43 protein-coding genes are annotated in these 43,709 nt (G+C 69.7%); 17 read left to right on the top strand and 26 right to left on the bottom strand.

Annotated features, from left to right (window positions below):
- The coding region (locus J7I97_RS01545) for a VCBS repeat-containing protein (RefSeq protein ID WP_214930500.1) at positions 1 to 308 on the top strand (308 nt) is incomplete at its 5' end.
- A 475-nt stretch (positions 309 to 783) separates the two neighbouring features.
- Here the strand turns inward: J7I97_RS01545 and J7I97_RS01540 are convergent.
- Together J7I97_RS01540 and J7I97_RS01535 are read right to left on the bottom strand one after the other, a co-directional pair.
- Complete coding sequence (locus tag J7I97_RS01540; RefSeq protein ID WP_214930499.1) at positions 784 to 981, bottom strand: hypothetical protein; 198 nt, start codon at positions 979 to 981, stop codon at positions 784 to 786.
- 11 nt (positions 982 to 992) lie between these two features.
- Entirely contained in the window at positions 993 to 1,844 is an 852-nt protein-coding gene (locus tag J7I97_RS01535; protein WP_214930498.1) for a helix-turn-helix transcriptional regulator, read from the bottom strand.
- A gap of 359 nt (positions 1,845 to 2,203) precedes the next feature.
- Between J7I97_RS01535 and J7I97_RS01530 the strand changes: the two genes are divergently transcribed.
- Positions 2,204 to 2,605 (top strand): ATP-binding protein, encoded by a 402-nt coding sequence (locus J7I97_RS01530; RefSeq protein WP_308369364.1) that lies wholly within the window; start codon positions 2,204 to 2,206, stop codon positions 2,603 to 2,605.
- Positions 2,606 to 2,707: 102 nt separating this feature from the next.
- Here the strand turns inward: J7I97_RS01530 and J7I97_RS01525 are convergent, their stop codons facing one another.
- Together J7I97_RS01525 and J7I97_RS01520 are read right to left on the bottom strand one after the other, a co-directional pair.
- Complete coding sequence (locus J7I97_RS01525) at positions 2,708 to 2,917, bottom strand: hypothetical protein (protein WP_214930496.1); 210 nt, start codon at positions 2,915 to 2,917, stop codon at positions 2,708 to 2,710.
- On the bottom strand, positions 2,869 to 3,369 hold the full coding sequence (locus J7I97_RS01520; RefSeq protein ID WP_214930495.1) for a hypothetical protein: 501 nt from the start codon (positions 3,367 to 3,369) through the stop codon (positions 2,869 to 2,871). The genes J7I97_RS01525 and J7I97_RS01520 overlap by 49 nt, the downstream gene beginning before the upstream one ends.
- On the opposite strand from J7I97_RS01520, the gene J7I97_RS01515 reads away from it, so the two are divergent.
- Positions 3,368 to 3,817 carry an alpha/beta fold hydrolase gene (locus tag J7I97_RS01515; RefSeq protein WP_214930494.1) on the top strand — a complete coding sequence of 150 codons (450 nt, stop codon included), beginning with the start codon at positions 3,368 to 3,370 and terminating at the stop codon, positions 3,815 to 3,817. The two genes, J7I97_RS01520 and J7I97_RS01515, sit on opposite strands and share 2 nt — an antisense overlap.
- A gap of 6 nt (positions 3,818 to 3,823) precedes the next feature.
- Here the strand turns inward: J7I97_RS01515 and J7I97_RS01510 are convergent, their stop codons facing one another.
- From J7I97_RS01510 to J7I97_RS01500, 3 genes are all read right to left on the bottom strand, one after another.
- On the bottom strand, positions 3,824 to 4,408 hold the full coding sequence (locus tag J7I97_RS01510; protein WP_251051632.1) for a Uma2 family endonuclease: 585 nt from the start codon (positions 4,406 to 4,408) through the stop codon (positions 3,824 to 3,826).
- 261 nt (positions 4,409 to 4,669) lie between these two features.
- A complete protein-coding gene (locus J7I97_RS01505; protein ID WP_214930492.1) occupies positions 4,670 to 5,050 on the bottom strand; it encodes a hypothetical protein in 381 nt (126 codons plus the stop codon).
- A 499-nt stretch (positions 5,051 to 5,549) separates the two neighbouring features.
- Positions 5,550 to 6,128: a TetR/AcrR family transcriptional regulator gene (locus tag J7I97_RS01500; protein ID WP_214930491.1), complete on the bottom strand. Its 579-nt coding sequence runs from the start codon at positions 6,126 to 6,128 to the stop codon at positions 5,550 to 5,552.
- Positions 6,129 to 6,238: 110 nt separating this feature from the next.
- Here J7I97_RS01500 and J7I97_RS01495 point away from each other — a divergent pair, with 110 nt between their 5' ends.
- The 3 genes from J7I97_RS01495 (at position 6,239) to J7I97_RS01485 (ending at position 9,496) form a co-directional block, all read left to right on the top strand.
- Positions 6,239 to 7,858 carry an MDR family MFS transporter gene (locus J7I97_RS01495; RefSeq protein WP_251058379.1) on the top strand — a complete coding sequence of 540 codons (1,620 nt, stop codon included), beginning with the start codon at positions 6,239 to 6,241 and terminating at the stop codon, positions 7,856 to 7,858.
- Between the two features lie 261 nt (positions 7,859 to 8,119).
- Positions 8,120 to 9,016, top strand: a complete 897-nt coding sequence (locus J7I97_RS01490) for a polysaccharide deacetylase family protein (RefSeq protein WP_214930490.1) — start codon at positions 8,120 to 8,122, stop codon at positions 9,014 to 9,016.
- A gap of 156 nt (positions 9,017 to 9,172) precedes the next feature.
- A complete protein-coding gene (locus J7I97_RS01485) occupies positions 9,173 to 9,496 on the top strand; it encodes a nuclear transport factor 2 family protein (RefSeq protein ID WP_214930489.1) in 324 nt (107 codons plus the stop codon).
- A 26-nt stretch (positions 9,497 to 9,522) separates the two neighbouring features.
- On the opposite strand, the gene J7I97_RS01480 is transcribed toward J7I97_RS01485, so the two are convergent.
- Complete coding sequence (locus J7I97_RS01480; RefSeq protein WP_308369294.1) at positions 9,523 to 10,659, bottom strand: serine hydrolase domain-containing protein; 1,137 nt, start codon at positions 10,657 to 10,659, stop codon at positions 9,523 to 9,525.
- A 195-nt stretch (positions 10,660 to 10,854) separates the two neighbouring features.
- Here J7I97_RS01480 and J7I97_RS01475 point away from each other — a divergent pair, with 195 nt between their 5' ends.
- Positions 10,855 to 11,478 carry a hypothetical protein gene (locus J7I97_RS01475; RefSeq protein ID WP_214930487.1) on the top strand — a complete coding sequence of 208 codons (624 nt, stop codon included), beginning with the start codon at positions 10,855 to 10,857 and terminating at the stop codon, positions 11,476 to 11,478.
- 176 nt (positions 11,479 to 11,654) lie between these two features.
- Here J7I97_RS01475 and J7I97_RS01470 read toward each other — a convergent pair whose 3' ends face one another.
- The 3 genes from J7I97_RS01470 to J7I97_RS01460 all read right to left on the bottom strand — a co-directional run bounded on the left by J7I97_RS01470 (position 11,655) and on the right by J7I97_RS01460 (position 14,346).
- Entirely contained in the window at positions 11,655 to 12,938 is a 1,284-nt protein-coding gene (locus tag J7I97_RS01470; RefSeq protein ID WP_214930486.1) for an extracellular solute-binding protein, read from the bottom strand.
- Between the two features lie 326 nt (positions 12,939 to 13,264).
- Complete coding sequence (locus J7I97_RS01465) at positions 13,265 to 13,882, bottom strand: SMI1/KNR4 family protein (protein WP_214930485.1); 618 nt, start codon at positions 13,880 to 13,882, stop codon at positions 13,265 to 13,267.
- Positions 13,883 to 13,941: 59 nt separating this feature from the next.
- A complete protein-coding gene (locus tag J7I97_RS01460; RefSeq protein ID WP_214930484.1) occupies positions 13,942 to 14,346 on the bottom strand; it encodes a DUF192 domain-containing protein in 405 nt (134 codons plus the stop codon).
- Positions 14,347 to 14,475: 129 nt separating this feature from the next.
- Between J7I97_RS01460 and J7I97_RS01455 the strand changes: the two genes are divergently transcribed.
- Positions 14,476 to 15,399 carry an A24 family peptidase gene (locus J7I97_RS01455; protein WP_214930483.1) on the top strand — a complete coding sequence of 308 codons (924 nt, stop codon included), beginning with the start codon at positions 14,476 to 14,478 and terminating at the stop codon, positions 15,397 to 15,399.
- A 131-nt stretch (positions 15,400 to 15,530) separates the two neighbouring features.
- On the opposite strand, the gene mgrA is transcribed toward J7I97_RS01455, so the two are convergent.
- Positions 15,531 to 16,571, bottom strand: coding sequence for an L-glyceraldehyde 3-phosphate reductase (gene mgrA, locus J7I97_RS01450; RefSeq protein ID WP_308364006.1), 1,041 nt, complete (start codon positions 16,569 to 16,571; stop codon positions 15,531 to 15,533).
- Positions 16,572 to 16,698: 127 nt separating this feature from the next.
- Between mgrA and J7I97_RS01445 the strand changes: the two genes are divergently transcribed.
- From J7I97_RS01445 to J7I97_RS01430, 4 genes are all read left to right on the top strand, one after another.
- Positions 16,699 to 17,460, top strand: a complete 762-nt coding sequence (locus J7I97_RS01445) for an isoprenyl transferase (RefSeq protein ID WP_214930481.1) — start codon at positions 16,699 to 16,701, stop codon at positions 17,458 to 17,460.
- A 353-nt stretch (positions 17,461 to 17,813) separates the two neighbouring features.
- Positions 17,814 to 19,130 carry a PhoH family protein gene (locus J7I97_RS01440; RefSeq protein WP_214930480.1) on the top strand — a complete coding sequence of 439 codons (1,317 nt, stop codon included), beginning with the start codon at positions 17,814 to 17,816 and terminating at the stop codon, positions 19,128 to 19,130.
- Between the two features lie 413 nt (positions 19,131 to 19,543).
- On the top strand, positions 19,544 to 20,251 hold the full coding sequence (locus J7I97_RS01435; protein WP_308364003.1) for a transglycosylase SLT domain-containing protein: 708 nt from the start codon (positions 19,544 to 19,546) through the stop codon (positions 20,249 to 20,251).
- Between the two features lie 133 nt (positions 20,252 to 20,384).
- Positions 20,385 to 21,749 (top strand): AI-2E family transporter, encoded by a 1,365-nt coding sequence (locus J7I97_RS01430; RefSeq protein ID WP_214930479.1) that lies wholly within the window; start codon positions 20,385 to 20,387, stop codon positions 21,747 to 21,749.
- Between the two features lie 2 nt (positions 21,750 to 21,751).
- On the opposite strand, the gene J7I97_RS01425 is transcribed toward J7I97_RS01430, so the two are convergent.
- The 3 genes from J7I97_RS01425 to J7I97_RS01415 form a co-directional block, all read right to left on the bottom strand.
- On the bottom strand, positions 21,752 to 22,387 hold the full coding sequence (locus J7I97_RS01425; protein ID WP_214930478.1) for a Uma2 family endonuclease: 636 nt from the start codon (positions 22,385 to 22,387) through the stop codon (positions 21,752 to 21,754).
- Positions 22,388 to 22,527: 140 nt separating this feature from the next.
- Positions 22,528 to 23,064 carry an alkyl hydroperoxide reductase gene (locus J7I97_RS01420; protein ID WP_053786237.1) on the bottom strand — a complete coding sequence of 179 codons (537 nt, stop codon included), beginning with the start codon at positions 23,062 to 23,064 and terminating at the stop codon, positions 22,528 to 22,530.
- Positions 23,065 to 23,067: 3 nt separating this feature from the next.
- Entirely contained in the window at positions 23,068 to 23,622 is a 555-nt protein-coding gene (locus tag J7I97_RS01415) for a peroxiredoxin (protein ID WP_214930477.1), read from the bottom strand.
- Positions 23,623 to 23,757: 135 nt separating this feature from the next.
- On the opposite strand from J7I97_RS01415, the gene J7I97_RS01410 reads away from it, so the two are divergent.
- Positions 23,758 to 24,705, top strand: a complete 948-nt coding sequence (locus J7I97_RS01410) for a hydrogen peroxide-inducible genes activator (protein WP_214930476.1) — start codon at positions 23,758 to 23,760, stop codon at positions 24,703 to 24,705.
- Between the two features lie 116 nt (positions 24,706 to 24,821).
- Here the strand turns inward: J7I97_RS01410 and J7I97_RS01405 are convergent, their stop codons facing one another.
- From J7I97_RS01405 to J7I97_RS01385, 5 genes are all read right to left on the bottom strand, one after another.
- Entirely contained in the window at positions 24,822 to 27,176 is a 2,355-nt protein-coding gene (locus J7I97_RS01405) for an ABC transporter permease (RefSeq protein WP_214930475.1), read from the bottom strand.
- The gene (locus J7I97_RS01400; protein ID WP_214930474.1) at positions 27,173 to 27,859 is read right to left on the bottom strand and encodes an ABC transporter ATP-binding protein; all 687 of its coding nucleotides are present in this window, start codon (positions 27,857 to 27,859) and stop codon (positions 27,173 to 27,175) included. Before J7I97_RS01400 ends, J7I97_RS01405 begins: the two co-directional genes overlap by 4 nt.
- Positions 27,856 to 28,380, bottom strand: a complete 525-nt coding sequence (locus J7I97_RS01395; RefSeq protein ID WP_214930473.1) for a PadR family transcriptional regulator — start codon at positions 28,378 to 28,380, stop codon at positions 27,856 to 27,858. Before J7I97_RS01395 ends, J7I97_RS01400 begins: the two co-directional genes overlap by 4 nt.
- Positions 28,381 to 28,624: 244 nt before the next feature.
- A complete protein-coding gene (locus J7I97_RS01390; RefSeq protein WP_214930472.1) occupies positions 28,625 to 28,873 on the bottom strand; it encodes a hypothetical protein in 249 nt (82 codons plus the stop codon).
- Positions 28,870 to 29,784, bottom strand: coding sequence for an SPFH domain-containing protein (locus tag J7I97_RS01385; protein ID WP_214930471.1), 915 nt, complete (start codon positions 29,782 to 29,784; stop codon positions 28,870 to 28,872). The genes J7I97_RS01390 and J7I97_RS01385 overlap by 4 nt, the downstream gene beginning before the upstream one ends.
- A 233-nt stretch (positions 29,785 to 30,017) precedes the next feature.
- Here J7I97_RS01385 and J7I97_RS01380 point away from each other — a divergent pair, with 233 nt between their 5' ends.
- On the top strand, positions 30,018 to 32,288 hold the full coding sequence (locus J7I97_RS01380; protein WP_214930470.1) for a transglycosylase domain-containing protein: 2,271 nt from the start codon (positions 30,018 to 30,020) through the stop codon (positions 32,286 to 32,288).
- 86 nt (positions 32,289 to 32,374) lie between these two features.
- On the opposite strand, the gene J7I97_RS01375 is transcribed toward J7I97_RS01380, so the two are convergent.
- The 4 genes from J7I97_RS01375 to J7I97_RS01360 form a co-directional block, all read right to left on the bottom strand.
- Positions 32,375 to 33,838, bottom strand: coding sequence for a catalase (locus J7I97_RS01375; protein WP_214930469.1), 1,464 nt, complete (start codon positions 33,836 to 33,838; stop codon positions 32,375 to 32,377).
- 49 nt (positions 33,839 to 33,887) lie between these two features.
- Complete coding sequence (locus tag J7I97_RS01370; protein ID WP_214930468.1) at positions 33,888 to 36,140, bottom strand: ATP-binding SpoIIE family protein phosphatase; 2,253 nt, start codon at positions 36,138 to 36,140, stop codon at positions 33,888 to 33,890.
- A gap of 265 nt (positions 36,141 to 36,405) precedes the next feature.
- Positions 36,406 to 37,185, bottom strand: coding sequence for a DUF402 domain-containing protein (locus tag J7I97_RS01365; protein WP_214930467.1), 780 nt, complete (start codon positions 37,183 to 37,185; stop codon positions 36,406 to 36,408).
- A gap of 103 nt (positions 37,186 to 37,288) precedes the next feature.
- On the bottom strand, positions 37,289 to 38,704 hold the full coding sequence (locus J7I97_RS01360; RefSeq protein WP_214930466.1) for an aspartate ammonia-lyase: 1,416 nt from the start codon (positions 38,702 to 38,704) through the stop codon (positions 37,289 to 37,291).
- A 107-nt stretch (positions 38,705 to 38,811) separates the two neighbouring features.
- Between J7I97_RS01360 and J7I97_RS01355 the strand changes: the two genes are divergently transcribed.
- A complete protein-coding gene (locus tag J7I97_RS01355; protein WP_214930465.1) occupies positions 38,812 to 40,341 on the top strand; it encodes a ricin-type beta-trefoil lectin domain protein in 1,530 nt (509 codons plus the stop codon).
- A gap of 72 nt (positions 40,342 to 40,413) precedes the next feature.
- Here the strand turns inward: J7I97_RS01355 and J7I97_RS01350 are convergent, their stop codons facing one another.
- Both J7I97_RS01350 and J7I97_RS39435 read right to left on the bottom strand, forming a co-directional pair.
- On the bottom strand, positions 40,414 to 41,181 hold the full coding sequence (locus J7I97_RS01350) for a glycerophosphodiester phosphodiesterase family protein (protein WP_214930464.1): 768 nt from the start codon (positions 41,179 to 41,181) through the stop codon (positions 40,414 to 40,416).
- A 136-nt stretch (positions 41,182 to 41,317) separates the two neighbouring features.
- The gene (locus J7I97_RS39435; protein WP_285441120.1) at positions 41,318 to 41,440 is read right to left on the bottom strand and encodes a hypothetical protein; all 123 of its coding nucleotides are present in this window, start codon (positions 41,438 to 41,440) and stop codon (positions 41,318 to 41,320) included.
- Between J7I97_RS39435 and J7I97_RS01345 the strand changes: the two genes are divergently transcribed.
- Together J7I97_RS01345 and J7I97_RS01340 are read left to right on the top strand one after the other, a co-directional pair.
- Positions 41,433 to 43,001, top strand: coding sequence for a recombinase family protein (locus J7I97_RS01345; protein WP_214930463.1), 1,569 nt, complete (start codon positions 41,433 to 41,435; stop codon positions 42,999 to 43,001). The two genes, J7I97_RS39435 and J7I97_RS01345, sit on opposite strands and share 8 nt — an antisense overlap.
- Positions 43,002 to 43,201: 200 nt before the next feature.
- The gene (locus J7I97_RS01340) at positions 43,202 to 43,663 is read left to right on the top strand and encodes a hypothetical protein (protein ID WP_214930462.1); all 462 of its coding nucleotides are present in this window, start codon (positions 43,202 to 43,204) and stop codon (positions 43,661 to 43,663) included.
- Positions 43,664 to 43,709: the final 46 nt, after the last annotated feature.

Below are 43,709 nucleotides of genomic sequence, written 5' to 3'. Positions count from 1 at the left end.
CCCTCACCGGGGGCTGGGACTTCACCCAGACCATCGCCGGCGACTTCAACGGAGACCGGCAGGCCGACATCATGGCCCGCGACGGCAACGGCACCCTCAAGCTGTGGATCCACAACTCCGGCGGCACCTTCAACGGCGCGGTCGACGTGACCAGCGGATGGAATTTCACCCAGACCACCACGGGTGACTTCACCAAGGACGGCCGCGCCGACCTCATCGCCCGCGACACCGCCGGAACCCTCAAGATGTGGCCCGGCAACGCCAACGGCACCTTCGGCGCCGCCCAGACCCTCACCGCCGGCTGGTGATGGCCGGCCCGCGGACGGTCTTGTTCTTGAGGGCATCGACCTGGATGCAAAGCCGGTGGGCCGGAGCCAGAGGGAGGGGATCCGCCGCGGCAGGCAAGGCCGCACGCGGACTGCTCCCGCTGGCTCTCCTGACCGGGCTGATACCCGCGGCACCTGCCGTCGCCCTCGATCCGGTACCTCCGCCGGCTGCCGCAGCGCGTCTGTGCTGTGGGTGAGGTATTGCGCCTCTTGGCCGGCGATGGCGATGTAGCTGTTCCCGTCCCCGTCCACCCCGATCCGGCAGCGGGAGTGTCCTTCGCCGCAGTACGGCTCTTCTCAGGCGATGTCGGCCATCAGTGTCCCTTCGGAATTCGCGAGCCAGGTGGTGAATGAAGTTCCCTGATGGGGCGGGCGCCAGGCCGAGCCGCTCCATCCAGTCCAAACGGTGCGGATCCTGGGCACCTGTGAGCTGGGCGGCAATGCCGGTCGCGTGGCCCTAGTCGGCCAGGAGGTGGTCGGCCTTGCCGGCCTTGATGTCCCGGATCAGCTGCCGTAGGGCTTCGCCGGTGTCGGTGAGGTATTGCGCCTCTTGGCCGGCGATGGCGATGTAGCTGTTGCCGTCCCCGTCCACCCCTAGCCGGTAGCAGGAGTTTCCTTCGCCGCAGAACGGCTCTTCCCAGATCACGGTCGGCATAGCGTCCCCTCTCACAGCTGGCTTGCGATGGTTCGGATGAAGTCCCGGGAGGCCGCTGGGGGCAGCGCTAGTTTCTCCATCAGGTCGAAGTGGGCTCGGTACTTGGCGAGTTGCGTCTCGGCGTGGATGAAGTCGGGGCCGTGCGAATTGTCGACCTGTACGGTGTCGAGCTGTGCTGTCGGACCTTCCGCGTAGAGCACGGTCTGGCCCGCGCCCGGGAAGCCTCCCGCATCGAACGGAATGACGAGCACAGTCACATTGTCCTGCTCGGACCGGTTCAGCAAGTGGTCCAGCTGTGCGCGCAGCACGGTACGGCCGCCGAACTGCATGCGCAGAGCAGCTTCGTGCACGATGGCGACGAACTCGTGGGCGTTCTCCCCATCCAGGACTTGTTGGCGCTCGACGCGCAGCGCCAGCCGCAGCGCGACCTCGTGTTCCGGCAAGGCTGGGATGACCATCCGGAACACGGCGAGTGCATGGTCCGAGGTCTGGAGGAGCCCGGGCATGTGAACGGAGTAGGCAGCGCGCATGCGGATGCTGCGATCCTCCAGCTCCGCGATGTCCAGGAAGCTTTGGGGTAGTTGACCTCGGTAGCGATCCCACCACCGTCGCCCGGCGGGCTGGGCCATCTCTGTCAGTCCGGAGATGTACAGCTCGTCGGTCACCTCGCAGTTGCAGGCCAGCGTGCGCAGTCGCTCGATCGAGATGGCGCGTGCCCCTGACTCCATGGCGGAGATGGCGCCCCGGTCCACACCCAGCAGCCCGGCTGCGTACTCGGCGGAGACCCCAGCTGCCGTACGCATCCTGCGCAGCTCGTACCCCAACCTCTTCTGGCGTTCTGTGGTGGCTGTCCTCGCGGTCATGGCGTGAAGTCTTGCGCGTCCAGAGCCCCTCTGGCCATGAGCGGCTGACTTTTCCCGCTGGGCGGGCCAAATTTGTCCGACATGACGCTACATTGGGTAACGCACCGCTCACGCAACGGGAGTTGAAGTGCATCCCTGGGCCATGCCTACGGCCCGGGGGCAAGCCACACCCCGCCCCGCGTCAGCCACGCGCCGAACTCACCGCAGTCGCACGTCATCCGCGTAACGATAGGGAGTCCGCGATGTTCAGCCCCTTCATTCCGCCCGCCCCCGGAAGCTTTGCCGTCTGTCCCACGGCCCCACCCGTGTCTGACGAGGGGGCGCCCCCCTCACCTGACGCGCTGACGTGCAGTCTCACCGTGCCCGGGGAGGCCTACAGCGCCCAGATCGCCCGGAGCACCGTGCGGGCCGTCCTGCACGCCCACCGGCTCGACCCGCTCGCGTCGGCCGCCGTGCAGGTGACCGGTGAACTGGTCGCTGCCTCCCGGCGATTGGACCCGGGGCGGAGTTTGTACCTCTCCGTCCGCTATCGAGACGACTCGCTCCGGCTGACCGTCTATGACGGCCACACCCCCCACACACAGCCCCGATTGGCCGCCCACTGTGAGGCCCGGCGGCGGGCGGCGCTGCGGCTCATGGCGGCGGTGGTGCGGGAGTGTGGCGGGGCGTGGGGTTTCGGGGAGTCCCGCGAGCCGGGCGGCGGGACCCGCACCTGGGCGACGCTTCCCCGGTCGGGTGCCCTCCGCTACCTCTCCGCGTGAGCGCGGCCCTCACCGTGTGGTCCCCCTCCGGTCCAGGATGAGTGCGGTTGGTGCTCGTCATCTTGGACATGTCAGCCTGCCTTCCGGGCGGTGTGGGTGTCGTCAGCTTCTGGGCGCCCCCAGTTCGATGAGGGCCTGGGTGACCAGTTCGGCCTTGTGGGTGGTGCCGCGGAGGTTGGGGTGGATGACGGTGCAGGCCTCGCCGTTGGAGGGGATCGAGCGGCACAGGTCGGACGGCGGGTCGCTCTGGGTCCCGCTGCCGGTCAGGCTGTCCTTATTCCGTAGATCCAGCGCTCCCCGCCGTTCGCGCATACCCCGTGGCCGGTGCTGGAGCTGTACGTGTCGACGTAGACGGCGCCGGCCTTACGGGCTTGGTCGCTCAGGGCGGTGTTCAGCCGCCGCTCCAGGGTGTCGAGCCAGGGCATGTCGCCCTTGGTGACGGTGCCGAGCTGGTGCCATGTGCCCCAGGAGCAGCCGGTGTTGTCGTCGACGACGGCCGGGTAGCCGACGACGGCCACCTTGGCGCGCGGTGCGCGGGTTCTGATGGCGTTGAGGGTGGCGGTGAAGTCGGCCTCCAGGGAGGCGAATCCCCGGTCGAGGGCGGGGGCGCCGCGGGCGCGGGTGTAGTACGTCGAGCAGGGGCTGCCGAGGCCGAAGGCGGCGATGCCTTGCTCGACGCAGTTCGTGACGATTACGGGACAGCCCTTTGCCGCCCGCCGCCCCGAACTGTTCCGTACTCTCACCGCCCACGAGCCGCCGCTCATGGGCATCGTGGCCGACAACCCCGAGCTCCAGCCGCTGATGCAGGCCACGCAGCGCAATATCGATGCCGTTCTCGTGGCCCTGCGCGCGGGCCAGGACCGGGCCGGAGCCGAACGGTTCGTCGAAGACGTTGCGTTCGGGCCGGGAGTGTGGGCGCAGCTGCCCGAGCCGGTCCGTGAGACGTTCGTCGCCAACGCCCCCACATTCGCGGACGAACAGGCCGACCCGGACTGGGGGACGGTCGATCTCACCCGGCTCTCCCGCTACACGGGCCCCACGCTGCTGACCAGGGGCACCGAGAGTCCGCCGTGGTTTCCCGTGATCATCGACAAACTCGCGGGTGCGCTGCGGCAGGCGGAGCTGCGGACCCTGGAGGGTGCCGGGCACGTCCCTCACCTCACCCACCCGGACCATTACGTCGATAACCTCATGGAGTTCATCGGCGGCTGAGGCCGGTCAGAATGCGGCGGTGTCGATCTTGCAGTCGAACGGCGCGGGGACGGCCAGGGGCGCCCCGAATGACACGGTCTTACGGGCCCGGTACCCGTGCGACGACGGGTCCGCGAAACAGGTGATCTCCCGGCCCTCCATGTCCACGACGAGGTAAACGGGGACTGTCCGCCCGTAGACATCGAGCTTCTCATCCCAGTCCGCGTCCCTTGTGGAGACCGAGGTGAATTCCGCTACCAGCGACAGGGCCTCCCCGTCCGCGTGCCTGCCGTCGGCGTCGAAGGCGGATTCGTCGGCGACGTAAAGATCGGGCCCGTAGGCGCGCTCCACCGCAGGGAAGCGGAAGAGGAAGGGTGAGGTCTCGACGATGTGGCCGGCCGGGGCGTGATCCTCCAGTTGTCGGCGCAGGGATCGCATGGGCCGCAGGAAACGAAGCTTCGACCACGGTGACACGACGATCTTCCCCCGGATGAGCTCGGCCTTGAAGCCGGCTGGTGTGTCCAATTCCTCGACCGTGCGCAGCAGGTCATCGAAGCCCTGAGCCCCCGCTTCCGCGCCTATGGGTTCAGTGGGCGCAGGCTTCTCGGTCATGGTGGTCACCGTGGTCCTCCGGGCGGCTGCGGTGTGTTCACTACTGCCTCACTTCAGGCTAGCGCCGAGGTCGTGCTTCCGCCGTCACGCTAAGGGGATGGCAGCCACACGGATCGCCGAAAGCGGCTCCCCCACCCAAACGGGTGTACGTCCGCCGAGCCTGAGAGGGGATGCTGAACGGTAAATCGAGCCTCAGCTGGGCAGGCGGCAGCATCCGTTCTGCGGAGCGGAACGGATGTCGGCTCAGGGCGGCGGGCGGGGTCAGGCTGTGGGGGCGAGGGTGACCTGGTGGCCGAGGGCTTGGAGCTGGCGGACGAGGTCGCGGGTCTTGCGGGCGGGGTTGAGGTGGCGTTGGTGCCAGTCGGAGCCAAGGTCCTGGTAGCGGGCGTCGGGGTCGTTGATCAGGTGCCAGGCGATGACGAGGATCGAGCGGGCGACGGCGACGATGGCTTTGGCGTGGCCTCGGCGTTTGCCGATGCGCCGGTAGCGGGCGCCGAGGAAGGTGTCGGTGCGGGCGGCGGCGTTGGCGGCTTCGCCGAGGGCGCCCTTGAGCCAGGGATTCCCCTGGCGGTGTTCAGCCGCCGCTCCAGGGTGTCGAGCCAGGGCATGTCGCCCTTGGTGACGGTGCCGAGCTGGTGCCATGTGCCCCAGGAGCAGCCGGTGTTGTCGTCGACGACGGCCCGGTAGCCGACGACGGCCACCTTGGCGCGCGGTGCGCGGGTTCTGATGGCGTTGAGGGTGGCGGTGAAGTCGGCCTCCAGGGAGGCGAATCCCCGGTCGAGGGCGGGGGCGCCGCGGGCGCGGGTGTAGTACGTCGAGCAGGGGCTGCCGAGGCCGAAGGCGGCGATGCCTTGCTCGACGCAGTTCGTGACGATGTCGGTGAAGCCGATGGAATTGCCGCCGATGCCGATGGTGACGAGGTCGGTGGTGGCGGAAACGGCCTGTATCTGGGGCGGCCTTGGGGCCCAGCGCGCCACGGGCTGCGCTGCGCGCGCGACGGGCCACGCGTCACGGGTCGCACGCCACGGGCCGCGCTGCGCGCGTCACGGGCCACGGCGCGCTGCGCGGGCCGCGCGCCGGCGGTGGGGGCCGTGGCCCAGGAGGGGGGTGGCGTGGCTCGCCGGGTGGGTTCGGGGTGGGGCTACTGCTGGTGCGCCCGGGTGATGAGGTCCGTCGCGACTTCGAGGGCTGCCTTGCGGGTTTCCTCCGGGTCGCCCTCCACGTGCTGGAGGAAGACCATCCCCGCGTGCAGGGTGAACAGCGCGCTGGCGCACCGGACCTGGTCCGTCAGCGGGGCGTCCTCCCTGCGCAGCAGGTCGACCAGGGTGAACAGGCGCCGCTTCACCGTCTCGCCGATGGTCAGCTCCCGCATGGTCGCCTGGTTCTCCTGCATGAAGCGGAACAGCGGCGCGCCCGCCGCGATCGCCTCGCTGTAGCGGCGCAGTACCTCCCGCTTCATCTCCAGCGTGCGCGGCTGCCCCTGCGCCCACTCGATCAGCTCGTCGATCGGCCGCGTCAGGTCGTCGAAGAGGCTGATGATGATGTCTTCCTTGGTCTTGAAGTGGTAGTACAGCGCCGCCTTCGTAACCTCCAGTCGCTCCGCGATCTCGCGCAGCGACGTCTTCTCGTACCCCTGCTCGGCGAAGAGCTCGAGTGCGACGTCCTGGATCCGCTGGCGCGTGTTCCCCCTGCGCGGCTGCGGACTGCTACTGCTGGACATGGCACTCTCCCCTTAACTTACTTGACGACCGGCTAGTGACGGGTCTACTTTCCCCAGTGTAGTGAACTAGCCGGGCGGCAAGTAAGCCTCGGGTGCCAGGGGGAGTGGACATGGTTGAGAAAACGAACACGGCGGAGACCTCGGAGGGGGTGAAGCCGCGCAGCGTGCGCGTCGTACTCACGGCGCTCCTGATCGCGATGTTGCTGGCAATGCTGGACAACATGATCATCGGCACCGCCATGCCCACGATCGTCGGCGAACTCGGCGGTCTGGAGCACCTGTCGTGGGTGGTCACCGCCTACACCCTCGCCACTGCCGCCTCCACCCCCATCTGGGGCAAGGTCGGCGACATGTACGGGCGGAAGGGCTCCTTCCTTACCTCGATCGTGATCTTCCTGATCGGCTCCGCGCTCAGCGGCATGGCCCAGGACATGGGCCAGCTGATCGGCTTCCGCGCGATCCAGGGCCTCGGCGCCGGCGGTCTGATGGTCGGCGTCATGGCGATCATCGGCGACCTGATCCCGCCCCGCGAGCGCGGCAAGTACCAGGGCCTGATCGCCGGCGTGATGGCCCTCGCCATGATCGGCGGCCCGCTGGTCGGCGGCACCATCACCGACCACATGGGCTGGCGCTGGTCCTTCTACATCAACCTGCCGCTCGGCGCCGTGGCGCTGGCCATGATCACCGCTGTCCTCCAGCTCCCCAAGAAGAAGTCCGTGGGGAAGATCGACTACCTGGGCGCGGCGCTCCTGACCATCGCCATCACGTCCACCGTGCTCGTCACGACCTGGGGCGGCACCGAGTACGCGTGGGCGTCTGCCGAGATCGCCGGTCTGATCATCCTGGGCATCGTGTCGCTCGTCGCGTTCCTCTACGTCGAGACCAAGGCCGCCGAGCCCGTCATGCCGCTGCACATCTTCCGCAGCCGCAACTTCACGCTGATGTGCGCGATCGGCTTCCTCGTCGGCTTCGCGATGTTCGGCGGCGTGCTCTACCTGCCGCTGTTCCAGCAGGCCGTGCAGGGCGCCTCCGCCACCAACTCGGGCCTGCTGCTCCTGCCCATGCTGCTCTCGATGATGGTCGTCTCGATGGTCGCCGGCCGCATCACCACCAGCAGCGGCAAGTACAAGATCTTCCCGATCATCGGCGGCGCCCTCATGGTCGTCGGGATGTTCCTGCTCTCGCAGATGGACACCGACACGAGCCGCCTGGTCTCCGGCCTGTACATGGCCGTGCTCGGCGCCGGGCTCGGCTTCCTGATGCAGATCACCATGCTGGTCGCGCAGAACAGCGTGGACATGAAGGACATGGGCGTCGCGTCCTCCTCGGCCACCCTCTTCCGTACGCTCGGCGGCTCCTTCGGTGTGGCCCTGATGGGCTCCCTGTTCACCACCCAGGTCACGAACACCATGTCCGACCGTCTCGGCCCGAAGGCCGCCGCCGCCGCGAGTTCGGCCCAGCTGGACGCGGCGAGCCTGGCGAAGCTGCCGGAGACGGTGCGCGACGCCTACCAGCACGCGGTGGCCTCCGGTACGCACTCGGCCTTCCTGCTGGGCGCGGTCATCGCCGTACTGGGCTTCGTGGCCGCCTGGTTCGTCAAGGAGGTACCGCTGAAGGGCGGCGCTCCCGCCTCCGACGGTGACGGTGGTGGTGCCGCTGGTGGCGACGGCGACGGTGGCGCGGACGCGGACGCGAAGGTGGCGCCGGCTCCGCAGTCTCTCGCGCACTGATCGACGTACAAGCAGTAGGAAGAAAGCAGTAGGAAGAAAGCAGTAGGAAGAAAGCAGTAAGAGGAAAGCAGTAAGAGGAAAGCAGTAAGAGGAAAGCAGTAAGAAAGCGGCCCGGCTGCCGGTGGATGGACGGATCCACCCGGGAGCCGGGCCTTCTGCGTACACGGGCGGAATCGCCGGGAACCCCCTCCGTGTCGGCCGACGTCCTGACCCACAGAGCGGTCGCAACGGCGCATGGGGAGGGGACGGTTCATGCTGTTCATGGCACGCACACGCAGGCAGGGCACACGGGCCCGGATAGCCATCGCGGCAGCGGCCGCAGCCGTGGCGGCGACAGTGGGGGGAGTGGCGTTCCTCGTCGCGCCGGACCACCACACCCCGCACGAGAACGCCTTGCGGCAGACGGACATACCGGCGGGCGAGAACGGCAAGAACGGCAAGGGCGGTACGGACGCCCCCGCGAGCGGCGGGCCCCGCGTCCCCGAGGGCATCGCCCACGCGTCGGAGAGCGGCGGGAACGCCGTCAACATCACCATCGACGACGGCCCCGACCCCCGCTGGACCCCGCAAGTCCTCGACGTCCTGAAGAGGCACGACGTGAAGGCCACCTTCTGTATGGTCGGCCCGCAGGCCAAGGCCCACCCCGACCTGGTCAGGAAGGTCGTCGCGGACGGCCACCGGCTCTGCGACCACACCATGGACCACGACACCACCATGGACAAGAAGCCCGTCGGGTACCAGGAGAAGCAGATCCTGGACGCGAAGAAGCTGATCGAAGAGGCCGCGGGCGGCGGCGCGAAGGTCGAGTACTACCGGGCTCCCGGCGGGGCGTTCACCCCCGACAGCCGGCGGATCGCCGCCGCGAACGGCATGCGCCCCCTGGGCTGGAATGTCGACACCAAGGACTTCCACAAGCCCGGCGTGGCCGCCATCGTCAACGCGGTGAAGCGCGAGATCGGCAACGGCCCGACGGTCCTCTTCCACGACGGCGGCGGCAACCGCACGCAGACCGTCGAGGCCCTCGACCAGGTGCTGTCCTGGCTCAAGGAGCAGGGCCGCCCGACCGGTTTCCCGGTCCGGACGGCTCCCGACGCCTCCGAGACCCCGGCCGCCCCCTCCAACCCGTCGAATCCGACGAATCCGACGAACCCCTCCTGACACGCCGTCCGGCTGCGAACGGGTGAGGGTGGCCGTCCCGGAGCCACCCACGGTGTTTCCTGGTCGCGCGCACACCTTCCCGTACGCAGCCCCGTACGCACTCCCGTACGGGACTCCGTGCGCAGTCCCGTACCCCCGACCCAGGAGGACCGCCCCGTGCTCGCTCCCGAAAAGCTGACCGTCCCCGCCGTGAGGGCCTTCGTCGTCGCCGTCAACGCGGGTGACCGGGACGCCTTCAGCGCACTCCTCACCCCGAACGCGACCATGTCCGACGACGGCTCGGACCGCGACCTCGGCCAGTGGGCCGACAAGGAGATCTTCTCCTCCGGCGGACACATGGACGTCCAGACCGAGTCCGACGGCGGCCACGCCCTGGTCGTCGACTACCGGAACGAGACGTGGGGCGAGATGCGCACCGCCTGGCGGTTCGACGTCACCGCCGACGGGCGCATCAGCCGCTTCGAGACCGGCCAGGCCTGAGCCGCCCCGGCCGGCCGCACAAGCCGCTACAGCGCCCGCGCCACCTTCAGTACCGCCGCCGTCAGGCGCGCGTTCTCCGCCGCCGTGCCGCCCGGGAAGGCGAAACGGCGGCGCGTGTATGCGTACGCGATCCCCGTCACCGGGTCGGCGAAGGCCTGCCCGCCCGACGCGCCGCTGTGCCCGAAGGCCTCCGGGCCCACCGCCGGCTGCTGCTCGAAGCCCAGCCCGAAGTGGTCCGCCTCCTGCGTGACCCGGTCCGGGCCCGGCGTGTGCAGCCGTGCGAACTCGGCCGCCGTCTCCGGCTTCAGCAGCGGAGCCCGGCCGTCCAGCTCGCTGATCGCCGCCGCGTACATTCCCGCGACGCCGCGCGCCGTACCGATGCCGCCGGCCGAAGCCGGGCCCTGGGAGCGCACCTTCGGGTGGTTGGCGTACGCGACCAGGTCCATCGGCGGCTCCCGGTGCGCGTTGAAGGCGACGGGCAGCAGCTCCGACAGCGCCGGTCCGTCCGCCGCCGCCTGCGCCGACAACTGCTCCGGCGTCGGCCGCATCTCCAGCACCGGCTTCCAGCGGTCCGCTGCCCCGGCCGGCAGCCCCATGTACAGGTCCAGCCCGTACGGCGCGCGGATGCGCTCCTCGTAGACCTCCTGGAGGGACTTGCCCGTCGCCCGCCGCACGACCTCGCCGGTCAGCGCGCCGATCACGAACGCGTGGTAGCCGTAGGCCTTTCCGGGCTCCCAGAACGGCTTCTGCCCCGCGAGGCGCGCCGCGATCAGGGAGTCGTCCGCGATCTCCTCGTACGAGAATCCCTCGTCCACATTGATCAGCCCGGACCGGTGCGAAACCAGCTCGCGGACGGTCAGCAGCTCCTTGCCGTCACCCGTGAACTCCGGCCAGTACGCCGACACCGGACGGTCCAGCTCCAGTACGCCGTCCTGCACGAGCAGTGCCAGCACCAGGTGGGCCGCGCCCTTGGTGATGGAGAAGACCCCGGTCAGGGTGTCAGCGGCGGTGTCCCCGCCGGCCAGGTCGACCACACGCCGGCCGTGGTGATGCACCACCAGCTGGGCCTCGGGCGAGTGCGGTTCGGCCGCGGCGAAAGCCGCGAACTCCTCCCGCACCGACTCCCAGCCCGCCGCCACCGTGCCGTTCACACTCACACTCACGCTCACACCCGCACTCGCACTCATGGGATCCCCCGTAGATCGTTTCTGACGTTCTCGCTCGGCCAACGGGCGGTCATCTGCTGATATTCCTGGCGTGCGGGACTATGTCAATTCCGATGCCGGCAGCCGCTTTCCTACGGGTGAACGCGCGCCCGGCGTCGTTCCGGCCGGCCGGAAGGCTCGGTTGGACCGGGCATGAAGCGCACCCGCATCGCCGCTCTCGTCCTCGTCACCGCCGCGGCGGCTCTCGCCCCCCTCCTCGGCCAGGGGGCCACCGCCGCCGAGGGGACCTACCTCCAGGACCCGGGCGGCGGCGAGAAGAACATGAAGTCGATGTGGACCAAGGACGAGATGCACAAGGTGGAAGGGCAGTTCCGCCTTTACCCCGGGGTCCAGTACAAGACGGTGACCCGCCCCGGCCCCTCCGGCGCCCCGGACTACGAGCGGCAGGTCCCCGACCCCAAGTCCCTGGCGTGGCAGCCGTCGTTTGAGTTCGCGTGGGCGGTGTCGGACTCGACGGTCGTGAAGAAGGCGGTGACGACCAAGGAGGGCAAGCACCCGATCGTCGTGCACGCCATCCTGCGCGCCCCCGACCGGACCAAGGCCGCCGAAGTGCGGCGCGAGCTCGACGGGCGTCCTGCCACCGGGCGGGAACGGGTCCCGGGCGGGAAGCGGATCGCGTGTGACACCGGCGAATACACGGTGGAGTGGTCGGTCACCCGTTCCGGGTACGGAACGCTGACGGGCACCCTGCGCTGGGACTCCAGCTGCGAGCAGTACCGGACCGCGTTCTCGTCCGGCAACGGGGAGCAGCCGTAGGGCGCCAGGGCTGAGGCGGGTGGTGGCCGGCCGCCCCGCGCACCTTGTGGGTGCTCGACGGGCGGCTGGGCCGCGGCCTTGGATCAAGAGCCGTAGCAGCCATGATGCCGCAAGGGGTGGGGTGCGGCAGGGGCGAAGGTCCCGGATGAGGGGGCCGTTCAGGTCGTTCAGGTCGTTCAGTGCTGCTTTCTGGCCTCGTTCGCCTTGCTGGCGATGTCTTCGAGGACCGCCTTGGCGTCGCCGCTCGGTTCAACGGCGCGGCCGATGTTCCGCTTGATGGTGTCGCTGACCGTCACCCAGGACGGGTCGTTCACCGGGTAGAGCTGAGCGCCGCGCAGGGCGGTCAGGAAGTACTCGTCGTTCTTGTCCAGGCCGCCCCCGGCCGGGGTGCGCGCGGCGGAGACGGTCGAGGGCAGCAGGTGGTAGCGGCCCGCGAAGTCCGACAGGTTCTTGTCCTGGTAGATGAACTCCAGGAACTTGCCGATCTGCTCCCGCTTGCCGTTCTGCTTGAACGCCATCATCCAGTCGGCCACGCCCACGGTCGGCGGGGTCTCCCCGGAGCCGAGCGTGTCCGAGACCGGCATGGTCACGGTGCGGACGTCGATGCCCTTGGCGCGCGCCTCGTGCGCCAACGACGGGTAGCCGTTGAGCATGCCCACCTCACCGCGTACGAAGGCGGCGAAGGCGTCGGCGCGGTTGAGCTGGGACGGCGGGACGGGGCCGGTCAGACCGGTGCTGACCAGGTTGTCCTTGATCCAGCGGAAGGTCTGGATGTTCTGGTCGGAGGCCAGGTTGTAGTTGCCGCTGCTGTCGGCGTAGCCGCCGCCGTTGCTCAGCTCCCAGATCATCGCCTCGGCGTGCGCCTCCTCGGGGCCCAGGGGCAGCGCGAAGGGGATCTTCACGCCCTTGTCCTTGAGCGCCTTGGCGGCGGACTTCAGGTCGGACCAGGTCTTGGGGGCGTCGACCCCGGCCTTGGAGAGGAGGGCCTGGTTGTAGAAGAGGAGGCGGCTGCTCGCCACGAAGGGCAGGCCGTAGAGGGTGTTGCCGACGGAGCCGGCCTCGGCCAGCGGCTGGAGAAAGTTCGCCTCGGCGCTGACCGAGAGAAGCTCGTCCGCGGAATAGAGCCTGCCCTGGGCCGCGAAGTCCGAGTAGGCGCCCATCAGTGCCATGTCCGGCGCCTTGCCGGCCTTGACCATACGGGAGACCTCGCGGTCGATGTCGGCCCACGGCAGGAGCCGGACCTCGACCTTGATGTCGGGGTTGGCGGCGGTGAAATCTCCCGTCACCTTGTCCCAGAAAGCCTTGGAGCTGGTGGCCGGAGTATCGCCGTATTCGGCGGCGACCAGACGGAGCACACCGCTGCCACCTGCGTCGTCTCCGGAACTGCCGCAGCCGGCAAGAGGTATCAGCAGACCAAGCACAACCGCGCTCGCGGCCGTACCGAAGATTCTTCGTCGCACGGGTGGATTCCCCTGAATTTCTTTTGAGTCCCGTTACTGCTTATGAGTTGCTCCGGGCTGGGGTGTCCGTCCGTGGCCCGTTGGCCGGAATTCTCTCCTGGCTGAGGGCGGTTGATTCCATTGGGGGCGCACTTGTGGTCATTGCTCCAAGTGCGGCTTTTCCGGATGGTGTTTTCCGATATGTGATCAACAATTCCGACGCGCGTAGACATGCCGAAACGCCCGTTTCCGGCCATGGAACGGGCTTGGGGCGGGGCTTGGGGTGGGGCTTGGGGTGGGCTGGGATGGCTGGGACGGCTGGGACGGTCTGAACGGCTTTCGGTGGGTCAGTCCGCGAACTCGCCCGCGTAGGGGTCGGGCTCGCCCGTCTCGGGGTTGCGGCCCTCCTGCCAGCGGCGCTGGGCCTTGCGCCAGTGGACGAAGCTCAGGTGGCCACCGTCCCAGAAGGTGATGCTGACGGGGCTCATGTCGAACTCGTCGGAGCACAGCCGGTAGAGGAATTCGGCCATTCCGTACGGATACACCGCGAAGGAGTCGGCGGTGTGGCGGCCGACCACCAGTACGGGCCAGCGGTCCGGGTCGGGGTCGGTGGCGAGCCAGCACAGGATGTCGGATCCACCGGTGACCCCCCAGGCGATGATCGACTCCGGGTCCACGTCGAAGGCGGCCCGGCCGCCCTCCGCCTCCCAGACCTGCCGGGCGTTGTCCGTCTCCTCGGCCATCTCGGCCGGATCCCACTGGAGTCCGGGCTTGGGCAGGGGGAGCAGGATGCTGGCCTCGCCGTTGATGGAGCCCGCGCCGAAGCGGCCCATGAAGGCGACGAAATCGGCCGGGAACCGGATGGCCCAAGCCGCCTCGGCGGCCCGCCAGTCGATGTCCTCGTCGGCGCCGTGCGTCGCCGGCATGATCTGCTCCAGCGCCTTGATCCGCGCGTTCTCCGTCATGCCGCTCCCCTGACACCCCAGCTCAACCGCCCCAACCTACCGCCGGGGCGGGGTCACGCCTAGCCGGAGTTGAGACGGCCCGTGGGGTGCACGTCCAGTTGGGTCCCGACGCGCAGACCCCATCCGGCCATGGCGCCCGCCGCCGCCTCCAGGACGTGGCGGGAGCGGAGCCGGGGGAGGCCGAGGCGGCCCGGGGGCATGGTGGTCAGGGAGATGACGCGGAGATTCCGGTCGAGGTGGGCCACGTCGATGGGGAACCGCATCCGGAAGGTGTGCACGGAGGCCGCCGGGGTGAGCAGGAGCGCCCCGGTGATGCCGTCGCGGCCGAGCAGGCCGCGGGTGCGGGCCCGGTAGGAGGCGGCGATCTCCAGGGGGATCGGCGCCGGGTCCGTGCCGACGGTGAGGGCGGCCTCGCCGTCGTGCCAGTGCCGCTGGCGCTGCTGGTGTCGGTGGTGTTGCCGCATGCTGTGCGTCCCCCTTGGCCGGTGCGTGCGGCGTCAGCCTAGGCCCGGCCTGATCCGGTGAGCGGGACTTGGGGGTGAATGGGCCCCCGGGCCCATGCCCCTGGGGGTGGCGGGGCCTACGGTCGGCGGATGGGCGTGGTCGTGATCATCCTTGCCGCCGGATACGGCGTGGCCGCCGGGCTGCTGGTGCCGCGCGCGGTGTACCGCCTGTCGGTCGAACCGGGGGAGCCCTGGCGCGACCGCTGCCCCGAGGGGCATCCGGTGCCGGGCTGGCTCGGGCGCGCCCGCTGCCGGGTCCCTGCGGGGCTGGAGCCGTCCTCGGGTGCCGCGCCGCCGCCGCCGCGCAAGCCGCCCCGGGCTGCGCCCGGGCTTCTGGGGCTCCGCCCCAGGCCCCGCGCCTCAAACGCCGGCGAGGCTGGATTGGGCCCCGGCGAGGCTGGGTCGGGCGCCGCGCAGCGGCGCCCGCATGCGGGCGGCCGACGCGCCGCCCGGGCTGGGGGCGTGCACCGGTACGGGCCTCGGGCCGCCCGGACCGCCGGGCTGACCGGCGTGGTCTGCGGGGTGCTCGCGGCGGGGGGCGGGGGGCGGCCCGAGGTGGGGGTGTACGTCGGGCTGGTGCCGTTGCTCGTGCTGCTCGCGCTCGTCGATCTGGCCGTCCACCGGCTGCCCGACGTGCTGACGCTGCCCCTCGCCGCCCTCACGGCCGCCGCGCTCGGGGCCGCCGCCCTGCTGCCCGGCGCCGCAGGGTCCTGGCGGCTCGCCCTGCTGGGCGGGGCCGCGCTCGGGGGCGCGTACCTGGTGCTCTTCCTGATCAACCCGGCCGGCCTCGGCTTCGGCGACGTCAAGCTGGCGCTCGCGCTCGGGGTCGCTCTTGGGTGGTACGGGTGGGGGGTATGGGCCGTAGGGGCCTTCCTGGGCTTCGCCTACGGGGCCATGTACGGCCTCGGCCTCGTGCTGCGGGGCCCCGGGGGGCACAAGCAGGCGTTCCCGTTCGGCCCCTTCATGGCCGCCGGGGCCCTCACCGGAGTGCTGCTGGGCGGATTCGGAGCGTAATCATTCAGCGCCAATGCACGCATTACGCTTTACGAAGGGTTATGGTGGAACCCCCCCCTCGGGCCGGTCCGTATCCCCCCCACGGACCGGCCCGTTTTTTCTTCCCCCCGCCCCTCACGCAAAAGCGCAGGTCACCCGCGCTGTGCCCAGAGGTTCGTGTCCGCGGGGATGACGGCGAAGGTGTCGATCTCCTTCAGCTCCTCCTCGGACAGCGGGGCTCCGGCCAGGGCCCCCACGTTCTCCTCCAGCTGCGCCACGCTCGACGCGCCGATCAGCGCCGACGTCATCCGCTCGTCGCGCAGCACCCACGAGAGCGCCATCTGCGCCAGCGTCTGACCGCGGCGGGCGGCGATGTCGTTCAGCCCGTTCAGGCGGCGCATGACCTCGTCCGAGTGCAGCCAGTCCAGGTTGAGGGACTTGCCCTGGGTGGCCCGCGAGCCCTCCGGGATGCCCTTGAGGTACCGGCCGGTCAGCAGCCCCTGCGCGAGCGGCACGAAGGAGATGCAGCCCATGCCGGCCTCCTCCAGCGTGTCCAGCAGGCCGTCGTCCTCCGTCCAGCGGTTGATCATGGAGTACGACGGCTGGTGGATCAGCGGACGCACCCCCATCTCGCGCAGGATCCGCGCCGCCTCCGCCGTCTGCTCCGCGGTGTACGAGGAGACGCCGACGTAGAGCGCCTTGCCCTGCTGGACCGCGGACGCGAGGGCGCCCATGGTCTCCTCCAGCGGGGTGTCCGGGTCGAAGCGGTGCGAGTAGAAGACGTCCACGTAGTCGACGCCCATCCGCTTCAGCGAGGCGTCGAGCGAGCTCATCAGGTACTTGCGGCTGCCCCACTCGCCGTACGGCCCCTCGTGCATGAAGTAGCCGGCCTTGGTGGAGAGGATCAGCTCGTCGCGGTAGGGCGCGAAGTCCTGGGCGAAGATCTTTCCGAAGTTGAGCTCGGCCGAACCGGCGGGCGGACCGTAGTTGTTCGCCAGGTCGAAGTGGGTCACACCGAGGTCGAAGGCGCGGCGCAGGATGGTCCGCTGGGACTCCAGGGACTTGTCGTCGCCGAAGTTGTGCCAGAGGCCGAGCGAGATCGCCGGGAGCTTGAGACCGCTGCGCCCCGTGCGGCGGTAGTGCATGGAGTCATAGCGGGTAGCGTCTGCCCGGTACAGATTGGTATCAGTCACGTTGTCCTCCCTATCACGGACTTCTGACAGGCCGAGGTGGGCCGGGCCTCCCCGCTCGCAGTAATGTGGCGCCCTCGGGGGAGACCACAATCCGCACGGGGGCATTGCACGGAGGGGCTCGAAGATCGTGAAGTTGCGCGACCTGGTGTACAGGCTCTACGCACGCCGGGTGGAAGGCCGCCTCGACCATGACGCGGCGCCCAAGCACATCGGCGTCATCCTGGACGGGAACAGGCGCTGGGCGAAGGCGTCCGGTGGTACGACGGAGCAGGGCCACCAGGCCGGCGCCGACAAGATCTCCGAGATGCTGGGCTGGTGCACCGAGACGGACGTCGAGGTCGTCACCCTGTGGATGCTGTCCACGGACAACCTGGACCGGCCCGAGGTCGAGCTCCGCCCGCTGCTCAACATCATCGAGAACACCGTGCGGGGCCTTGCCGCGGACGGCCGTTGGCGCGTGCACCACGTGGGCAACCTCGACATCCTGCCCGCGGGCACCCAGTCCGTGCTCAAGGAGGCCGAGGCGGCCACCCGCGACGTCGGGGGGATACTCGTCAACGTCGCCGTCGGGTACGGCGGCCGCCAGGAGATCGCCGACGCGGTCCGCTCCCTGCTGCTGGAGCACGCCGAGAAGGGCACCTCCTTCGAGGAGCTCGCCGAGATCCTGGACATCGACCACATCGCGGAGCACCTCTACACGCGCGGCCAGCCCGACCCGGACCTCGTGATCCGCACCAGCGGCGAGCAGCGCCTGTCCGGATTCATGCTCTGGCAGAGCGCGCACTCCGAGTACTACTTCTGCGAGGTCTTCTGGCCGGCCTTCCGGAAGGTCGACTTCCTGCGGGCGCTGCGCGACTATGCGGCCCGCCACCGGCGGTACGGGACCTGATCCCCGGGGATCACGCCACGAGCTGACGCCCCCTCGGGCCCCTCGGGCGCCCCCCCCTCTGCCCCGTCTGCCCCCCTCGCGAGGCCTTCACCAGGGATTCACCGAGCGTCCGTCATATGCCATGGCATGGCCGGGCCTGTTCGGGGAATATCCCTTTCAGGTCGATGCCCGATCCACGGGTGTCGAGTCTCAGCGGACGGCATGGGGTCGTCCGCCCGGGAGGCCCTTTGCACCAGGACGCACGTGCGGTTCGCACGGACGGAGTGGGAGGGCCGGAAATCGGCCCTGGCATGGGTGCCGATGACCGGTCCGGTCTTCATGGCCCGACCTCTTCCGAGGGGGTACGTCCTTCCGTGGTGACCAGCACAAAGCGCCGCCTGCCCGACAGGCGGACTTACGTCCTCGACACCAGCGTCCTGCTGGCAGACCCCAACGCGATCTCCCGCTTCGACGAGCACGAGGTCGTGCTCCCGATCGTGGTGATCACCGAGCTGGAGGCAAAGAGGCACCATCCCGAGCTCGGCTACTTCGCCCGTCAGGCCCTGCGCCTGCTCGACGACTTCCGGGTTCGCTACGGTCGCCTCGACGCCCCCATCCCGCTGGGCGATCTGGGCGGCACCCTGCGTGTCGAGCTCAACCACTCCGACCCCGGTGTCCTGCCGGCAGGCTTCCGACTGGGGGACAACGACTCGAGGATCCTCGCGGTCGCCCGCAATCTCCAGGCCGAGGGCTACGACGTCACGGTCGTCTCGAAGGATCTCCCACTGCGCATCAAAGCCTCCTCCGTGGGGCTGCTTGCCGAGGAGTACCGGGCGGAGCTCGCGATCACCGACGCCGGCTGGACCGGCATGAGCGAGATCTCCCTCTCCGGGGAGCAGGTGGACCTCCTCTACTCCGAGGAGCGGCTGTACGTACCCGAGGCCGCCGAACTGCCCGTGCACACCGGACTGGTCCTCCAGTCCGAGCGCGGCAAGGCGCTGGGCCGGGTCACGGCGGACGGCAATGTGAAGCTCGTACGGGGCGACCGCGAGGCCTTCGGGCTGCACGGCCGCAGTGCCGAGCAGCGCATCGCGCTGGACCTGCTGCTCGACCCGGAGATCGGGATCCTCTCGATGGGCGGCCGGGCCGGCACCGGAAAGTCGGCGCTGGCGCTCTGCGCGGGCCTGGAGGCCGTACTGGAGCGGAGGCAGCATCAGAAGGTGATGGTCTTCCGGCCGCTGTACGCCGTGGGCGGGCAGGAGCTGGGTTACCTGCCCGGCGACCAGTCCGAGAAGATGAGCCCCTGGGCGCAGGCGGTCTTCGACACCCTCTCGTCCGTGGCCGGGCGCGAGGTCATCGAAGAGGTACTGAACCGCGGGATGCTGGAGGTCCTGCCCCTCACGCACATCCGGGGGCGCTCGCTGCACGACGCCTTCGTGATCGTGGACGAGGCGCAGTCGCTGGAGCGCAATGTCCTGCTGACCGTTCTGTCCCGAATCGGGGCGAATTCGCGGGTCGTTCTGACCCATGATGTCGCCCAGCGGGACAACCTGCGGGTCGGCCGGTACGACGGAGTGGTGGCCGTCGTTGAGAAGCTGAAGGGGCATCCGCTCTTCGCCCACGTCACGCTGACGCGTTCCGAGCGCTCCCCGATCGCCGCGCTGGTCACCGAGATGCTCGAATCGCTGTAATCGCGAAGGGGGTAAATCCACCATAGCGGAAAAGTGAGTTGGCGCCGCCCGGCAAAGGCCCGAGAGCCTAGCCGGGCGGCGTCGTCCTGCACAGGCCTTTGTCCAAAACAGCGACGACATGCCAGGTGTGACCTTTCACACGCAACACAGAATTGCCTTGCGGTGTCGGGGTCCGGCAGAGTCTGTTTTCCGTCAGGCCCCGCATACGGCACACCTGTATCCCCTGTGGATACGCGCAGCACCAATAACTCCAGAGTCGACCGCCGTATGCCGCCCGAGCTTCACGCGGCGCTCCCCGCAAGGGAGTTGCCCACGGGCCCGCGCCTCCAGTGACCGCACCACCACGGAGGCCAGTGTCAAGGGGCACTATTGCGCCCGCGCGGTCACTGCGGACGCTGCTGGAAGGACACCGTGTGAGCCGGATCTCGGTCCGGGGATTCGCCGTGGCTTCGGCCACTGCGGTCACCACCGTCGGCGCAGTCGTGGGCGTTGCCACTGGCGACCCCGCCTCGAACGACCTCGAGACGACCGCGTCCGGCGCGACTCTCCTCACTGACATCCCGGTCGGCGAGCAGGCGATGGTCCAGAGCGCGTCCCTGACGCAGCAGGCCGACGCCATCGCCCACGCCGCCGACGCCGACGCCAAGCGCTCGGCGGAGGAGGCAGCCCGCATCCAGGCCGCCGAGGACGCCAAGTCCAAGAAGGCGGAGGCGCAGAAGGCCGCGGACGAGAAGGCCGCTCAGGAGAAGAAGGAGCGCGAGGAGAAGGAGCAGGCTGCCAGCCGCTCCGCCGCCCGCGACGCCGGCGACTTCGAGGTCCAGAGCTCCTACACGGTCGCCCAGGTCAAGGCCATCGCCCAGCAGATGGTCCCGTCCGGGCAGTTCCAGTGCTTCTCCAACATCATCAACCAGGAATCCACCTGGAACTACAAGGCCGTGAACTCGTCTTCGGGCGCGTACGGTCTGGTTCAGGCGCTGCCCGGTTCGAAGATGGCCTCGGCCGGCTCCGACTGGCGCACCAACCCCGCCACGCAGATCAAGTGGGGCCTGGGCTACATGAACGACCGCTACGGCAGCCCGTGCGGCGCCTGGAACTTCCACCAGGCCAACGGCTGGTACTAGGCAGGCCGGCCTCGCGCCGCCCGCCCGCTCAACCTCGGGGAGCCCCGCACCGTCATACGGTGCGGGGCTCCTCACGTGTACGGTCGTGCGAGGTGCCACCGAGCAGCGGGCCGGGCGGGGGGAAGGGAACGACATGACGAAGAGGGCAGGCTGGCTGGGCCGGCTCGGGAGCCGGCTGAACCGGATGGAGGCGCTGCTCAACGAGCGGCGCGCCGAAGTCGAGGCCGAGACCGCCGGTGTGCCCCGAACCCCCGTCGCGGTCCCCGTAGTCCCCCCAGTCCCCGAGGTCCCGGCAGCCCCCACGGTCGCCGCGCCCCCGGCCCACGTCGACGGGGTCCCCGTCGACGGCGGCCCGCGCGAGCGCCCCGACCCGGCCAGCGCCGTCCCGTGGGGCCTTCGCGTAGCCGCCGAGGCCAGCTGGCGGCTCCTGCTGCTCGCCGGGATGCTCTGGGTGCTGATGAAGGTGATCAGCGAAGTCCGCCTGGTCGTCCTCGCCTTCGCCGCCGCGATGCTCGTCACCGCGCTGCTCCAGCCGTTCGTGGTCCGGCTGCGCAGACTGGGCCTGCCGCGCGGGCTCGCCACCGCCGTCACCGCGATCCTCGGCTTCGTCGTCATCGGGCTGGTCGGCTGGTTCGTGGTCTGGCAGGTCATGGAGAACCTCGACGACCTCTCCGACCGGGTCCGCGACGGCATCAACGAACTCAAACTCTGGGCGCTGGACAGTCCGTTCCACGTGACCGAGAAGCAGATCAACGACATCGCGAAGAACCTCAGCGAGACCATCGGCACCAACACCGAGCAGATCACCTCCGCCGGCCTGCAAGGCGTGACGGTCCTCGTCGAGGTGCTGACGGGCATCCTGCTCGCGATGTTCTCGACGCTCTTCCTGCTCTACGACGGCCAGCGCATCTGGACCTGGGTGCTGGGCCTCGTCCCGGCGCCGGCCCGGCCGGGTGTCGCGGGCGCCGGGCCGCGCGCCTGGCGCACCCTGACCGCGTACGTCCGCGGCACGGTCCTCGTCGCGCTCATCGACGCCATCTTCATCGGCCTCGGCCTGTACTTCCTCGACGTGACGATGGCGGTGCCGCTCGCCGTCTTCATCTTCCTGTTCGCCTTCATCCCGCTCGTCGGGGCCGTGGTCTCCGGCGCCCTCGCCGTGGTCGTGGCACTGGTGACGCAGGGCCCGTTCATCGCGCTGATGGTGCTGCTCGTGGTGCTGGCCGTGCAGCAGATCGAGGGGCACGTGCTCCAGCCCTTCATCCTGGGCAGGGCGGTACGGGTCCACCCGCTCGCGGTGGTGCTCTCGGTGGCCGCCGGCGGGATGATCGCCGGGATCGGTGGAGCGGTGGTCGCCGTTCCGCTGGTCGCCGTCACCAACACGGTGGTGGGCTACCTGAAGGCGTACTCACGCGACCAGCAGCCGAACGGCGCGGCCCCGCACGGCTCGACGGCCCTTGAAACGGCGGCCCGGGAGGCCACGGGGGATCAGCGGGCCTGAGCTCAACCGGTCTCGTCGGGCGTGTCGCCTCGGCCGCTGCCGGCTAGGAGCACGGCGGCGGCGTCGAGGGTGACCTTGGCGCCGATGGAGTCGGGCAGCGTGACCTGCTGGCCGGGCGCGTAGAGGCTGTGGCTCGCATAGTCGCCGTCGGCAGGGTCGGTCAGGACGTGCAGCCGGTTGCTCTTGCGGTCGACGATGACATAGACGGGGATGGCGGCCTCCGCGTAAGCGCGGACCTTGTTCCGGAGGTCGTTGTTGAAGTTGCTGCTGGTGACTTCCAGGACCAGACGGAAGCATGCGGGGTCGTAGCAGTTGTTGCTGATGAGATGGTCTTCGATATCGGCGTCGACCAGGACGAAGTCCGGGATGGCATAGTCTTGCGGACCGCCAGGGAGCCAGACACCGACGCCCTGCGCGATCATCGTCTCTCCTCCGTGCAATCCGGCTGCATAGAAAGGGATCATGAGATCGGTGAGGGCGCATGCGTGCTTGAAGTCCGGGGGTGGGGCCACGGTGATGACTCCTCCGATGATCTCGACGCGATGACCGGGGAGCTTCTCCATGAGCCGGTTGGCCGTTTCGAGCAGGTTCTCCGGTGGTTCGTCGGCAAAGGGGTGCTCGACTGCTGCGGCAGACATGGCGCCTCCTGGTGGCTGGTGTCGAGACCATTATCGTAGGGCGATCCCGGCCATCCCGTCCGTTATGACGGCATCCACGCGAACGAGTGAAGGGGCCCCGCGACCGAAGTCGCAGGGCCCCTTCACGGGCGTACGGGGTGTTACTCGGCGGCGAGGGCAGCCTCGGCGTCGAGGGTGACCGCGACGGCCTGGATCACCGAGGCGATCTTGAAGGCCTCCTGGATCGTCTCGCGGTCGACGCCGGCCTTGCGCAGGACCTGCTCGTGCGAGTCGAGGCACTGGCCGCAGCCGTTGATCGCGGAGACCGCGAGCGACCACAGCTCGAAGTCGACCTTCTCCACGCCCGGGTTGCCGATGACGTTCATCCGCAGGCCGGCCCGCAGGGTGCCGTACTCCGGGTCGGAAAGCAGGTGGCGGGTGCGGTAGAAGACGTTGTTCATCGCCATGACCGCGGCGGCGGACTTGGCGGCGGTGTACGCCTCCGGCGACAGGGCCGCCTTCGCCTCCGGCTCCAGCTCACGCAGGACCCGCGGGGAGCGCGCGGCGATCGCGCAGGACAGGACCGTGCCCCACAGCTGCTGCTGCGGGAGGTCGCTGTTGCCGATGACCGAGCCGAGGTTCAGCTTCAGGTCCTTGGCGAAGTCCGGTATGGCGGACTTGAGGGAGTCGAGGGACATCCGTCACTCACCGGCCAGCAGCGCGCCGGCGTCCAGGGTGCCCTCGCCCTTGTTCCAGTTGCAGGGGCACAGCTCGTCGGTCTGCAGGGCGTCGAGGACCCGCAGGACCTCCTTGGGGTTACGGCCCACGGAACCGGCGGTCACCATCGTGAACTGGATCTCGTTGTTCTGGTCGACGATGAAGACGGCGCGCTGCGCGAAGCCGTCCTCGCCCTGCACGCCACAGGCCTGCATGAGCTCGTGCTTGGAGTCGGCCAGCATCGGGAAGGGCAGGTCACGCAGGTCGGCGTGGTCCTTGCGCCAGGCGTGGTGCACGAACTCGGAGTCGCCGGAGACGCCGAGGATCTGGGCGTCACGGTCGAGGAACTCGTCGTTCAGCTTGCCGAAGGCAGCGATCTCGGTCGGGCAGACGAAGGTGAAGTCCTTCGGCCAGAAGAACACCACACGCCACTTGCCCTCGTAGGTCTTGTGGTCGATCTGCGCGAACTCGCTGCCGGCCTCGAGCGAGACGCAAGCGGTCAGGTCGTAGGTGGGGAACTTGTCACCGACAGTGAGCACGTGCTCTCCTTGCAGACGGGAAAGTGAACCCTTTTGGGGGCTTTCCAGGGGGTTGGACGTATCTCACATGCTGACACAGCTGCATTGATTGCGGAAATAGCTAGTCTTGTGGCGGGTGATCGGAGGTTCCTATCAGTGGCTGTCGGTAATAGGGGAGCGAAGCAGGCGACGCTCGCGCAGTTGCGTGCCTTCGCGGCTGTCGCCGAACATCTGCACTTCCGGGACGCGGCCGCCGCGATCGGGATGAGCCAGCCCGCGCTCTCCGGGGCGGTCTCCGCGCTGGAGGAGGCGCTCGGGGTGCAACTGCTGGAGCGGACCACGCGGAAAGTACTGCTGTCGCCGGCCGGGGAGCGGATCGGGGTGCGGGCGCGGGCGGTGCTCGATGCCATGGGCGGGCTGCTGGAGGAGGCCGAGGCGGTACGGGCGCCCTTCACCGGGGTCCTGCGGCTCGGGGTGATCCCCACCGTGGCCCCCTACCTGCTGCCGACCGTGCTCGGGCTGTTCCACCGGCGCTACCCCGGGATGGACCTCCAGGTGCACGAGGAGCAGACGGCCTCGCTGCTGGAGGGGCTGGCCGGGGGGCGGCTCGATCTGCTGCTGCTCGCCGTGCCGCTGGGGGTGCCCGGAGTCACCGAACTGCCCCTCTTCGACGAGGACTTCGTACTCCTCGCGCCCCGGGAGCACCCGCTCGCCGGGCGGCGGGACGTTCCGCTGGAGGAACTGCGGGGCCTGCAACTGCTGTTGCTGGACGAGGGGCACTGCCTGCGCGACCAGGCCCTGGACATCTGCCGCGAGGCGGGGCGCAGCACCGGGGCGGACGTCACCACGACCGCCGCCGGGCTGTCCACCCTCGTACAACTGGTCGCCGGGGGACTGGGGGTGACGCTGTTGCCGCGTACCGCGCTGCGGCTGGAGACGGCCCGCAACGAGTACCTGGCCACCGGGTACTTCGCCGAGCCCGCGCCCTCGCGTCGGATCGCGCTGGCGATGCGTACGGGGACGGCCCGGCAGGAGGAGTTCCGGGCGATCGCGGCGGCGCTCCGGGAAGCGGTACGCCCGCTCCCGGTATGGCCCACCGATTAGGGGGACGGCGGGCTTCCGGGAACGGGCGTACGTGACGGGGCGCGGGCGGGTGCGGGTGATGCGGGTGATGCGGGCGATGCGGGCGGGTGCCGGCGGTGCGGACAGGCGCGGGCGGGCTACTCCGTCCGCAGGCCGTCCGGGCGCATCAGACGCAGCAGCGGCGGCACGCTGAGCAGGGTCACCAGGACGACCACGCCCGCGCCGGTCCCGGTCATCGCCAGGACCGAACTCCAGTCGATCCGTACGGGGACGGCCGTCATCCGCATCAGCACCGACCCCAGGGCGAGGCCCACCGCGGTGGCCAGCACCATGCCCAGGGTGATCGGCAGCGCCGTCTGCCACAGCACCGACAGGCTGAGCGTGGAGCGCTTGGTGCCGAAGGCGACCAGGGCCGAGAGCAGCTTCTTGCGCTCGCGCAGCTGCTCCAGCTGCGAGACCAGCAGACTCGCGCCGATCAGCACCAGCACCCCGGCGGCGCCGAAGAACAGGCCGGTCCGGATCGAGGAGAACCGGGGGGCGGGCTGCTGGGACGTGAGGGTCATGGCGGTGGCCATCGGGGCTGCCTTGAAGGCCGCGGTCCGCGCCCGGTCCAGGGCGTCCGGGACGGAGTCGTCGAGCTGGATGAAGACCTGGGCGAACGCCTCGAAGGGGTCGATCCCCTTGGGCGCCACCGACGGCGTCACGAGCAGGCCGGTGCGCAGCTGGCCGGTCGGGTCCTTCCGGCTGGGCACCGTACGGGCGTTCGCGGGCACGGTCCACGGGACGGCCTTCTTGAAGTGCTCCAGCCCCATCACATTGCCCGCGAAGATCTGCTGGCCGGGTGCGGCCGTCGCGCCGTACGGGCCGGAGACCCCGGGGTCGGCTCCGGTCAGGATGAAGGCGTCGCCCTCATTGCAGGAGTCGAGTACCGCCACCTCGCGCAGGGAGTCGCAGGTGCCGATCGTGATCTCGATCCTGCGATCCATCTCGGGCACCTTGGCCGCGCCGTTGACCTCGGTCAGCGGCACCGCCCGGGTGATCCCACGGGTCTGGCCGAGCTTCTTGCCGAGGGAATCGATGTCCACGGGGCCCGAGCCGGAGTGGGTCATCACCGAAAGCGAGGCGCGGGAGGGGTCCTGGCCGGTGTCCTGCGTGTAGGTGTCCTCGGTGCCCGCGAAGAGCATCTGGAGGGCGATGGCCCCGGCCACGGCGACGGCGATGCCGTTGACCAGCCGGGCGGCCGTACCGCTGCTGATCTGGAGCCGGCGCACGGCGAGTTGCCAGGACACCGGTCCGCCGGAGATCCCTCCGACGAGGCGCTCCAGCAGCCAGGGCAACAGGGCCGTGATACCGACCAGGAGCAGCACCACGCCGCCGCTGACCTGCCACTGGTTGAACGCGCCCTGGTCGTTGCCGCGGCCCATCAGCGGGGCGAGCAGGCCGAGTCCGGCGAGCGGCATCAGCAGCCGCCACCAGATGCGTCGCCGCCGCTGCTTGGCGGTGCGTACGACGCCGAGCGGTTCGATGACCACGCCGCGCAGGGCGAGCAGGGTCACGGCGACGGCCGCCGCGGGCACGGCGACCGCGACGAGCGCGGCCAGCCACGGCGCCGGGTCGAGGTCGGCCGGGAAGACGCTGCGCTGCTGGAGGGACACCTGGCCGACGAGCTGCCGGGAGACCGCGAAGAAGCCCGCGCCGAGCACGAGGCCGATGACCGATCCGGCCAGCGCCTCGCCCGCGGCGATCCTGCGGACCATCCGGCTGTCGGCGCCGATCAGGCGCAGCGCGGCCAGCCGTCGGTCGCGGCGCTCCCCGCCGAAGCGGACGGCGGCCGCGATGAACACGGCGACGGGCATGAGCAGGGCGACGAACGTCAGGACGACCAGCAGCATGAGGTCCGGGCGCAGCGGCTCGGCCTCGAAGGTGTTGGCGAAGCCGGTGATGCGCTGGACGCGCGAGTACTCGTCGACGTCGGCCTTGTGGAGCCAGTCGGTGCCCGCGTAGAAGTAGAGCTCGCCGGGGCCGACCAGGCCGGCGTCACCGATGGTCTGGGTGATCTTCCCGTCGAGGCGTTCGCGCAGCAGCTTGCCGTCGGCGGACTTCAGCAGCGTGTGCAGGGCGGGCGAGACCGCCAGTTCGCCGGGGCCGGGGATCTCCTTCAGGCCGGGCGGAACGGGGGCGTCCGGGCCCTCGGCCCTGACGAAGATCCCGTCCACGTCCGTGGCGTGGTACGTCTGGGAGGCCCTCGCGATGAGCAGGGTGTCGCGCCCGGCCGCATCGGCGGTCGGCGCGCTCACGGTGCTGCGGGCGTCGCCGCGCGCGTCGCGGGCGGCCAGGGCGCTCGGCAGTGCGGTGCTGACCAGCAGCAGTGCGACGCCGAGGCCTACGCCTATGCCGGTGAGCAGGGTGCGGGTCCAGCCCTCGCGGCCGCCGGCGAAGGCGAACCGGGTGCCCATGGCGAGGTCGCGGGCCCATACCTGGAGCTTGCTCATACGATGCGCTCCATGTCGCGGGACTTGCCGTCGCGTACGACGATCTCGCGGTCGGAGTACGCGGCCACGCGGGTCTCGTGCGTGACGAGGACGACGGCCGCGTTGGCGGACCGGGCGGCCTCGGTGAGCAGCTGCATCACCAGCTCGCCGTTGAGGGAGTCGAGGGCGCCGGTCGGCTCGTCGGCGAAGATCACGCGGGGTCCGGTGACCAGGGCGCGGGAGACGGCCACGCGCTGGCCCTGGCCGCCGCTGACCTCGCCGGGGCGCTTGGCGCCGAGGTCGTCGACCTGGAGCCGCTCCATCCACTGCAGGGCGGTCCGTTCGGCCTCCTTGCGCTTCACGCCGTTCAGGCGGAGCGGGAGGGCGACGTTCTCCACGCAGGTCAGCTCCGGGACGAGCTGGCCGAACTGGAAGACGAAGCCGAAATCGCTGCGGCGCAGGGCGCTGCGCTCGGCGTTGTTCATGGCGGACAGCTCGCGGCCGGCGTAGGTGATGGTGCCGGAGTCGGGCGTGACGATCCCGGCGAGGCAGTGCAGGAGGGTCGACTTGCCGGAGCCGGAGGGCCCCATGACGGCGACGACCTCGCCCGGGTGGATGGAGAACTCGGCGCCGTCGAGGGCGTTGGTGGGCCCGTACGCCTTACGGAGAGCCGTGGCGCTGAGCAGGGTTCCGGCCGGGATCATCGGCGTACCTCCTGGGCGAGCTGATCGAGGCGGGCGGCCGTGAGTTCGAGCCACCGGAGGTCCGCTTCGAGGTGGAACAGGGCGTGGTCGCAGACGAGCTGGTCGGAGAGGTCACCCTTGCGCTTGCGCTGGGTCAGGATGCGCATGAGCCGCAGGTGTTCGGCGCGCTGGGTGTCCAGCAGCCCGGTGGCGCTGCGGCCGGTGAGCAGGGCGAGGACGACCTTCGTGTACAGGGTCGAGTGGAGGTACGGCTCGGGCTTCTCGGGCTGCGAGAGCCAGGCCTCGACATCGGTGATGCCGGCGTCGGTGATGGCGTACCGCTTGCGCTCGGGACCGCCGCCGCTCTCGATGCCGTCGACCTCGACGAGGCCGTTCCTCAGGAGGCGGGACATGGTCGAGTAGACCTGTCCGTAGGCGAGGGGGCGGTCGTGCCCGAACTTCTCGTCGAAGGCGCGCTTGAGGTCGTAACCGTGGCGCGGGCCGGCCTCCAGGAGGCCGAGCAAGGTGTGACCGATGGACATGCCCAGGACTCTACATGCGGTGTATACCCTCGCTGTATACGCACCGTGTATAGCTGCCTCGAGTGCTGATGTCTGTGCAGGTCAGGCCCGATTGTCACGATTCCGCACGCGCTCGGCCGGAGCGGCGCGACGCGGATCGCCTGGCGCGAGGCCCGCGCGGCCGTGGCGCGGACCTCACCCCGCTCCTGACCGACCCCGGCCCGGGCCGCCGAGGAGGCCGCGGGGACTGAGCCCTGCCCTGCCCTCAGCCCTGGTCCGGTGACTTCGGCGGGCGGCCGCGGCGGGGGATGGGGCCCGGGGCCGAGGGGAGGCGGCCCGCCTCGGCCAGGGCGCGGCGGAGCAGGAACTCGATCTGCGCGTTGGCGCTGCGGAGTTCCTCGCCGGCCCAGCGCGCGAGCGCGTCGTACACCTGCGGGTCGAGCCGCAGCAGTACCTGCTTGCGTGACTGCCGCCCCGCCCGCGCGCCCGGCTCCCGCTCGCGGTCGGGGCTCACTGGTAGAGGGTGCCCGTGTTCACGACCGGCTGGGCGGCGCGGTCGCCGCACAGGACCACCATCAGGTTCGAGACCATCGCGGCCTTGCGCTCCGGGTCCAGGTCCACGATCTCATCCTCCGCCAGGCGGTTCAGGGCCAGTTCGACCATGCCCACCGCCCCTTCGACGATCTGCTTGCGCGCCGCCACGACCGCGCCCGCCTGCTGGCGCTGGAGCATCGCGGAGGCGATCTCCGGAGCGTACGCGAGATGCGTGAAGCGGGATTCGATGATGTGGACGCCCGCCGCCTCGACCCGGGCGTGGAGTTCGGCCGCCAGCTTCTCGGTGATCTCCTCGGCGTTGCCGCGCAGCGACAGGCCGCCCTCGTCGTGCGCGTCGTAGGGGTACTCGATCGCGATGTGGCGGACCGCTGCCTCGGTCTGCGTCTCCACGAACTCGGTGAAGTCCTCCACCTCGAACACCGCCCGCGCCGTGTCCTCGACCCGCCACACCACGACCGCCGCCAGCTCGATCGGGTTGCCGTACGCGTCGTTGACCTTCAGGACGGCCGTCTCGTGGTTGCGGACCCGGGTGGAGATCTTCTCGCGCGACGTCAGCGGGTTCACCCAGCGCAGTCCGTCCGCCCGGATCGTGCCCCGGTAGCGGCCGAACAGCTGGACCACGCGCGCCTCGCCCGGCGCGACCGTGTTGAGCCCGCTCGTCGCGATGAGGGCGGCGAGGCACAGCAGCACGCCGGCCACGACGAGGGTCACCTTCACACCGGCGACGGCAGAGCCCGCGCCAAAGGCTATGAGGCCCGCCCCGGCCACCACACCCGCCACGCCGAGCAGCAGGGCCAGCCCGCCGCCGACGCTGCGCGCCGTGAACTCCCGTACCTCGCACGCCGTTCCGGTACCTGATGCGTTTGTCATCGACTGCCCCCGTTTGTTTGGTCGTGGTCGGTCAGACCCTCTAGCAAAGTGATATCACTTTATCTGGCCACCGCAACCCTTGGGCCCTGCCGCGCGTCGGTTCCCATGGTGTGGGTGCTGATTCTCACGTCCGATATGACCGGTATTGATCAGGGTTAGTCAACCTTTGTCACAGCCTGCGGTGTTAGTTTTCTGAGCTGACGTCGGGGGGGTAAACGAGCGGAGCGGGAGCGATGGGCCGAGCAGAAGCACGACGGGCGCAGCAGCAGCGCGGTGCCCGGCGGGCACCGAGCGGGCGCGCCAAGGGCGGTAAGGAGCGCGCGGGCAAACCGTCCGGCATACGCCGCTTCTTCACCTGGAAGAAGATCCTCGGGACGTTCTTCGGGATGATCCTGCTCGGCATGGCCACGCTGGTCGTCCTCTACTACTCCGTGGACGAGCCGAACCCGAACAAGAACGCCATGCTCCAGAGCAACGTCTACAAGTACTCGGACGGCTCGCTCATGGCCCGCACCGGTGAGCTCAACCGGGAGATCCTGCCGATCGACAAGATCCCGGAGGACGTCCGGACGGCCTTCATCGCGATCGAGAACAAGTCCTTCTACAAGGACCAGGGCATCGACCTGATGGGCGTGGGCCGGGGCCTGTTCAACACGGTCACGGGCAAGGGCAAGGCCGGTGGTTCGACGATCACCCAGCAGTACGTCAAGAACTACTACCTGACCCAGGACCAGTCGGCGACGCGCAAGATCCGGGAGCTCATCATCTCCCTCAAGGTCGACCAGCGCATGGAGAAGAACGACATCCTCGCCGGCTACCTGAACACCAACTTCTACGGGCGCAACGCGTACGGGATCCAGGCCGCCGCCCAGGCCTACTACGGCGTGGACGCCGAGAAGCTCACCCTGGAGCAGGCCGCCTACCTCGCCGCCGTCATCCAGGCCCCCAGCCAGTACGACTGGGCGACCGCCGGCCCGAACGGCAAGCGGCTCGTCATGATCCGCTTCAACGCCGTCCTCGACAACATGGTCGAGATGGGCAAGCTGCCCGCGGAGAAGCGCAAGGAACTCAAGTTCCAGGAGCCGGTCCAGCCCAAGGCTCCCCCCGGCATGGAGGGCCAGAAGGGCTACCTGGTCCAGGCCGCGACGGCGGAGCTCACCAGGCAGGGGATCCCCGAGTCGGAGATCACGGCCGGCGGCTGGACGATCACGCTCAACATCGACAAGAAGAAGCAGCAGGCGATGGAGAAGGCGGTCCAGGACGAGCTGGAGGCCAAGCTCGACCGCAAGGACACCAAGAACCGGCCCGTCGACCAGAGCGTGCAGGCCGGCGCCACCTCCGTGGACCCGAAGACCGGCGCCATCGTCGCCATGTACGGCGGCCTGGGCCGGGCCCAGCAGTGGAACAGCAACGCCCTGCGGACCGACTACCAGCCGGGATCGACCTTCAAGCCGATCGTGCTCGCCTCCGCCCTGGAGACCAAGGCGACCACGCAGGACAACAAGCAGATCACCCCGAACACCCTGTACGACGGCACCAGCAAGCGCCCGGTCGTCGGCAGCGATGTCGCGTTCGCCCCGCAGAACCAGGACGACAAGGACTACGGCGACCCGATGATCACGGTGCAGGACGCCACCAACTCATCGGTGAACTCCGTCTACGCCCAGATGATCGTCGACGTGAAGCCGAAGAACGTGAAGAAGACGGCCCTCCAGCTCGGCATGCAGGACCGTGACGGCTGGCCCGAGGACAAGCCGGCCATGTCGCTCGGCACCATGAGCGCCAACACGGTGGAGATGGCCGGCGTCTACGCGACCTTCGACGCCCACGGCAAGAAGGTCACCCCGACCATCGTGAAGTCCGCCGAGCACAAGGACCGGGACTTCAAGCCGGTCCAGGCGGTGGGCAGCCAGGCCATCACCCGCGAGACCGCCGACACCGTCACCAAGGTGCTCACCGGGGTCGTCAACAACGGTTCCGGCCGGGTCGTCAAGAGCTCCGCCTACGAGGCCGCGGCGAAGACGGGTACGACCGAGAGGAACGTGGCCGGCTGGTTCACCGCGTACACCCCGGAGCTCGTCACCGTCGTCGCGATCTTCGGTGAGGAGCCCGGCACCCACAAGCAGGTCACCCTGACGGGTACCGCCGACGGCGGCCGGGCGGGCGGCGGTACCTTCCCCGCCGAGATCTGGAAGGCGTACACGCTCGCCGCGCTCAAGGGTGTGGACACGGGCGAGTTCAAGCTGCCCGACGCGGACATGGGCCCCACGCAGGCGCCGACCCGCAGCACCTCCCCGTCGAACACGTCGAGCCAGTCCGCGAGCACCAGCACCCCGCCGCCCAGCAGCAGGCCGCCGGTGAGCCCGAACCCGAGCCAGAGCTCACCGAAGCCGGACCCGAGCAAGAGCTCACCGAAGCCGGACCCGAGCAAGAGCTCCCCGAAGCCGGACCCGAGCAAGAGCCTGCCGAAGCCGCCGGAACCGCCGCTGTTCCCGGAGACGTAGCAGGCACGACCGCCGCCCCGCAGCACGCATGCTGCGGGGCGGCGGTGTTTTCCGTAGGCCTTTTCGGTAGGTCTTTTCCGTGGGCCTCAGCTGCCCGTGACCGCCGCCGCGATCCGGTCGCCCGTGGTCTTGTCGATGTTGCGCCAGTACTGGAAGGCGCGCTCCCGGACCGGGCCGCTGACCCCGGCCAACAGGTGCCCGCTGACATTCGAGACGAGGCGGTCGCGGGCCGCGTCGTCCAGCACCTGCCGGACCATGGTGCCCGGCTGGCCCCAGTCGTCGTCCTCGCGGTGCAGGGTGTACGCCGCGTGGACCATCTCGCCCGCGGTCGCCCAGCCGGCCGGCTCGCCGAAACGGCCGGTGTCCGCGGCCGGGCCGCCGTACGAGTTGGGCGCGTACGGGCGGGCCGCGTTCGACGCCTCGAAGCGCATCGCGCCGTCCTTCGCGTACGAGGAGACCAGCGAGCGGGACCGGTTCGGCGGGAGCTGCGCGTAGTTCGCCCCGATCCGGTACCGGTGCGTGTCCGGGTACGAGAACAGCCGGCCCAGCAGCATCTTGTCCGGCGACGGGCCGATGCCCGGCACCAGGTTGGAGGGCTCGAAGGCGGCCTGCTCGATGTGGATGAAGTAGTCGTCCGGATTCTTGTCCAGGGTCATCCGGCCGACGTCGATCAGCGGGTAGTCGCCGTGCGGCCACACCTTGGTCAGGTCGAACGGGTTGAACCGGTAGTCCGGCGCGTCCTCGAACGGCATGACCTGCACCTTCATCGTCCAGCTCGGCGGCTCGCCGCCCGCGATCGAGTCGAAGAGGTCGCGCCGGTGGTAGTCGGCGTCCTCGCCCGCGATGCGGTCGGCCTCGTCCTGGGTGAGGAACTCGATGCCCTGGTCCGTCTTGATGTGGTACTTGACCCAGAACCTCTCGCCGCCCGCGTTGACCCACATATAGGTGTGCGAGCTGTAGCCGTTCATGTGCCTGTATGACCTCGGGACGCCCCGGTCGCCCATCAGCCACGTCACCATGTGCGCGGACTCGGGGGACAGCGTCCAGAAGTCCCACTGCATGTCGTTGTCGCGCAGCCCGTTGTCCGGGCGGCGCTTCTGCGAGCGGATGAAGTCCTGGAACTTCATCGGGTCCCGTACGAAGAAGACCGGGGTGTTGTTGCCGACCAGGTCGTAGTTGCCGTGTTCGGTGTAGAACTTCAGGGCGAAGCCGCGCGGGTCCCGCCAGGTGTCGGGGGAGCCCTGCTCTCCCGCGACCGTCGAGAACCGGGCCAGCATCTCGGTCCTGCGGCCCGGCTGGAACACGTCGGCCTTCGTGAACTGGCTGACGTCATTGGTTACCTGGAAGACGCCGTACGCGCCCGCGCCCTTGGCGTGGACCACCCGCTCAGGGACCCGTTCACGGTTGAACTGGGCCATCTTCTCGATCAGGTAGTGGTCCTGGAGCAGGATCGGGCCGTCGGGGCTCACGGTGAGCGAGTGTTCGTCGCTCTCCACCGGGACCCCGGCGTTGTTGGTCGTGTACGGAATCTTCTGTGCGTCCTGGGTCACGAGCGTCCTCCCCTGGGGGTCGGTTGGGTCGCTCCGCTCTTCTGCCCAGTCAACGCCGGTCATGCGCCCCCGGCAACGGGAGCTCGAACCAGACCACCTTCCCGCTGCTCAGCCGGGTGGCGCCCCAGCGGCGGGCCATCCGGTTCACCAGGAACAGGCCGCGGCCGCCCTCGTCGGTGTCCCGGGCCCGGCGCTGGCGGGGCAGCTGCGGGGAGTCGTCGCCGACCTCGCAGCGCAGTACGTCCGTACGCAGCAGGCGCAGGGTCACGGGCCGCTCGGCGTACCGCACGGCGTTCGTGACCACCTCGCTGACCAGCAGTTCCAGGGAGTCCTGGAGCTCCTCCAGGCCCCATCGGGTCAGCGCGCGGCGGGCGAGCCGGCGGGCCCGGCCCGGAGCGGTCTCCTCCGGGTCCAGGAACCAGTACGCGACGTCACTGGGCGCGATCCCGTCGAAGCGGGCCGCGAGCAGCGCGATGTCGTCGTCCCGGTCGCCCGGGCCGAGCATGTCCAGGACGTCGTCGCACAGGGCCTCCAGCGGCGGCGGGTGGTCCAGGCCGGTCAGCCGGGCGGTGGTGGCCAGGCGCTCGCGGAGCTGCTCGATGCCGGTCCAGACGTCCCGCAGGCGCGACTCCACCAGGCCGTCGGTGTACAGCAGCAGGGTGGCCCCGGCCGGGGCGTCCAGCTCCACGGCCTCGAAGTCCACGCCGCCGACCCCGATCGGGGCGCCGGGGGGTACGCGGAGCACCTCGGCGCGGCCGCCCAGGTGCAGGAGCACCGGCGGCGGGTGGCCGGCGTTGGCGATGGTGATCCGGTGCGAGACGGGGTCGTACACCGCGTACAGGCAGGTGGCCATGCGGTCGGAGCCCAGGCGCTGCGCCTGCTCGTCCAAGTGGTGCAGGACCTCGGCCGGCGGGAGGTCGAGCTGCGCGAGGGTCTGGGCCGTCGTACGCAGCTGTCCCATGATCGCGGCGGAGGTCATGGAGTGGCCCATGACATCGCCGACGACCAGCGCGACCCGGCTGCCGGGCAGCGGAATGGCGTCGTACCAGTCGCCGCCGACCCGCGCGGTCTCGGCGGCAGGCAGGTAGCGGGAGGCCAGGCGGACGCCGGTGGGCTGGGGCAGGCTGTCCGGGAGCATGGTGCGCTGGAGCTCGTCGGCGATGTACGCCTCGCGGCCGTACAGAACGGCCTTGTCGATGCCGAGCGCGGTGTGGGTGGCCAGCTGGGCCGCGACCAGGAGGTCGTTCGTCTCGAAGGCGGGCCGGTCCGGGGTACGCAGGAACACGGCCGCGCCGATCACCCGTCGGCGGCCCCGCAGCGGCGCCAGGATGGCCCGCTGGCCGCGCGGTACGGGGTGCTCCGCGCCCAGCAGCTCCGGCAGGGCGGCCCTGGCGGCGGCGGAGGACCCGAAGACGGGCCGTACGCCGCGCAGCACCTCGGCGAGGGCCCCGCCGGGGCGGATCTCGCACAGCTCGGCGGCGGGCAGGTCACCCTGCGGGCCGACCAGCTGCAACTGGCTGAAGTCGAGCTCGCCGGCGGCCCCCGCGGCCCCGGCGCCCTCCGCTCCGGTCAGGTCGTCGATCGGCCGGAGCCGGTCGGTGCGCCGCAGCCTTAAAACGACCGGGCCGACGGGGCGCTCGTCGCCCACGGGAAGGGGGTCGCGGAGGTAGACGAGGATGGCGTCCGAGAAGGTCGGTACGGTGGCCCGGCACAGGCCGAGCACGATCTCGTCGAGGTCGATACCGCGGGCGATCCGACGGGTGGCGGCGCCGACGAAGCGCAACCGGTCGCCTTCCCGGCGCGCCGCGCTGACCTCCGGTATCCCGTCGCCGCCGTGGCGGCCGGTGCCGCCTGCTCCGCTGTCGGTGCCGACAGAGGTGACGGCGTTGACGACGCTCTGACCCGGCGCCTGGGCGGTGTCTCCGGACAGGCCGGCGCCGACCGCCGCGCCGACGGCGCCGCTGACTGCTCCGCCGGCCCGGCCTCCGACCGTGCCTTCGCGGGGCCGGGCGGGATCGGTGGGCCCGCCGTGCCCGGTGCCGCCGCCCGCCGCGTTCCGGGCGGCCGCGCCGTCCCGGGTACGGGCGTTGCCCTCGCCCTGGCCGGGCTCCCCGGCGGACGGGGCCCCGGCCGACGGGGCTGCCGCGCCGCGGGGCCTGGGAACGTCGGAGCCCGGGCCTTGCGCATGCGTGCGTACGGCCTCGGCGGCCGCGATGGGGGCCTTACCGTGGCCGGGCTCGTCCGTACCTCCGCCGGAGGCAGCGGGCTGCGGGCCCTCCTGGGAGGTGGGGTACTCCGTCACGCGTGGAATTCCGTCCGTTTGCGCTCGATGTGCGCTGCACTCAACTCGGTCAGTCGCGGTATACCCGCTCAGCGGCGGGGGCACCACCACCCCGCGGTTCCGCGTCCGGCTCGTTACCTCTCGCTCTGCGTTGATCTCCGGTCAAGTCCCGTGTACGGCACGTTATTTACGGATGTCCAGCTTCCAGCAACGCCGCAGACGAACCGGCGGGCGACCCCAGCGGAGGACGATCCTACGTTTGTACCCCGGGGGCGCATCAAGGGTCTCATGACGTCATATGAGCCGGGGTGCGGTCCCAGTCCTCGGGCAGAACCGGAACACCCCAGCCCGGATCCGGCCGCCAGTCCTGCCAGCCGTCGGAGAACGGCGGCCCCCAGGCCCGGATCACGTCCACGGCCGCGTGACCGGCCTCCCGTACCCGCCGCGCCTGCTCCCGGTCCATCAGCCCGCTGCGCTGCGCCTCGGCGAACTCGTCCTCGTCCAGCCACTTCCAGCTGCGGTCCGGGTGGACGGCGATGTCCAGGAAGTGGTCCTCGGAGTCCACCCCGCCGGCCCACCGGGAGCGCGGCTCCTCCAGGTTCACGTACCAGTTCTTGAACTGCCAGCCCCGCTCCCAGAACAGCCACACCGACCAGGGGTCGCCCGGGCGGGCCAGCTTCAGGACTCCCGTGCCGAACCAGCGCGCCCGCACGGTGGAGCGCGGTGCGGTGTAGCGGGTGGCGAGGGGCTCGGCGTGCACGGGGGTGCCGTCGGCGAGGACCGGTTTGACGCATTCGGTGCCGGGGGCCATCCACACGGCCAGCAGGTCCTGCGTGTCCTGGACCACGGTCACCGGGCGGCAGATGTGGACCGGGCCCTTCAGGCCCGGGGCATGGTCGCGGTAGCGCCAGAGGATCTGCTCCCCGGGCGCCCAGTGCGTGCCCTGGGTCCCGCCCCGGGCGGTGCCCCGGGCTCTGCTCGGGGTCGCCCCCCGGGCCCCGCCGTGCGCATCGCCGTGCGCATCGCCGTGGGCGTCGCCGCCCCCGCGGCCTCCGGTACCTGTCATGCGCAGATCTTAGGGCTGGGGCCGGTACGCATGCTGCGGTGCAGGTCACGGAGGTGTCAGGGGACGGGAAACGACCGAATCCGGCCCCTGTCCGAGGGTGCGCTCAGGGCCGGGTCATCCGCAGGACGTCGAGGGCCTCGTCCAGTTGCTCCACGGTGAGGTCGCCGCGGTCGACGTAGCCGGACTCCAGCACGACCTCCCTGATCGTCTTCCGTTCCGCCAGGGCCCTCTTGGCGACCTTGGCCGCCTCCTCGTAGCCGATGTACCGGTTCAGCGGGGTCACCACGGAGGGCGAGGACTCGGCGTACTCCCTGGCCCGCGCGGTGTTGGCGGTGATTCCGTCCACCGTGCGGTCGGCCAGCAGGCGGCTCGCATTGCCGAGCAGACGGATCGATTCGAGCAGGTTCCGGGCCATCACCGGGAGCATCACATTGAGCTCGAAATTGCCGGCCGCGCCCGCCACGGCGACCGTCGTGTCGTTCCCCGTCACCTGCGCGGCGACCATCAGGACGGCCTCCACGATCACCGGATTGACCTTGCCAGGCATGATCGAGGACCCCGGCTGGAGATCCGGGAGATTGATTTCGGCCAATCCGGTGCGCGGCCCCGACCCCATCCAGCGCAGGTCGTTGGAGATCTTCGTGAGCGAGACGGCGATGGTACGGAGCATCCCCGAGGTCTCCACCAGCGCGTCCCGGGCCCCCTGGGCCTCGAAGTGGTTCCGCGCCTCGGTCAGCGGCAGCCCGGTGGCGGCGGCCACCTCGGCGATCACGGCGGCGGAGAACCCGGGCGGGGTGTTGATCCCGGTGCCCACCGCGGTCCCGCCCAGCGGCAGCTCGGCGAGCCGCGGCAGGACCGCGCGCAGCCGCTCGATGCCGTAGCGCAGTTGGGCGGCGTACCCGCCGAACTCCTGGCCCAGGGTGACCGGAGTGGCGTCCATCAGGTGCGTCCGGCCGGCCTTGACCACCTCGGCGAACTCGTCGGCCTTGCGCTCCAGGGCGAGCTCCAGGTGGCGCAGGGCGGGGATGAGCTCATGGGTGACGGCGGCGGTCGCGGCGATGTGAATCGAGGACGGGAAGACGTCGTTGGAGCTCTGCGAGGCGTTGACGTGGTCGTTGGGGTGCACGGGGCGGCCGAGCCGCTCGGAGGCCAGGGTGGCGACCACCTCGTTGGTGTTCATGTTGGACGAGGTCCCGGAGCCGGTCTGGAACACGTCGACCGGGAAGTGCTCGTCCCAGCGCCCCTCGGCGACCTCGGCGGCCGCGGACCGGATGGCCTCGGCGACGTCCTCGTCCACCACGCCGAGCCGCGCGTTGACCTGCGCGGCCGCGGCCTTGATCCGGGCCAGGGCCTCGATGTGGGCGCGCTCCAGCCGCTGCCCCGAGATGGGGAAGTTCTCCACCGCGCGCTGGGTCTGGGCCCGCCACTTGGCGTGCGCGGGCACCCGCACCTCGCCCATGGAGTCGTGCTCGATCCGGTACTCGATCGGGTGGTCGTCGGGCTGCTGATTTCGGGTCATCTTCGTAGCCTCCTCAAAAAGTTGAGCAATTGTCTTGTTCGAAGTGTTCCCAACTCCCCTACTGGCCAGTAAATACCGTGGGTAACACTGACATCGGGGAGGCGTTCATGGCACGTGCACGTTCGAAGCCCAGGCTCAGATCTACCTTCGCCGCAGCCGCGGCGATCGCGGCCGCCCTCGGGGGCGTCACCGCCATCACCCCCATGGCCCAGGCGGCCCCTTCCGCCGGGGCCGCCGTCACACCCCTCTCGCCCGAACTGGAGGCGATCCGCGCCGCGGAGGCCACCAAGATCTACGGCGACCCGGCCGTCCGCCCGCTGGGCGAGCGCAAGACCGGCCTGATCTCGCTGGGCGACAGCGAGATATCGGGCGAGGGCGTCGGCAACTACGACCCCGCGACCAACACGGCGAGCAACCAGTGCCACCGTTCACCGGACTCGGCGATCCACCGCACCGGCATCCCGGCCGACCTGACGTTCAACGTCGCCTGCTCCGGCGGGTACACCGGCAACATCAGGATCGGCGGCAGCAAGCAGTACGCCGACGAGCTGGTGCAGAGCGACAACCTCGCCATCAAGGCCCGCAACACGAAGATCAAGATGGTGCTGCTGGTCGCCGGGGCCAACGACGACCTCCAGTTCGGCCCGGTCATGACCGACTGCGTGACCCGCTGGGTGCTCAGCCAGGGCACCTGCGAGCCCAAGTACGGTCCGGGCTGGCAGGCGCGCGTCGACGGCCTGAAGCCCAAGGTGGAGTCCACCGTCGCCGACCTCAAGACGGTCATGCGCGACGCCGGCTACGCCGACTCCGACTACAAGCTGGTCGTGATGGGCTACCCGAGCCCCATCGGCCCTGACTTCTACGACAACCCGAGCTTCCCCGGCAAGCTCCCCGGAGGCTGCGCCGGTTACGACTCCGACGCCGCGTGGGGCCGCAACTACGCGGTGCCCACCTTCGAGAAGGGCATGCGCGCGGCGGCCCTCGCCTCCGGCGCGACGTACCTGGACAACTCACGGCTCTTCCACGGCCACGAGGTCTGCATGGAGGACAGCTGGGCCCGCGGGCTCTACCTGGACCTCGGGGACCACTTCCCGTGGGACGAGAACACCGCCCGCCAGTCCTTCCACCCGAACTACCGGGGCCACGGCGCGTTCGCGTCCTGCCTGACCCAGCTCTACAACTCCGGCCTGCACGAGGCCTCTTGCGCCGACCCGGCGAGCACGGGCACCCCGGTCCTCCAGGCCGGCGGCTGGGACTCCCTCTACGCGCCCCTCAAGAACGAGGCGACCGGCAACTGCCTCGACGCCAACGGCGGCTCCAGCGCCAATGACACCAAGGTGCTGGGCTGGGACTGCCACGGCGGCCGGAACCAGGGCTGGTGGTACGACACCGCCCGCAAGTCCCTCCACATCGAGCTCACCCACGACCGCTGCCTGGACGCCCCCGGCGCCAACTACGGGGCAGGCGCCGGTCTGATCATCTGGAACTGCCACGGCGGAGCCAACCAGCAGTTCCTCCGCGACGGCGCCACCATCCGCCCCGCGGCCGCCCCGGGCATGTGCCTGACCGTGGCCGCCGCCCACGACCCGCTGCGCCTGCAGACCTGCAACGGCTCCGCCAGCCAGCGCTTCATCTGACCGCCTGCTCCACATCGACCCCCCACACCCGGCCGGCGCACCCCGGCCGGGTGTTCCCACGCCGGATACCGCTCAACGGCGGCGCAGGTACTCCCGTACCTCCCGGGGCCGGTTCGTGATCAGGGTGTCCACCCCGAGCCGCAGGCACAGCTCCACGTCCTCGGGCTCGTCGACCGTCCAGACGCGCACGCGCAGCCCCTTGGCCTTCAGCCGCGCCACCAGCCCCGGGTCTTTGCGCAGCAGGTCGATACCGGGCCCGGCGTGCGTGGCGAACGGCGGCCGCGCGGGCCGCAGCCGCCGCTCCATCAGGTACACGGCGGGCAGGCCGGGCGCGAGCCGGTGAAGCCGAGTCAGGGCATTGCGCGAGAAGCTCATCACCTCCACGAGCCCGTCGGCGCCGTCGGCGAGCCCGTGCTCCTTGAGCACCCGCACCAGCTCGGCCTCCAGCCGTCCGCCGGCCCGGGTGGGGTGCTTGGTCTCGACGGCCAGCCCGACGGGCCGGCCCGCGACCAGCGCCTCCTTGAGCAGGTCCTCGAACAGCAGCACCTGCGCCCCGCAGTGCTCCTCGCCCTTCCACCGCCCGAAGTCGAGTGCGGCCAGCTCCTCGTACGTCATGGCCGACACCACCCCGCGCCCGTCGGAGGTCCGCTCCACCCGCCGGTCGTGCACGCACACGAGCCGCCCGTCGGCACTCAGCCGTACGTCGCACTCCAGCGCGTCCGCGCCGTCGGCGATGGCCTGCCGGTACGCGGCGAGGGTGTGCTCGGGGTGCTCGTGGGAGGCCCCACGGTGGGCGATGACCCGCACGTCGCGGGCGGTGCGAAGAGACAGCTGTGTCATGGCAGAGACGTTAACGGGATGCGGTGACCACCCCGGTGCAGCATGCCGCACCGGTGGCCGAACAGTTCGTGACATCGCGCGCGGCAGCCGGTGCGCGAGCCGCTGCGCGGGGGAGGTCCCCGCGCAGCGGGACGGGTTAGGCCAGGCCCGGGCCGCGGACCGGGATGTGGGTGAAGGTCGGCTCCGGGGCCGGGTTCTGGAAGAAGTCGTTCGGCTTGTTCTGCTCGCGGGAACTCCCGTAGCATCCGGCCATGATCAAGCACCCGAGGGTCCTGGGGAACGTCCGGCTGTCCATCCTGAAGGACGACACCACCAGCCCCGAGAAGCAGCGGCACGCCGTCGAACACTGGACCGCCGGGCCTGCCGTCGGCGGCCGGATAGTCGGTTGGGCTGAAGACCTGGACGTGTCCGGGGCCATGCACCCGTTCAAGCGCCCCGGCCTCGGTCCCTGGTTCGCCGAGCGGGCCGACGAGTGGGACGTGTTGGCGGTGTGGAAGCTGGATCGGCTCAGCCGGAAGGCTGGCCACTTCGCGGAAATCTTCGAGTGGTGTCAGCAGCACGGTAAGGCCATCGTTTCCGTGACTGAGGGCATCGACATGAGCACCCCCATGGGGAAGATGTTTGCTCAGATCATCGCGGCCTTTGCCGAGGGTGAGCTAGACACGATTCGTGCCCGTGCCCTTTCCGGTTCGGCAGCTCGTAAGGCCAAGGGTGTTTGGATTGGTGGCGTAGAGCCGTACGGATACCACTTTGAGCGGCAGGAAGGTGGTGGGAAGAAGCTTGTTCAGGATCCCAATTACGCGGAACTGTTTCGTGAAATTGTGGAGCTCCTGAAGGGTGACTGGTCCTCTTACAAGATTGCCGTTGATCTGAATAAGCGTGGCGTTCCTACGTGGCGGGATCATCTCCGGATTGTGAAGGGGGAAGAACCGAGGGGTGTGGCGTGGACGGCGAACGCGATTCGCGCCATCGTCATGAATCCTACCGTGGCAGGGCTTTACACCCACAAGGGCGAGAACGTCGTAGACGACAACGGCGAGAGCGTCCGGATCACCGATAGTCCGTTGATGGAGTTCGCGGAATGGTCGGAATTTGTGGCCGCACTGAAGAGCGACCGACCCGTTCGACGGGCTACACCTTCACGCTCGATGCTCGGTGGTGTTGCTACTTGTCAGAGCTGCGGGTCCAGGATGTCTTCCAATAAGAAGGTGAAGGCGAATGGCACGGTGCACCATTACTACGGTTGCAACAACGTCAACACCGGAACCTGTCCGAGCCCCAACCGCATCCGACGAGATGACCTGGATACTGCTGTCGGTTCGTTCATAAATGTCACGCTGGGGCCCCTGCCTGTTATGGAGAGGGCTGGAAATACGATCAGTCAGGCCAAGGTGGAGCTTGCCGAGGCTGAGGCCATTCTTGACAGGCTGGAAGCCGATTACCTTGCTGGACGCTTGAAGTCGGATGTTCAGGTTGAGCGGTACTGGGGGCAGCACGGCTTTCAGTCGGCCAGGGTCGAGCGACTGAGAGAGGAAATCAAGGCGGCTGAGGACGCTCCGGCTTGGAAGGAGACGGGGCGCACCTACTCCGAGGAGTGGGCGACGAAGGACGATGAGCAGAAGCGCGTATTTCTGCAACGGCACAGAGTTGCCGTGACCGTTGGAAGCACAGAGGACGGCTCTCGCCGTGTGCTCGTCCGGGTACCGGAAGTGGTCGAGATTGCTGAAGAGACCGGCCTGCATGTTCCCGAAGGCTACGAATGGACCGCTCCTGAAGCCGAGTTCATCCTTCCGGCCCGCAGGGCCTACAAGCGGAAGTAGCTAGATCCAAACACCGAAGCTTCACTGACCCCCGTTGCGTGTAAACGCATCGGGGGTCTCTTCATGCCCGAGCGTTTAAACGGCCTTCCTTGAGTCCGCCACCCCTGGCGGGTTAGAACCTAGACATACAGGACCGCACAACGGCCCCGGATGGCCGGGGCCTTTCTGTGCCCGCATTTACCCGGAGGGGAACCGGACCGATGACCTTTGCCGAACAGTACGCGGACGCTATCGAGGGGCGCAGAGTGAAGCTGCGAAAGCGCGGGTTCGCCCTTGCGGCTGAGACGGTTCCCCCGACCGGGCAAGCCGCACTGTGGTACGCCGACGCGGTTCGATGCGTCCCGCGTAGTGGTCAGGCCGTGGCGCGGCAGATAGCCCGCTTGTGCGGCGACGACTCCGAGGTGACCATTCCGTGGCGTTCCCTCGCCGAGGCTGTCGGCATACGCGACCGGGCCGGAAACCTTCGCCGCTACACGGAGCGTGGAGCGAAAGCCCTAACCGATGCCGGATGGCTGGAAATCGAAACGGTTGGGAGCAAGCGCGGAGCGAAGACGACGTTTCGTCTCCTGCCCGGCGATCGTTCCTCTGCATGCCTGGGACAGATCGACGCTAAGGAGTGGTTCACCATCGACGCTAAGGAGTGGTTCACCGAGGCGGCCTGAACGGCCCTCGGCGACTTATGGCCTTAGCCTCGATTCTTCAGCGGCC

The sequence above is a fragment of the Streptomyces sp. ISL-87 genome, from assembly GCF_018614095.1.
Classification (GTDB): domain Bacteria; phylum Actinomycetota; class Actinomycetes; order Streptomycetales; family Streptomycetaceae; genus Streptomyces.
The sequence above is the reverse complement of the archived record's forward strand: the minus strand, read 5'-3'. Positions and strand labels throughout refer to the sequence as shown.

What these genes read in the sequence shown, in the direction of transcription:
- J7I97_RS01360 (WP_214930466.1), bottom strand. Translation starts at nt 38,704, where the DNA reads ATGACCCGAAATCAGCAGCCCGACGACCACCCGATCGAGTACCGGATC.
- J7I97_RS01420 (WP_053786237.1), bottom strand. Translation starts at nt 23,064, where the DNA reads ATGTCCCTCGACTCCCTCAAGTCCGCCATACCGGACTTCGCCAAGGAC.
- J7I97_RS01510 (WP_251051632.1), bottom strand. Translation starts at nt 4,408, where the DNA reads ATGACCGAGAAGCCTGCGCCCACTGAACCCATAGGCGCGGAAGCGGGG.
- J7I97_RS01515 (WP_214930494.1), top strand. Translation starts at nt 3,368, where the DNA reads ATGGGCATCGTGGCCGACAACCCCGAGCTCCAGCCGCTGATGCAGGCC.
- J7I97_RS01540 (WP_214930499.1), bottom strand. Translation starts at nt 981, where the DNA reads ATGCCGACCGTGATCTGGGAAGAGCCGTTCTGCGGCGAAGGAAACTCC.
- J7I97_RS01400 (WP_214930474.1), bottom strand. Translation starts at nt 27,859, where the DNA reads ATGATCCCGGCCGGAACCCTGCTCAGCGCCACGGCTCTCCGTAAGGCG.
- J7I97_RS01525 (WP_214930496.1), bottom strand. Translation starts at nt 2,917, where the DNA reads ATGCGCGAACGGCGGGGAGCGCTGGATCTACGGAATAAGGACAGCCTG.
- J7I97_RS01475 (WP_214930487.1), top strand. Translation starts at nt 10,855, where the DNA reads ATGAAGCGCACCCGCATCGCCGCTCTCGTCCTCGTCACCGCCGCGGCG.
- J7I97_RS01520 (WP_214930495.1), bottom strand. Translation starts at nt 3,369, where the DNA reads ATGAGCGGCGGCTCGTGGGCGGTGAGAGTACGGAACAGTTCGGGGCGG.
- J7I97_RS01365 (WP_214930467.1), bottom strand. Translation starts at nt 37,185, where the DNA reads ATGACAGGTACCGGAGGCCGCGGGGGCGGCGACGCCCACGGCGATGCG.
- J7I97_RS01460 (WP_214930484.1), bottom strand. Translation starts at nt 14,346, where the DNA reads ATGCGGCAACACCACCGACACCAGCAGCGCCAGCGGCACTGGCACGAC.
- J7I97_RS01500 (WP_214930491.1), bottom strand. Translation starts at nt 6,128, where the DNA reads ATGTCCAGCAGTAGCAGTCCGCAGCCGCGCAGGGGGAACACGCGCCAG.
- J7I97_RS01405 (WP_214930475.1), bottom strand. Translation starts at nt 27,176, where the DNA reads ATGAGCAAGCTCCAGGTATGGGCCCGCGACCTCGCCATGGGCACCCGG.
- J7I97_RS01395 (WP_214930473.1), bottom strand. Translation starts at nt 28,380, where the DNA reads ATGTCCATCGGTCACACCTTGCTCGGCCTCCTGGAGGCCGGCCCGCGC.
- J7I97_RS01340 (WP_214930462.1), top strand. Translation starts at nt 43,202, where the DNA reads ATGACCTTTGCCGAACAGTACGCGGACGCTATCGAGGGGCGCAGAGTG.
- J7I97_RS01430 (WP_214930479.1), top strand. Translation starts at nt 20,385, where the DNA reads ATGACGAAGAGGGCAGGCTGGCTGGGCCGGCTCGGGAGCCGGCTGAAC.
- J7I97_RS01535 (WP_214930498.1), bottom strand. Translation starts at nt 1,844, where the DNA reads ATGACCGCGAGGACAGCCACCACAGAACGCCAGAAGAGGTTGGGGTAC.
- J7I97_RS01385 (WP_214930471.1), bottom strand. Translation starts at nt 29,784, where the DNA reads ATGACAAACGCATCAGGTACCGGAACGGCGTGCGAGGTACGGGAGTTC.
- J7I97_RS01380 (WP_214930470.1), top strand. Translation starts at nt 30,018, where the DNA reads ATGGGCCGAGCAGAAGCACGACGGGCGCAGCAGCAGCGCGGTGCCCGG.
- J7I97_RS01355 (WP_214930465.1), top strand. Translation starts at nt 38,812, where the DNA reads ATGGCACGTGCACGTTCGAAGCCCAGGCTCAGATCTACCTTCGCCGCA.
- J7I97_RS01345 (WP_214930463.1), top strand. Translation starts at nt 41,433, where the DNA reads ATGATCAAGCACCCGAGGGTCCTGGGGAACGTCCGGCTGTCCATCCTG.
- J7I97_RS01495 (WP_251058379.1), top strand. Translation starts at nt 6,239, where the DNA reads ATGGTTGAGAAAACGAACACGGCGGAGACCTCGGAGGGGGTGAAGCCG.
- J7I97_RS01350 (WP_214930464.1), bottom strand. Translation starts at nt 41,181, where the DNA reads ATGACACAGCTGTCTCTTCGCACCGCCCGCGACGTGCGGGTCATCGCC.
- J7I97_RS01490 (WP_214930490.1), top strand. Translation starts at nt 8,120, where the DNA reads ATGGCACGCACACGCAGGCAGGGCACACGGGCCCGGATAGCCATCGCG.
- J7I97_RS01465 (WP_214930485.1), bottom strand. Translation starts at nt 13,882, where the DNA reads ATGACGGAGAACGCGCGGATCAAGGCGCTGGAGCAGATCATGCCGGCG.
- J7I97_RS01425 (WP_214930478.1), bottom strand. Translation starts at nt 22,387, where the DNA reads ATGTCTGCCGCAGCAGTCGAGCACCCCTTTGCCGACGAACCACCGGAG.
- J7I97_RS01455 (WP_214930483.1), top strand. Translation starts at nt 14,476, where the DNA reads ATGGGCGTGGTCGTGATCATCCTTGCCGCCGGATACGGCGTGGCCGCC.
- J7I97_RS01505 (WP_214930492.1), bottom strand. Translation starts at nt 5,050, where the DNA reads ATGGCACCAGCTCGGCACCGTCACCAAGGGCGACATGCCCTGGCTCGA.